Raw genomic sequence first — 56232 nt, forward strand, 5'->3', positions numbered from 1 at the left:
CAGCGCGACATCCTGCTCGATGGCGACAAGGCAACGGGCGTCTACACGCTGCCGATCAACATCGGCCCGCGCGCCCGTTTCGGCGGCTTTGCGAGTAGCGGCGAGGAGGCCTTTGGCGCCGACCATGTCGCGATCATGGCACGGTTCAAGCGCGGCGATCTCTACGACAGCCGCAAGGTCGACGATCTGCGGCAGGCGCTGGTCGCCACCGGCCTGTTCGCGACCGTGTCGGTCGAGCCGCAGGCGACGGGCGAGAGCGCGGGCGACGATACCGAATATGTGACGATGCTGGTCAACCAGCAGGCGGGACCGCCGCGCACGCTCGCCGCCAGTGCCGGCTATGGCACCGGCGAGGGAATCCGCGTCGAAGGAAGCTGGACCCACCGCAATCTTTTCCCGCCTGAAGGCGCGTTGATCGTGCGCGGCGTCGCGGGGACGCAGGAGCAGGGGCTGGGGGTCACCTTCCGCCGGTCGAATGCGGGGCGGCGGGATCGCACCTTTGAACTGGTCGGTGAGGCGACGCGGAGCAATTATAACGCGTTCGAGGCGCTGACGGGGCGCATTGCGGCGCGGGTCAGCTATGATTCGACGCCGATCTGGCAGAAAAAGCTGACCTATGCCTATGGCGTGCAGCTTATCGCGACGAGCGAGGATGATTACAGTTTCCTGCTCGCCGATCGCGAACGCGACCTATATTATATCGTCGGCCTGACCGGACAGATCGGGATCGATCGCACCAACAGCCTGCTCGATCCGACCAAGGGATTTCGCGTCACCACGCTGATCGAGCCCGAAGGGTCGATGAGCGGGCGCTTCTCGCCCTATGCGCGCGCGCGCGTCGATGTCAGCGGCTATTATCCGGTGGCCGAGAATATCGTGCTCGCGGGCCGCGTGCGCGTTGGCTCGATCCTGGGCGCCGCGCGCGAGCGGCTGGCGCCGTCGCGGCGCTTCTATGCCGGCGGCGGCGGGTCGGTGCGCGGTTTCGGCTATCAACAGCTTGGCCCCAAGGATCCCAACAACGATCCGATCGGTGGGCGCAGCGTCAACGAAGCGGCGTTCGAGGCGCGCTACCGGTTCGGTAATTTCGGGATCGTCGGCTTCGTCGATGCGGGACAGGTCTATACCGGATCGACCCCCGATTTTTCGAACCTGCGCTTCGGCGCCGGCATCGGCGGCCGCTTTTACACCAATTTCGGCCCGATGCGGCTCGACGTCGCGACGCCGATCGACCGCAAGCCGGGTGAATCGCGGATCAGCGTCTATGTCTCGATCGGGCAGGCTTTCTGATGGCCGAGGGCGCAGCCGAGCCGATGGAGGACACGCCGCCGCCGCGGAGCAATCCATGGCCGCGCCGCGTGCTGCGCTGGACGGGGATCGTCGTCGGCGGGCTGCTCGCGCTGATCGCATTGTTCGTCGTCGGTCTCAACAGCGACGCCGGGCGCCGCTTTGTCGTCACCCAGATCGAGAAATATGAATTTTCGAACGGGCTGAAGATCGGCATCGGCCGGCTCGACGGATCGCTCTATGGCGCGATGGTGGTGCGCGATTTCACGCTTTCGGACCCGAAGGGCGTGTTCCTGCGCTCGCCCGAGGTCAGGGTCGACTGGCGACCCTTTGCCTATCTCAATAACCATGTCGATGTCCGTTCGGCGACCGCCTCGACGATCGTGCTGCAACGGCTGCCCGCATTCCGTCCGACGCCCGACACTGGCGAACCCCTGCTTCCCGACCTCGATATCGACATCGGGCGGCTGCGCGTCGACCGTTTCGTTGTCGAGCCTGCGGTGACAGGAGCGCGGCAGGAACTCCGCATCGATGGCAAGGTCGCGATCGCCGACCGGCGCGCGCAGGTGACGGCGAAGGCCGAGACCATCGGCGGCAAGACGAAGGGCGACCGGCTCGCGCTGCTGCTCGACGCGGTGCCCGAAAAGAACCGACTGGCGCTGACGCTCGACGTCAACGCTCCCGCCGGTGGGGTGCTGGCGGCACTCGGCGGGTTCAAGGAGCCGCTGACGGCCAAGCTTGCCGGCCGCGGCGACTGGACGCGCTGGGACGGGCGCCTCGACGCGACGCTGGGCGCGGCGCCGCTTGCCGGGCTGGCGCTGAGCGCGCGCGACGGCACGTTCGCGGTCAAGGGTACCACGCAGGCGGCGCGGCTGTTCGCGGGCACGCCGGCGGCGCTGCTCGGCCGCGAGACGGCGGTCGATGTCACGGCGCGGCTCGCCCAGCGCAAGGCCGATCTCGACGGTCGGGTTTCGTCCGATGCGATGCGGCTCGGGATCAGCGGCGGCCTCGATCTCGGCGCCAATCGCTATGATGGCCTGCAACTGACGTTCGTGCTGCTGCGCCCCGCCGCGATCGCGCCGGCGCTTCGGGCGAGCGGCGGCCGGGCTTCGGCGCGGCTCGATGGCGCCTTCGCGACGCCGACGGTCGCGTATCGCGTCGATGCGGCGAGCCTTGCGGTCAATGATATCGTCGTCGAGGCGCTGAACCTGTCGGGCAAGGCGCGCGTCGATGTCGACCAGATCGTCATCCCGGTGACGGGGCGCGCGGCGCGCATCCGCGGGCTCGATACGGTAGCGGGCGGAACGCTCGTCGCGGTGCGGCTCGACGGTGATCTTGCTTACAAGAATGGGCGGCTGCTCAGCGATAACCTCCGCCTGCGGTCGCCGCGCATCGACGCCAAGGCGATCATCGTCGCCGACCTCAACCGCGGCTTCTACACCGGCGCCATCGACGGGCGGGTCAATAATTACCGCATCGAAAGCGTCGGCATCTTCGACATCGGCACCGAGGTCGATCTGAAGCGTGTCGGTACCGACGGGTTCGAGATTGCCGGCCGCATTCGCGCGCGATCGACCCAATTGTTCAATTCGGGCGTTCGCGACCTGCTCGGCGGCAATGCCGTGGCGACGAGCGACATTCGCTATGGCACCGACGGCATCGTGCGCTTCGCCAATCTGCGCCTCACCGCGCCGCGGCTGCGGGTGACGAGCGGGCAGGGCAGCTATGCGCCGGGCGGCCAGCTCCAGCTCGTCGCGCGCGCCACTTCGGTCGATTACGGGCCGCTTGGCGTCGAGGTGGCGGGCACGATCAGCGACCCGCGCGCGACGCTGCGCGCCGAGCGCCCCGGCCTCGGCATCGGCCTCGCCAATCTGGAAGCGCGACTGACGGGCGCCCCCAACGGATACCGGCTCGCGGCGAAGGGGGAGACGGATTACGGTCCGCTGACCGCCGATGTCGTCCTGCTGACCGCCGCCGGCCCGCTGACCATCGATGTCGAACGTGCCGACCTGTCGGGGATCGGCTTCAAGGGACGGCTGCAGCAAAGCGCGGCGGGGCCGTTCGTCGGCCGGCTCGACGCATCGGGGCAGGGGCTGGGCGGTATCGTGCGGCTGAGCGCCGACGGTCAATATCAGGCGGTCGCGGCGAACATCCGCGCGAATAATGTGGTGCTGCCCGGCGCCGCGCGGCTCGCGGTCGGCAGCGCGATCGTCGATGCCGACATGATCCTTTACGACAAGCCGCGGATCATCGCCGACATCCAGCTCGCCGACACGCGCATCCGCGATTATGACATTGCGGTCGGGCGGGTGAAGATCGACTATCGCGACGGGCGCGGCAAGGCGCAGGCGCTGGTCGAGGGGACGAGCGGCGTGCCGTTCCGCATCGCCGCCAATGCCGATCTGACACCCGAGCTGTGGCGCGCATCGGTGCAGGGCCGCGCCAGCGGCATCAACTTCCGCACCGCGTCGCCGGCGCGCATCGTGCCGCATACCGACGATTATGAACTGCTGCCGACAACCATCGACCTCGGCCGCGGCAGCAGCGCGCGCCTCGCGGGGCGCTTCGGCAAGGGCGTCGTCCTCCAGAGCCGCCTTGAGCGCGCCAATATGACGATCCTCAACGCCGTCTATCCGGGACTGGGGCTCGGCGGGCGCGCGACCGGCAGCCTCGACTTCGCGCAGGAAAATTCCGACGCTTTCCCGCGTGCCGACGCGCGGCTGACGATCAACGATTTCACGCGCACGACCGCGGCGGCGGTCAGCCAGCCGGTCGACGTCAATTTCGCGGGCAAGCTGCTCGCCGACGGGGGTGAATTGCGCGCCGTGGTGCGCAAGCGCGGCAGCGTGATCGGACGGCTGCAGGCGTCGCTGCGCCCGCTCGGGCCGGGCGCGGGCGACTGGATGACGCGCCTGCGCGCCGCACCGCTCGGCGGCGGGCTGCGTTATAATGGTCCCGCCGACACGCTCTATTCCTTCGTCGGTCCCGCCGATCAGGGGCTCGCGGGCCCGGTTGCGGTGGCGGCGGACTTCAGTTGCCAGCTTGCCGATCCCTGTCTGCAGGGCGTGCTCAAGGGCAATGGCATGACCTATGAGAACCAGACCTATGGCACCAAGCTGACCGACATGGTGGTCAGCGGCCGCTTCACCGGAAACCGGCTCGAAATCGATCAGCTTACCGCCAAGGCCGGCACCGGAAGCGTCGCGGCAAAAGGCTATGTCAGCCTGTCGTCGGCCGATGGTTATCCGATGAACATCGTCGCCACGCTCGACAATGCGCGGCTGGCGCGCAGCGAGAATATCGGCGCGCGCGCGACCGGCACGCTGACGCTCACAAAAGCAGCGGGAGAGGCAGCGCTGCTGTCGGGCGACCTGCGCCTGCCCGAAACGCGCTATCGCATCGTGCGCGAGGGCGCGGCGAGCGTTCCCGTGCTCACCGGCGTGCGCCGCAAGCCGCCGAGTGGGCGCCGCCGGATCAGCGGCGACGGGCTGGCGGCGGTCGGCGGCAGCCTGTTCGACCTGATCCGGCTCGACATCCGCCTGCGCGCCGGCGAACAGATTTATGTGACCGGCATGGGGCTCGAATCCGAATGGCAGGCCGACGTCACCTTGAAGGGAACCACCGTCGCGCCGCGCGTGACCGGCGAGATCGAACTGGTGCGCGGCACGCTCGATTTCGCGGGGCGCTCGTTCAACCTCGAACAGGGCAAGGTGACCTTCCCCACCGGCGATGCCTATGATCCCGCGATCAACCTCCTCGCGACCGACACTTTCGACAATGTGACCGTCAATGTCGCGGTGACCGGGCGCGCGAGCAACCCGCAGGTCGCCTTTTCGAGCGTGCCCGGACTGCCGCAGGACGAAATCGTCTCGCGCATCCTGTTCGGCGATTCGATCACCTCGCTGTCGCCGCTCCAGGCGGTGCAACTCGCGGCGTCGCTCAACACACTGCGCGGCGGTGGCGGGGGGCTCAGCCCGCTCGGCGCGCTCCAGTCGGCGGCGGGGATCGACCGCCTGCGCATTCTGGGGCCCGACGATACGACCGGACGCGGCACCGCGCTGGCGGCAGGGCAATATATCTCGAAGGACATCTATCTTGAGGTCATCACCGATGCGCGCGGTTATACCGCGACGCAGCTCGAGATCAGCCTGACGCGCGCGCTGTCGATCCTGAGCCAGGCGGGCGGTTCGGGGCAATCGAACTTCTCCGTCCGCTACCGCAAGGATTATTGATGCACCGCGCGCTGATGCTCTTGCCGCTGTTCGCGCTGGCGGCGTGCAAACAGCCGCCCGATTTCGACCAGCGGTACGACAAGGCTGCATCCGACATCGAAGCGCGCGCGCGGGCGATGGACAAGGATCTGTCGGAGGCGGACAAGGCCGCCGCCGCGGCCGCGCCGGGCAATGGTTCGCAGACGAAGGGCTTGCCAGCCGCCTCGACCGCGTCTAACGCACCCCCGTCATCTGGGGAGTAGCCAGCCGTCCTGCCGGACGGGCCGCAGCGTCAACATACTCGGTCGAGAGGCCGTGGCGCCGCGGAAGCGCGAAAGCGTTTGGGCGAGACCAATGGCGTCGCACCTTCGTCCGGGCCGGGCGGCGGGCGCGATCGCTGTTGGAGTTCGCTTGCCGCTCGGCCCCGGAGTAACTCATGGAAGCCTTGTTCACCTCGACCGCGGTCGTCGCGCTCGCCGAGATCGGCGACAAGACGCAGCTCCTCGCGATTCTGCTCGCGACGCGCTTCAAACGGCCGCTTCCGATCATCCTCGGCATTTTGGTCGCAACGCTCGCCAATCATGCGCTCGCCGCGCTGCTGGGGGCGCAGGCGGCCGCCTTCCTCGACAGCGATATCTTCCGCTATGTCATTGGCGCCTCGTTCGTCGCGATGGCGGCGTGGACGCTGATCCCCGACAAGTTCGAGGATGATGATGCGCCCAAATCGCATGCGGGCGCGTTCATGACGACGCTCGTCGCCTTCTTCCTCGTCGAGATGGGCGACAAGACGCAGGTCGCGACAATCGCGCTCGGCGCGCGCTTCCACGATGTCTTCACCGTGACGGCGGGTACGACGCTGGGGATGATGATCGCCAATGTGCCCGCAATCTTCCTTGGCCACGAACTGCTCAAGCGCGTCGATCTGAACAAGGTCCGCATGATCGCTGCGGCGCTGTTCCTGGTCATCGGCCTGTGGGTTCTGGCGCAGACCGCGGGACTGTTCGGCGCAGGTTGAACGCCGCGATCAGAACGGCTTGCAGGGCTTGCCGTTGTCGTCGAACCGGGCGGCGAGATCATATTCGCGGCCGTTCCAGCGCAGATAGGGGAAACAGAAGCCGGGAAGGCCGACCTGGATATCGGGATAATTGTCGACGCCGTGGCTTTTGAGGAAGTTTGCGAAGCCCTGGGTGGTCAGCATCACTTTCCAGCTTCCCGCCGGCGTTTTGGTCAGGACGATCGAATTGACGCCGGCCGATCCGTTGCAGAAGATGCCATTGTCGTGGATCATCGCTTCGGGTCGGCCGTCGCCATTGACGTCGCCAATGAAATCGACCTGTGCCTCCGAATGGCCGCTGTCGTCGTCGGTGCAGGCTGTCCAGCGGCCGCCCTTGACCGGCTTGATCTCGGCGGCGCGAAACAGCGCGAGGCGCTCGGTCGCCGGAAGCGCCTTGGCTTCGGGGGTTTGCGAGCCGTCCCAATCGAACAGATAGTCGCGCGAAATCGGCATCGGGCCGCTACGCGGCGGCGCGGCGCTTGCCGGGGCGGCTGCGGCCTTCCCGTCCTGGCTGCACGCCGTCGGCGCGCCGTAGCTGCCGCCCGCGAAATGGCGCGTGCCGGGGCAGGCCGAATAGCGCGCCTCGAGCGTCAGGTCGCGCCAGCCACCGGTACGCGTCTTGGCGAAGCCGACGATGCCATCCTCGGCGATCAGGCGGCGCCAGCGCCCGTCGGTGCCGAGCGTCAGCACCGCGAAATAGGCGCCGGGCTTGCCGTAGCATTTGGGATCGACATCGGCGACATGCGCCTCCGCCCGTCCGTCGCCGTTGAGATCGGCAAAGGCGACGCGCGGGTTCGACGCGCCGCCGCAGCGGTTGATCGCGCGCCCGTTTTCGACCCGGAAGCCCGCAGCTTCGAACAACTGGATGCTCTGTTCCCTGGTCAGGCTGGGCTGCGCCGTACCCTGCGCCGCGCTCTGCGCCGGACCGGCAAGCGGCAGCGCGGCCAGTGACAAACCCAACAGCATCCGGATGTCCGCCATGGTGGTCCCTCCCGTCGGGCCGAAGGCTATCACGAACCGGCCCCGCCTTGCCAACGCAAAACGCCGACGTCTTCTGCCCGGCCTCGCTTGCAATCGGGTGCGGTTTCGCGGAAGGCTGAAAGCGACAAGGCAAGCGACGACCCGCCCGGACGAGGCCGGCGCGCTTCGAGGAGAGGCTTATGGACTTCGATCTGGTCGTGCGCGGCGGGCTGGTTTTCGACGGGAGCGGCACCGCTCCCTTCGTCGGCGACATCGGCCTTCGCGATGGAAAAATCGCCGCAATCGGGCAGATAACGGGCCGCGGGGCCGAGGAGATCGATGCCAGCGACCGCATCGTAACCCCCGGCTTCATCGACATTCACACCCATTATGACGGGCAGGCGACGTGGGAGACACGCATGGCGCCCTCCTCGAATCATGGCGTGACGACGGTGCTGATGGGCAATTGCGGCGTCGGCTTCGCGCCGTGCCGGCCGCACCAGCGCGACATGCTCGTCAAGCTGATGGAGGGGGTCGAGGATATTCCCGAGGTCGTGATGGTCGACGGGCTGCCTTGGAATTGGGAGAGTTTCCCCGACTATCTCGACGCGCTCGATGCGCGCGAACTCGACATCGATATCGCGGCGCAGGTGCCGCATTCGGCGCTGCGCATCTTCGTGATGGGCGAACGCGGCGCGCAGCACGAGGCCCCGACCGCCGACGATCTGGCGCAGATGCGCGCGCTGGTCGCCGATGCCGTCGCCGCCGGAGCCTTCGGGGTCACGACGTCGCGCAACATGATGCACCGGACCAAGGCGGGCGAACTGGCGCCGAGCCTTTATTCCGAGGCCGACGAGCTGCGCGCGCTGATGGACGGCCTCGGCGATGCCGATGCAGGGGTGTTCCAGATCATCCCGGCACCGGCCAATGATGCCGAGAGCGAATTCGCCTTGCTGCGCGCGCTTGCCGAACATGGGCGGCGGCCCTTGTCCTTCACCCTGCTCGATGTGCCCAACCAGCCGGGGGCGGGGTGGCGATCGATGCTCGCGGGGCTCGAACAGGCGCGCCGCGACGGGTTGCAGATGCGCGGTCAGGTCGCGCCGCGTCCGGTCGGCATGTTCTTCGGCCTCGACCTCAGCCTCCATCCGTTCAGCTCGCACCCGAGCTACAAGGCGATCGCCGACCGCCCGCTGGCCGAGCGCGTGGCGGCTATGCGCGATCCGGTCTTCCGCGCGCGCCTGCTCGCCGAGACGGCCGAGGACAGCAATCCGGTGACGCTGGCGCTGATCGATGCGTTCCGCGCCGCGCATGAATGGAGCGACGGCCCCGACTATGAACCGCAGCGCGAGACGCGGATCGAGGCGCGCGCCGCGGCGGCGGGCCAGTCGGTTGCCGAATTCGCCTATGAGCTGCTGCTGAAGGACGAAGGGCGGCGGCTCTTCTATCTGCCTGCCGCCAATTATTCGGAAGGCAATCTGAACGCGGTGCGCGAAATGCTGGGTCATCCCGATACGGTGATGGCGCTCGCTGACGGCGGCGCGCATTATGGCTTGATCTGCGACGCGAGCTTTCCGACCTATTTTCTCCAGCGCTGGGTCCGCGATGCCGATCCCGGCGACCGGATCGCGCTCGCCGACGCCATCGCCGAGCTGACCGCGCGTCCCGCCGCGACCGTCGGCATGACCGACCGCGGTCGCATCGCCGAGGGGATGAAGGCGGACCTCAACATCATCGATTTCAACGCCTTGCGCCTGCATGTTCCGACGATCCGTTACGATCTGCCCGCGGGCGGGAAGCGCATGCATCAGGCCGCCGACGGCTATGTCGCGACCATCGTATCGGGCGCGGTCACCTATCGCGACGGGCAGCCGACGGGCGTGCTGCCCGGCCGGCTCGTGCGGCGGGGACGGGATGCGGCGCCAGCCGGCGCGGGCGATCCGGCGATCCCGCGTGCCGCCTAGGGTCAGCATGAAGGACGATACCGACTTCACCGGAAAGGCGGTGCTGGTGGTTGGCGGATCGAGCGGGATCGGCAACGGCATCGCCCATGGCTTTCGCGCGCGCGGCGCGGCGGTCCATGTCTGGGGGACGCGCGCGCAGGCGGCCGATTACGACCCGGACGATGGCTCCGATCTTGCGGGGCTCGGCTATAGCTGCGTCGATGTCGGCGACCCCGACGCGATCGAGGCGGCGGCAATGCCGTTCGACCGGCTCGATGTGCTGATCCTGTGCCAGGGCACGGTCGTCTATCGGCGCGGCGAGTTCGAGCGCGAGGGATGGGACCGGGTGATGGCGGTCAACCTCGACAGCCTGATGCATATATCGCGCAAGTTCCGCGCGCAGCTGTCGCAAAGCGCCGGATCGATCGTCATCGTCAGTTCGATTTCGGGGCTGAAGGCCAATATCGGCAATCCCGCCTATGCCGCGTCGAAGGCCGGGGCGATCAGCCTGACCAAGACGCTGGGGCAGGCCTTCGCCGCCGACGGCATCCGCGTCAACGGCCTCGCGCCGGGGCTGGTCGATACCAAGCTGACCAAGGTGACGACGCAGAATCCCGACCGGCTGGAGGGCGCACTCGCCCATATCCCGCAGCGACGGATGGGAACGCCCGAGGACATGGCGGGGGCGGCGATCTTTCTTGCCTCGCCGCTTGCCTCCTATGTCACCGGTCATACGCTGATCGTCGACGGGGGCCTCTCGCTCTGATCGGGCGCCCCATCAATTCCTGCAGGTGACGCGCCGCGATTTTCGCGGCAGGAGAGGGCGGCTACGCGATTTTGCAGAGTCGGTGCGGGAGAGACTATTGTGTTCGACACGCTGGAACCGAGCAGCCTGCCGCCCGAGGATGAGGCGCTGCGCAGCCGCGTCCGCGCGCTCGCCGCGGCGGCGACGGCGGCGCGGCCCGCCGACGTCCGCGCCCGGTCGTGGCAAGGGTTCGACGCCGATTTCAGCCGCAAGCTCGGCGCTGCAGGGCTGCTCGGCCTGACGCTTCCCAAAGCCTATGGCGGCGGCGAGCGCGGCCCGTTCGCGCGGTTCGTCGTCGTCGAGGAATTGCTGTCGGCCGGCGCGCCGGTGGCGGCGCACTGGATCGCCGACCGGCAAAGCGCGCCGCTGATCCTGAATTACGGGACCGAGGCGCAGCGCCAATTTTATCTCCCGCGCATTTGCCGCGGCGAATTGTTCTTCTGCATCGGGATGAGCGAGCCGGGATCGGGATCGGACCTTGCGAGCGTTCGCACCCGCGCCGAGCGCACCGCGGGCGGCTGGCGGGTCAACGGGCAGAAGATATGGACGACCGGCGCGATGCACTGCGACTATATGATCGCGCTGCTCCGCACCTCGGGAAGCGCCGAGGATCGTCATGCCGGGCTGTCGCAGCTTATCATCGACCTGAAGGCGCCGGGGATCACCATCCGTCCGATCGTCGATCTGACCGGCGATGCGCATTTCTGCGAAATATTCTTCGAAGATGTCGATCTGCCCGCCGACGCGCTGATCGGCGCCGAAGGCGAGGGGTGGAAGCAGGTCACCGCCGAACTCGCCTTCGAGCGCAGCGGCCCCGAGCGTATCTATTCGAGCGTCGTGCTTCTGGATGCCTGGGCGCGGCATTTGCAGCATATCGGGCGCGACGATCCCGCGGTGCGCGCGCTGGTGGGGGATTTCACCGCGCGGCTCGCAACGCTGCGCGCGATGTCGATCGCCTGCACCGCGCGGCTTGCGGCGGGCGAAAGCCCGGTGGTCGAGGCATCGCTGGTCAAGGATCTGGGGACGGCGTTCGAACAGCACCTTCCGGTCGCGATCGGCGACGATCTTGCCGCGCATCCCGATGAGCCCGTCTCGGACGAGCTTTACCGCACGCTGACCTATGTCACGCATGTCGCGCCCAGCTTTTCGCTGCGCGGCGGTACCCGCGAAATATTGCGCGGCATCATCGCCCGCGGCATGGGCCTTCGGTGAGGAGCCATAGATGACCGATTTCCTCGACCCTTTCGAACGGATGATCGCCGCGCTTTTTAGCCCCGCCGCGGTGCGCGCGGCGGAGCGCGGCGAGCCGGACGACAGGGCATGGTCGGAGCTCGCGGCCTCGGGTTTCCTGGACGCGCTGGTTCCCGAAGACGCGGGCGGCGCGGGGGTGTCCTTTGCCGATATCGTCCCGCTGTGGCTGGTGCTTGGCCGCCATGCGGTACCCTGTCCGGTCGGCGAAACGATGATTGCGCGCGCGTTGCTCGCGCAAGCGGGGAGGGCCGCGCCCGATGGACCGATCGCGATCGCCGCGCAGGCGCCGGGCGCCGCCGGGCGGGTGATCGGCGCCGCGCTGGGGCGGCATTTGCTCGTCGAATGGGAGGGCAATCTCTATCTTGCCGCCGTGCCGGGCGAAGCGGATGGCGGCGACAGGGAACTCGCGGCATCGGTGCGCTGGGATAGCGAAGCCGCGACACCGGTGGGGCCGATAGTCCCCGGCGGATTACGCCGCGCGGCGGCGGTGCTGCGCGCCGCGCTGATCGCGGGCGCCGCCGACCGGCTGACCACGATGACGGCGGGCTATGCGAACGTGCGTATCCAGTTCGGCAAGCCGATCGGCAAGCAGCAGGCGCTGCAACAGCAGCTTGCCGTGATGGCGGAGGATATGGTCGCGGCGCGCATTGCGGCGCATATCGGCGGCGCAGGTTCTTTCCCGCCTGCGCTCGCGGCGGCCGCGACCGCCAAATCGGTTGCGAGCGGCGCAGCCGCGCGGGTCGCGGCGATCGCGCATGCGGTGCATGGCGCGATCGGTATCAGCGAGGAATATGATCTTCAGCTCTATACGCGCCGGCTTCAGGCCTGGCGGCTCGCCGACGGATCAGAAAGCTATTGGAACCGCCTGCTCGGCGCCGAACGGCTGGCGGCGCCGTCGGGTTCGGTCGATTTCGTCCGCACGGCGCTGGCACCGGCCTGACCGCCTGGCGCCGCCGAAGCAAGGCCGATAGGAGCCCGATATGAAGCGCCTGCCGCGGCTCGACCTCAACCTGCTCCAGATATTCGACGCCATCTATACCAAGGGCGGCGTGTCGGCTGCCGCGTCGCACCTCAATCTGTCGCAGCCCGCGATCAGCCATGCGCTGGCCAAGCTGCGCGCGATGCTGGACGATCCCTTGTTCATCCGTCAGGGCAATCGCCTCGTCCCCACCGGGACTGCACGGGCGGTCGCCGAACCGATCCATACGGCGCTGCGCGAACTGGTCGCGGCGCTCGACGGGGCGGGGAGCTTCGATCCCGCACAATCGACGCGCGAGTTTCGCATCGGGATAAGGCTGGCGGGCGAGATGTCGCGCTTTCCAGCGCTCGCGTCGCGCGTGCTGGAAGAGGCGCCGCATGTCCGGCTGACGTCGACCGCCTTTCGGCGCCGCGATCTGGTCGCTGCGCTGGCCAACGGCGATCTCGACGTCGCGATCGACGTCGACCTGCCTGTCGAGGATCGGCTGTGCCGCGAACCGCTCGGCGTCGAGCCGTTGCTGGTGGCGGCGCGGATCGGCAATGGCCGCATCGCCGGGACGCTCGACCTCGATCGCTATCTCGCGCTTGATCATGTGTTCGCGACGCCGCGTCCGCACGGGCCGGGGATCGAGGATATGGCGCTGGCGCGGCTCGGCTTGCAGCGCCGCGTCGCGGTGCGCTGCCAGCATGCGATCACCGCTTGGCAGATCGTGGCGAAGACCGACATGCTCTGCACCCTTCCGCGCAGCCATGTCCGCATGTTGCAGCACATCTGGCCGATGCAGTTGTTCGACCTGCCGATCGCGGTCGCACAGAGCAGCAGCTATCTCTATTGGCATCGCGCGGTTCAGGCGGATGTCGGCCTCGCTTGGCTGCGCGCGATCATCCTCGAGGTGATGCGCGACGAATAGGCGCCTATTCCTCAGACGAATAGACTTTATTCGAAGTTATCATTTTTCCTGATGCCGCAGGGGCACTAGCCTTGGCCCCAACCAAGGAGAATAGCGATGACGCCGATCGAACTCGAAGCCGAACTCAACGACCTCAGAATGTCAAAGGAGGCGCAGCCGCTGTTCGATGCGGTGAAACGCCACATCGCCGAAAATGTCGATCCCATCACCGAGGAGTTTTTCCGCTTGGGCGAAGGGCGCGCCGACCGCTGGAGCTGGGCGCCGGGGCAGCTTGAGCTGCTTGAAGGCGCGAAGGCCAAGGCGAAGGCGGCAGGGCTGTGGAATTTCTTCCTGCCCCACGGCGATACGGGAACCCCGCTCACCAACCTCGACTATGCCTATATTGCGGCCGAACTCGGCAAATCGCCGCTGGCATCCGAATCGCTCAACTGTTCGGCGCCCGACACCGGCAATATGGAGGTGCTGGAAATGGTCGGCACGCCCGAACAGAAGGACCGCTGGCTGAAGCCGCTCCTTAATGGCGAAATCCGCTCCGCCTATGTGATGACCGAACCCGGCGTTGCCTCGTCGGACGCGAGCAATCTGGAAACCAGCGCGACGCTCGAGGGCGACGAATGGGTCATCAACGGCGAGAAATATTTCATCAGCGGCGCCGGCGATCCGCGCTGCAAGATCCTGATCTGTATGGTCAAGACCAACCCGGAGGCGCCGCGAAAGGCGCAGCATTCGCAAATCCTGGTGCCGATGGACACGCCGGGGGTGCAGGTGCTCGGGCCGATGCGGGTGTTCGGGGCCGACCATGCGCCGCAGGGGCATATGCATATGCGGTTCGAAAATGTCCGCGTGCCGCGCGACAACATCCTGCTCGGCGAGGGGCGCGGGTTCGAGATTTCGCAGATGCGCCTCGGGCCGGGCCGCATTCACCACTGCATGCGCACCATCGGCAAGGCCGAGGTTGCACTCGACCTGATGGTCAAGCGCGGCAATTCGCGGACCGCCTTCGGCCGGCCGCTGTCGCAGCTCGGGAAGAATCTGGAAGTCATCGCGCGGGCGCGCTGCGATATCGAGGCGATGCGCCTGATCGTGCTCAAGGCCGCGAAGGCGATGGACCTGCTCGGCAATCGTGAAGCGCGCGTGTGGGTGAGCATGGCGAAGGCGATGATCCCCGAGCGCGTGTGCCAGATTATCGATCAGGCGATCCAGATCCACGGCGCGACCGGCATCTCGCACTGGACGCCGCTCGCCGAGCTTTATGCCGACGTGCGCCATCTGCGCTTCGCCGACGGCCCCGACGAGGTTCACTATATGGTCGTGGGCCGCGACGAACTCGCGCGCCACTAAGTCGCCGAAGGGCGGGGTGGGCGGCGCCGGAGCGCCGCTCGCCCCGCACCCGCCGACGTTCGCTTTCCGCGCCGCGACCGATCAGCTTTCGAGATAGCGCGCCCAGATGCGCTTGCCCAAGCGGTCGTAGCGCGTCATCGCGGCAATCAGCGCCGCGAGCGCATCGCTTGGACAAAGCCTTTCGGGTAGCAGCGGATCGCGCATGATGGCGCGGATGGCCTGCCGCCCCAGGAGCAGCGTTTCGGCCGCCGCCGCGGGCAGCCGGCTTTCATCGATGCTCGCCGCGCTCTCGTCGAGGCGGGCGGCGAGCCGCTGGTGCGACGCGCGCAGGGCATCACTCTGCCACAAGGTCCGGAACCGGGCGTCGCGGGCGGCGTCCAGCCCGCTCGCTTCGACGACGAACAGCGATGGCGCGGCATCGAGTTCGATCAAATCCTGCCGCATCCCCGCGGCCCCACGCTCCAGATTGTCGGGGCGCACCCAGATATTGGCGTCGGCGTCGGCAAATCCCTCAAGATGAAGCGCGCGCAGAGTCCGGCGCCAAGTGGTGCGGTCGGCGCGCTCCTGCGGCCCCGCGACCGCGACGAGCCAGCGTCCCTCCCAGGGCTGCCGCCGCTCAAGCCGGGAGCGCCAGCCGAGGATCCGCTGCTTCAACACCTCTGCATTCGCGCCGATCGTATAGCGACCGCGCGCGATTGCCTGAACCCGGCCTTCCGACTTGAGGCGCGTCAACGCCGTCCGGATGCCCGGCGCCTCGATCCCGAAGGCCGCGCCGGCGCGCACCAGTTCGGCGACGGTGAACGCCGGCGGAGCGCCAGTGTCGAGCAGATCGAGAATGAGCATCCGCGCGCTCATCCCTCCGGCATCGGCCGAGTTTACTATATTGCGTTCTGTGTCCATATCCGACAATATATGCAACAAATAAGATGGGAGAGGAAGATGCTGCCCCTTGACGGCGTGACCGTAATCGATCTTACCAGCGTTGTCGCGGGGCCACTGGCGACGCAGATCATGGCGCAGCAGGGCGCCCGGGTATGGAAGGTTGAGCCGCCCGAAGGCGACCGCGCGCGTTTGCTCGGTGCGGTTGCGGCGCCGGGGTTCAGCTCGGCGCATGTCGCGCTCAACGCCGACAAGCAATCGGTCGCGATCGACCTTGCGCGTGCCGATGGGCAGGCGCTGCTGCGCCGCATGGTGCCACAGGCCGACCTCCTCATCCACAATTTCCGGCCCGGGGTGATGGAGCGGCTGGGGCTTGGCACCGACGTGCTACATGCGCTGCGCCCCGATCTCGTCATCGCGCGGATCAGCGGCTTCGGTCAGGACGGGCCGATGGCGGGCGGGCGCGCCTATGATCCGATCGTGCAGGCCGAATCGGGGATGGTCAGCTGGACCGCCGAAGGGCCGCTGCTCGCTCCGCAATGGATTTGCGACAAGACCGCGGGGCTTTACGCGGCGCAGGCGGCGACCGCCGCGCTCGTCGCACGGGCGCGCAGCGGAAAGGGGGCGGTCGTCGATATTTCGATGCTGGAGGCGGCTGTCGCTTATGGCTGGATCGACCTCCACGGGGCGCAGGCCTTTCCCGATGCCACCTCGCGCATGCCTGACATCGCCGCCGTCTATCGCCCTTGGGCGACCGGCGACGGCTGGATCGTCGTTGTCATGCTGTCGCAATCTGAATTCGAAGGCTGGGCGCGCGCGATCGGCGCGCCCGACCTGCTCGCCGATCCGCGCTTTGCCGACATGACGACGCGATTCCTCAACTGGGACGATCTGCGCGCGATTTCGGCGCCCCGCATTGCCGCGTTGACCACGCGCGAGGCTGTGGCCCGGCTGGCCGACGCGGGCGTGCCGTGCGGCGTCGCCAACCGGTCGGCGGCGCTGCCCGGCCACGCCCAGATCGTCCATGACGGCTTCGTCGCGCTGACCGACCACCCGCAGGCCGGTGCGGTGCGCCGGACCCGGCCCGTGGCGCGCTTCGACGGCGCGCGGCCGGGGTTCGAGACGCATGCGCCGCGCGTCGGTGAACATAGCCGGACGGTGCTCGCCGCGGCCGGCCTGACCGCCGAAGAGATCGAAGCCGCCATCGCAAACGGTGCCGCCTGCTGCCCTGAGGAGACCCTATGGCAACCTATCAGACCTTGACCTATGCCGCCGAAAATCGGGTGGCGACGATCACGCTCAACCGTCCCGAACATTTCAACGCGATCGCGCACGGCATGCCGCGTGAGATCCGCGCCGCGGTAGAACGGGCGGAGGCCGATGCGGACGTCCATGTCATCGTCGTACGCGGCGCGGGGCCGGGTTTTTGCGGCGGATACGATCTTAAACATTATGCCGAGCGCAAGGGCGAGATCAGCGGGTCGCAGGACATGCCGTGGGACCCGACGCTCGATTTCCAGATGATGTGGCGCAACACCCAGGATTTCATGGCGCTCTGGCGCGCAACCAAGCCGACCATTGCGCGCGTCCACGGCGCGGCGGTCGCCGGCGGGTCCGACATCGCGCTGTGCTGCGACTTTCTGATCATGGCCGACGATGCCCGCATCGGTTATCCCCCCGCGCGCGTCTGGGGCGTGCCGACCCCGGCGATGTGGGTCTATCGTCTGGGGCCGCAGATGGCGAAGCGCATGATGATGACGGGCGACCTGATCGACGGGCGCGAAGCCGAACGGATCGGGCTGGCGCTCGAGGCGGTGCCCGAGGCCGAACTCGACGATGCTGTCGAGCGGCTGGTCGGGCGGCTGCGCGGGGTGCCGCGCAACCAATTGATGATGACCAAGACGGTGGTCAATCAGGCCTATGACAATATGGGCCTCAACAATACCCAGATGTTCGCGACGCTGTTCGACGGGGTATCGCGCCATTCGCCTGAAGGCATATGGTTCCGCGACCGGGCGCAGGAGGTCGGCTTCAAGCAGGCGGTGGCCGAACGCGACAGCGGCGATCCGATCGCGAGCCAGGTGTCGAAGCGCCTGCCCGCCGACGATTGAGGAGACGAAGCATGACCGCACTCCAGCCGATCGACCGGCTCGACACGCATGATGTGTTCAACCAGGCGCCGCCGTTCGAGAATATGAACCTGTTTACCGGCGACCGGGCGCTGGTCGATGCGGTGAACAGCGCAGGCGCGGGCGCGCATGGCGCCCGGCTCGCCGCGCTCGGGCAGCGCTGTGGTTCGGCCGAGGTGATCGAATGGGGCGTCGAGGCGAACCGCCAGACTCCCGTGCTCGAAACCTATGACCGCTATGGTCACCGCGTCGACGAGGTGCGCTTTCACCCCGCCTATCACGACCTGATGCGGCTCGGGCTCGATAGCGGCTTTGCGGCATCGGCTTGGGACGGCAGCGCACGCGGCCATACGCTCCACGCGGCGATCCTCTTCCTGACCGGGCAGGCCGATTCGGGCACAAGCTGTCCGATGACCATGACCTATGCCGCCGTGCCGGCGCTGCGAGCCGAGCAGGCGGTCGCCGACGTCTGGGTGCCGCGCATCGCGGCGGGCCGTTACGATCCCTCCGTCCGCCCGGCTGCGGACAAGGCCGGGGTGACGATCGGCATGGCGATGACCGAAAAGCAGGGCGGCAGCGACGTACGCGCCAACACGACGCGCGCCGAACCGACCGGCGAAGCGGGCTGGTACAGCCTGACGGGGCATAAATGGTTCTGTTCGGCGCCGATGTGCGACGCCTTCCAGACGCTGGCCTATGCGCCAAGCGGACTGACCTGTTTCCTTGTCCCGCGCTGGCTGCCCGACGGCACCCGCAATGCGGGGTTCCGCGTTATGCGCCTGAAGGACAAGATGGGCGACCGGTCGAACGCCTCGTCCGAAATCGAATATCATGGTGCGCTGGCCCAGAGGCTGGGCGCCGAAGGGCGCGGCGTCGCTACGATCATCCAGATGGTCCAGCATACGCGCCTAGACTGCGTGATCGGTTCGGCGCAGCAGATGCGCGGCGCGCTTGCCCAGGCGCTGTGGCACACGGCCCATCGGTCGGCTTTTCAGAAACGGCTGATCGACCAGCCCGCAATGGCGGCGGTGCTCGCCGACCTTGCCGTCGAAAGCGAGGCGGCGACGGCGCTCGGCTTCCGGCTGGCGCAGGCGTTCGACGAAGAGGATGCGCTGACGCGGCTGCTGACGCCGATTGCCAAATATTGGGTATGCAAACGCGCGCCGGGGCTGGTTTACGAAGCGATGGAAGCGCATGGCGGCGCCGGCTATGTCGAGGCGGGGCCGATGCCGCGGCTGTTCCGCCAATCGCCGCTCAACGCGATTTGGGAAGGATCGGGCAATGTCATTGCGCTCGACGTGCTGCGCGCCATCGCGCGCGAACCAGAAGGGGTGGCGGCGCTTCAGGATTTTCTGGCGGCGCAGCGCGGACGCGACGCCCTTTATGATCGCTGGGTCGAGGACATCGACCTAACGCGCGCCGACGAAAGCAGCGCGCGGTTGCTCGTCGAGCGGCTGGCGCTTGCGGCGCAGGCCGCGATCCTGATCGGACAGGATAGTCCGATTGCCGAGGCCTTCTGCCGCCTTCGCCTGAGCCCACGTGGCAGCGCCCATGGCGCGTTCGATGCAGCCGTCGATGCGCGCGCGATCGTCGACCGTGCGATGCCCGCGGCATGAGCGTGCGGATCACCAACGACGGCGCGGTGCGCACCGTCACCATCGACCGCCCGGACTGCCGCAACGCGGTCGACCCGGCCACCGCCGACCTGTTGCGGCAGGCGTTCGCCGACTTCGACGCCGACGACAGCGCCGCGGTCGCGGTGCTGACCGGCGCGTCGGGCCATTTTTGCGCAGGCTTCGATTTGAAGGCGGTGGGCGCGGGCAACGAGCGATACCAACCCGAAGGCGTCGGGCCGATGGGGCCGTCGCGCATGTTGCTTTCCAAGCCGGTGATCGCGGCGGTCGAAGGCTATGCGGTTGCGGGCGGCCTTGAACTCGCGCTGTGGTGCGATCTGCGCGTGGCGTCCGCCAGCGCGATGTTCGGTGTCTTCTGCCGCCGGTGGGGCGTGCCGCTGATCGATGGCGGGACGGTTCGCCTGCCGCGCATCGTGGGACAGGGGCGCGCGCTCGACATGATCCTGACCGGGCGCCCGGTCGATGCGGCCGAAGCGCTCGCAATCGGGCTTGCCAACCGGGTCGTGGCGGACGGGCAGGCGCTGGCAGCCGCGCAGGCGCTCGCCGCCGAGATCGCGCATTTTCCGGCGCTGTGCATGCGTACCGACCGCATGTCGGCCTATCGCCAATGGGATTTCGACCTTGCCGACGCGCTCCGGTTCGAAGGGCGCGAAGGCGCCGCGCCGTTGCGCGCCGAAGCCCGGAAGGGGGCGGCGCGCTTTGTCGACGGGGCAGGGCGGAGCGGACGCTTCGACTGATCGCGTGACGGTCCGCCGCGCCTGCTATTTCCGGCATCCACAAAGCGACCGCACCGGTATAGATTGCCGCCGACGGCTATTCCGGCGCGGGAGGGTGAGCGATGCGGTTTCGGGTCTTTGCAGGTGCGGCGTTGAGCGCTGCCGTGATTCTGGCGGTGCCGGCGGCAGGCAAGGCGCCGCGCAAGGGCAAGGCGGTGGCCGACTGCCCCGCCGACCCCGCGCTGCCGCCCGATCTGGCCGATTGGGGGCGGATGAGTTCGGCCAAGACCATCTATGCCTATGGCGAGGCGCGCGCCGCCGACTGGCCGTCGCTCGGCGCGGCGCGAACGGGCCTGTTGCTCCATAAGGCCGAAAGCCTGCGCTACTGGATCGCGCCCGAGCGGCGGCAGGATGTGTTCAAATTCGGCGGCATGATCCCGGTCGAGGTGAAACGGGCCGGCCGGCTCGTGATCGCGCTCGACGCGGGCGCCTGGATCGATCTGGTACGCGACGGCAAGGCGCAGCCGGCGGCGGCGCACGGCCATGGCCCCGCCTGCTCGGGCATCCGCAAGATGGTCGAATATGACGTGACGCCGGGCCGCTACCTCGTCCAGATCGTCAATGCACCCGAACAGTCGATCCGCGCGATGGCGGTGCTGCGCGACTGATCGGGCATAGCGGAACCGGCGCGCGCGGTTTCGATCGCGTTTCGCAGATCAGCGTTGCGGCGCAAGACTTTCGAGCAGCGTGCCGCGCGCATCGCTTGGCAGCGGCTTGACGCCGATCAGGCGCATCAGAAGCGGATAGACTTCGATATTGTCGACCAGCCCCACGTCGCCGCGCAGGCCGCTGCCATAGGCGATGAACAGGGCGCGCATGTCGGGGTCGTCATTGTCATAACCATGCGCTCCGCCCATCACCGGGTAGGCCGGCTTGCCCGCGACGATCGTCCAGCCGTTCTCCGCGATGCAGATGATCGCCGCGACGCGCGGATTGTGCCCATAGTGAAGGCGTTCCGGCAGAGCCTCGCGGCGGCGGCAGGTCATATGGTCGTGCGGCTTCAGCAGCGCGTCATAGACCCGGTCGTCGGTGCCGGCGGCGGGTTCGATCGCGGCATAGGGGCCGGTCTCCACCGCGATGATGCTCGGCAAATCGATCAGGTCGGCAAGGTCGACGATCCGCGCGTCGCTGATCGCGTGCATGCCATGATCGGCCACGACCAGAAGCCGAACGGGCTGGTCGAGGTCTTTCAGCCTCGACAGCAGGTCGCCGATGCGGGCATCCACCTCGGTCACCGCGGCATTGAGTTCCGCCGAGTCCGGGCCGAAATGATGCCCGGCAGTATCGACGGCGTCGAAATAGAGCGTCACGAAGGCCGGGCGGATCGCGCGCGGGCGGCGCAGCCAGTCGAGGACCGCGTTGACGCGCTGCACATTGCTGATATTTTCATCGTAGCGCAGCCAATCGGCCGGACGCACCTCGTGGATCGCGACCTCGCTGCCTGGCCAGAACATCGTTGCCGTTCGCACCCCGGCCTTTTGCGCCGTCACCCACGCGGGTTCGGCCTCGTCCCACCAGAAGGGGTCGAGCGCCTGCTTCGCATTGCCCAGGCTGAAGCGTTCGGCGGGACGCCGCGGGTCGATCATGTTGTTGCCGACGATGCCGTTGGTGTCGGGGCGTTTGCCGGTGACGATCGCATAATGGTTGGGGAAGGTCTTGGTAGGGAAGGAGGGGCGGAGCGCGCCCCGCGCGCCCTCGGCGGCGAGCTTCGACAAATTGGGTGTGATTCCGCGGTCAAGATAGTCGGCGCGGAAGCCGTCGATCGAAATCAGGATGGTGACGGGCGCGCGCTGTTCGGTGTTCGCTTCGGCGGCATGGGCATAGGGTGACGCCAGCGAGCAAAGTGCGGCGATCAGGATCATCAGGCGAGTCATGGTCATCGCGCTAGGATGGCCGCGTGACAACCGCGCGACAAGCTCATTGCGCTTTGCCGCGCCGGTTCGGCCACATCCATGCTTGCAATCGCGCTCTTGCCATGGTGCACCCGGTTTCATCCGAAACCACGGACGAAATGAAGTGGACGCGTTCATGAACAGGGGTTTGATGGCGGCGCTGCTGGTCGGCGCAGCATGTCTGGCCGTGCCGGCGACCGGGCAGGGCGGCGACGACACCAATCGTATCATCGACGAAGGCTATAATCGCAGCCAGGTGATGCAGACGGCACAGGAAATGACCGACGGTATCGGTCCACGCCTGACCAATTCGCCCGCCATGCGCCGGGCCGAAGCCTGGGCGATCGGAAAGTTCGAAGGCTGGGGCCTGTCCAATGTCCGCCGCGATGGCTTTGAATTCGGCCGCGGATGGGAAATCCTGTCGGTCAGCGCACGTATGGTCGCGCCGCGCCCGCTCGCGCTGACCGCCATTCCGATTGCCTGGACGCCGTCGACCAACGGACCGGTGACCGCCCCGATCATCGTCGCGCCGATGTCGAAGGAAGAACATTTCGCCGAATGGAAGGGCAAGCTCGCCGGCAAGATCGTGCTCGTGTCGCTGCCGGGCGATGGTGACGAGCCCGACAAGCCGGCCTTTCGCCGCCTGAGCAGCGACGACATCGGCAAGCTCGACGAGTTTCGCCAGCCCAAATATGATCCCGATGCGCTCAATCGCCGGCTGGAGCGCGTGACGTTTGCCGAAAAGCTCGATGCCTTTCTGAAGGCCGAAGGCGCGCTGGCGATGGTCCGGCAATCCTATCGCGACGGCAAGCTCGTCCATGGCGAGGGCTATAATTACCGCGTCGGCCATTCGCCGACGCTGCCCGGCATCGAACTCGCCGCAGAGGATTATCGCCGCCTGGCACGGCTCGCGAAAAGCGGGGCGCCGCCGCAGCTCGAGATCGATTCCAACGTCCGTTACGACGACAGCGACACGCGCGCCTATAATATCATCGCCGAAATTCCGGGGACCGACCCCAAGGCCGGCTATGTCATGGCCGGCGCGCATTTCGACAGCTGGGTGGCGGGCGACGGCGCGACCGACAATGGCGCCGGCAGCGCCGTCGTGATGGAGGCCGCGCGCATCATTCGCAAGCTCGGCATCCGGCCCAAGCGCACGATCCGCTTCGTCCTGTGGAGCGCGGAGGAGCAGGGGCTGCTCGGGTCGCTCGCCTATGTCGACAAATATATAGCGGCGCGCCCCGGCCCGACCGAGGGCGAGGACGGCAACGCGCTCTATTATGGCTGGCCGAGCCGGTACCCGATCACGCCAAAGCCCGGTTACGGGGACCTCAAGGCCTATTTCAACATGGACAATGGCTCGGGCAAGCTGCGCGGCATCTATGCCGAGGGCAATGTCGGCGCGGTTCCGATCCTGCAATCCTGGCTCGCACCCTTTGCGAGCATGGGCGCGGGCAAGGTCGTTGCGGGGCCGACGAGCGGCACTGATCATGTCTATATGCAGTCGGTCGGGGTGCCTGGGTTTCAGTTCATCCAGGATCCGCTCGATTATGGATCGCGCACGCACCACAGCAACGCCGATACCTTCGACCATCTGAAAGCCGACGATTTGCGCCAGGCTTCGGTCGTGATGGCGGGGATGCTCGTCACGGCGGCGAACAGCGACAAGACGCTGCCGCGCTTCCCGGTGCCGACGCAGCCGACGCCCTATGATCCGTTCAAATACAAGGACCCCAACGACTGAGCGACGGGTATCCGCCGGGGTCAGGCCATCTTGATCCCGGCGATGCCGTTGTCGACGACGCCCGTCGCGCGTTTCGACAGCGTGCCCAGCGGCACCGTCACCTTGTCGACGACCATGAAGTGCGTCTGCCACGCATCGCGGTTCACATCGCACACGACATAGCCGCGCTGGTCATTGGCGAATTTGAGTTCGGGATTGAGCTTCAGAAACTGGTCGGTGCCGGCGCGCAGATCGCTGCCGTCGCCGCCGCTGCTGATCGAGGTGGCGACGAATTCGGCGCCGACGACCTTGTCCTTGAGCACCAGATCGCCGCAGAAATTCTGATGCTCGTCGCCCGTCAGTACGACGCAGTTCTTGAGACCGGCGAAGCGCGACAGGATGCGTTCGCGCGGCGCCTCATAGCCCGCCCAGCTGTCGAGATTGACGATCTTTTCGGGCTCGTCGGCCTTGCGCCGCCGGTCGAGCGACATCATCGTCACCTGCTGCGCGATCGCGTTCCACGTCGCGCCGCCCTGCGCGAGATTTTTGGCGAGCCACTCTTCCTGGGCCTTGCCCAGAATCTGCGCATTCTTTGCAAAGACGTCGGGGCAGGCGGGCTTGAACCCGTCGCCGCACGGCTGGTTGTCGCGATACTGGCGGGTGTCGAGCACCTGCATCGCCATCAGGTCGCCATAGCGGAATTCGCGGTTCGCGGCGATGAAGCCGCCGCGCGGCAACAGCGCCTTGCGCACCGGCATATGTTCGTACCACGCCTGGAACGCGGCCTGCCGGCGCAGCATGAAGACTTCGGGCGGCGGGGCGTCGGGATCGTTGCCGTCGAGCCCCATCTTCCAGTCGTCATAGACCGATACCCAGTCGTTGCGGATTTCATGGTCGTCGAAGGTCGAGATGAAGCCATGCGCCGAGCGTGCCGCCTGCATGTCGATGTCGAGCAGCGTCTGGGTATAGGCGGTGCGGAAATCGCTCAGATCCTGAAGCCCGCGGAGCGCATATTTGCGTACCGGCCGGATCGGCAGGCCGCTGTCGTAAAGATAGTCCTGCTGATATTCGTAGATGAAGTCGCCATAATGGTAGACGAAATCCAGCTCTTCGCGGGCAAGATGGCGATAGGCGCCATAGAAGCCCGATTCATAATGCTGGCAGCCGCAAACCCCGAACTTGACCTGATCGGTGCGCGCGCCGGCGGCGGGCAGCGTGCGGGCGCGGCCGCGCAGGCTGCGTTCGCCGCCAGCGGTGAAGCGGTAATAATAGGGGCGGCTGGGCTGTAGCCCGGCAACCTCGACATGGACGCTATGGCCAAGCTCGGGGCGCGCCAGTTCGGTGCCGTGCGCGACGACCTTGCGAAAGCCGCCGTCCTCTGCGACTTCCCATTCCACCGGGATATTGACCAGCGGCATGCCGCCATGCGGCGCCATCGGGTCGGGTGCGAGGCGGGTCCAGATGACGAAGCCGTCGCTCGCGGGATCGCCGGCGGCGACGCCGAGGCTGAACGGGAAATCGCGAAAGAAACCGGCCTCGGCGCGCAATATCGCCGGGGCGGACAAGCCGGCAAGCGTGGCGGTGGCAAGGAAATTGCGGCGCGAGAACATGGCGGGACTCCGGGGGGAAACGAATCGTGCTCCCCAGATAAACTAGTCATGCGTCACATCAATGATCTTGGCAGCGGGATCAGAACCAGAAGCGGATCCCGGCAACGACGCTGGACCGCGACGGGTCGTTGCCGACGGCGCGCGCGAACTGCGCAGAGCGGCCGATCTTGCCTTCCCAGACATAGCCCAGATAGGGCGCGAATTCGCGGGCAATCTCATAGCGCAGGCGCAGGCCCAGTTCGGCACTCGACAGCCCGGCGCCAATGCCCTGTTCGCGCACGTCCTGAAGCGCGAAGTTCATCTCCGCCGTCGGCTGCAGGATCAGGCGCTGGGTGATGCGCTGGTCGTAGCTGCCTTCGATGCGGGTGGTGACATCGCCCTTGTCCGACAGGAACAGCGCCGCTTCGACGTCGAACCAATAGGGGGCGAGTCCTTCGACGCCGACAACCGCGTAAGTGGGCGAGGGGCCGGGGCCGACATCCTGACGCAGCCCGGTCTGGAGATCGAAATAGGGGCCGATGGCGCGGCTCCACAATAGCTGCCCCTCGCCGCGGTCGAACGCGCCGCCGAAGGCGCCTTCGCCCTCGCTTTTGATGACGAGCTTGTCGATGTCCCCCCCGAAGCGGGCTTCGCCGTCCCAGCTATAGGTGGTTTCGCCGGAGCCGACGCGGACTTCGGCTTGATCGAGCATGACCTTGGAAATGCTGCCGCCGCCATGCTCGGCGTAGAGCCGGGCGCGGACCGGTGCCATCGCGTCGGCGCCGAAGATCGCATCGGCGGCATCGACGCGCGGCGCGGGCGGCGGCGGCGCGTTGTCGACGGGCGGCGAGGGGGGTGGGGCTGTCGTGGGCTCGTCTGGCATGCAGTGCCCCATCGCGGCGTGTTCGGGCGGGCAGGCGGGGGACGGGGGCGGCGCAGGGATTGTGCAATGGCCCATCGCCGCATGCTCGGGCGAGCAAGGCGGCGATGGGGGCGGCGGCGGAGGTTCCGCCTTCGGCATCGTGCAATGGCCCATGGCGGCATGTTCGGCGGTACAGCCGGGCGCGGGGGCGGGATGCGCCATCGCGTCGGGTTGCGCGGCCAGCAGGAGAAGGGCGATCGGAATCATGCCACATCCTCCGCCGCGCGCACCGTCACGACCTGCATCATCCCGGCGTGCATGTGATAGAGGAGGTGACAGTGAAAGGCCCAGTCGCCCGGCGCATCGGCGGTCAGGTCGAAGGTTACCTTGCCGCCTGGCTGGACATTCACCGTATGCTTGCGCGGGGCATGGTCGCCCTTGCCCGTGACCAGTTCGAAGAAATGACCGTGCAGATGGATGGGGTGCGTCATCATCGTGTCATTGACCAGCGTCACGCGCACGCGCTCGCCCAGCGTGAAGGGAATGGGGGCGGTGACCTCGTTCATCTTCACCCCGTCGAACGCCCACATATAGCGTTCCATATTGCCGGTCAGATGGATCTGCATCTGACGCGACGGCACGCGGGTATCGGGGTTACGATCAAGCGCGACGAGATCGCGATAGGTCAGCGCGTCCGCGACATCCTCCAGCCCCTGTCCGGGCTCGCCGGTGCGATCGACCGGCATCGGCGAGATCGACTGGACGGTGGGCGTGTCCTTGACGGTCGGCGCGCTTTTCATGTCGCGCATGCTGTGCCGCATCGGTTCGCCCGGCGCGGTCATCCCATGCCCCATCGCGCCATGATCCATACCCATATCGCCCATACCCATATCGCGCATCGTCGCGAGCGGGCGGGCGCGCAGCGGCGGAACCGGCGCGGTCATGCCGGGGCGCGGCGCGAGCGTTGCGCGCGCCATACCCGATCGGTCGCTGTTCTCGGCGATGATGCTGTAGGCGCGGTCTCCCGGCTCGACGATCACGTCATAGGTTTCGGCGACCCCGATCTGAAATTCGCCCACTTTCACGGGACGGACGTTCAGGCCGTCGGCTTGCACCACGGTCATCGCAAGATCGGGCACGCGGATGTTGAAGGTCGTCATCGCCGATGCGTTGATGACCCGCAGCCGGACGCGTTCGCCCGCAGCGAACAACCCGGTCCAATTGTCGGCGGGGCCGTGGCCGTTGACGAGATAGGTATAGGCCGCCGCGGTCACGTCGCTGATGTCGGTCGGGTCCATCCGCATCGCGCCCCAGGCGACACGGTCGTTCAGCGGCTGGTCGCGGCCCGCGATCAACCCCGCAAGCGTCTGCTTGTTGTGGTTGAAATAGCCGCCCATCTGCTTGAGCTTTTTGAAGATCGCGTGCGGGTGCAGCGCGCTGTGGTCGGACAGGACGATCACATGCTCGCGGTCATAGGCGACGGGATCGGGCTCGGCGGGGTCGATGACGATCGGGCCGTAATGGCCCATCTGTTCCTGCAGCCCCGAATGGCTGTGATACCAATAGGTCCCCGACTGCCGCACCGGAAATTCATAAGTAAACGTCGCGCCCGGCGCGATCCCGGGAAAGCTGATGCCCGGCACGCCGTCCATATGAAAGGGCAGGATCAGCCCATGCCAGTGGATCGAACTATCCTCGTCGGGCAGGGCGTTGGTGACGTGCAGCCGCGCCGTGGTGCCTTCCTTCAGCCGCACCAGCGGGCCCGGGATCGTCCCGTTTATGCCGATCGCATGGCTGGTCTTGCCGTCGGCGGTCAGCATCCGGTGTGCGATGGTCAGGCGGATATCGGCGCCGCCGACCGTCGGCAGCCCCGACGCGATCGGTTGCGCCCAGGCTGGCAGCCACGGGACAAGCGCCGCCGCTCCGCCTGCCGCCAGCAGCGAGCGCCGGTCGATCGCGCCGCTCATGCGATGGCTCCGCGCAGCATCCAGAGCGCCATCGCGATCATCATCAGATTTTCGGTCAGCGACACGAAGCCCAGCGGAACCTTGCTGCTGCCGCCGACGCAGGCGCATTTGATGTCGCGGCGGTCGATATAGACCGCCTTGAAGACCGACACTGCGCCGATGATGGCGATGAACAGCGCGACCGGGATCGACAGCCAGGGGAGGGCGTGCGCGGTCATCAGAACCCCGGCCAGCCCCTCGGCAAAGGGGTAGACATACGAATAGGGAACCCAGCGCCGCGCGAGCAGGTCATAATTGAGGAACATCGTCGAGAAGCTCTCGACGTCCTGCAGCTTGAGCAGCGCCAGAACGATCATGCTGAACGAAATGAACCATTCGGCGGCGCGCAGGGTGAAGGGGCTGCCGTAGGCGGCGAAGCTCGCGGCGAGCGCCATCAGCGCGGTCATCGCGAACAGTGCGATCACGGGCGTATAGCTCGTCGCTCCCGGATCGCGGACGGCAAGGCCGAAATGGCGGCGCAGATCGTCATAGCCGCCGATCCGGCGGCCATCGATAAAGGTCTGCGGCGTCGTCTTGACGCCATGTTCGGCCTTGAACGCGTCGGTTTGCGCGCGCGTCTCCAGCCAATGATCGTCGACGGTGAAGCCCTTTCGTTCGAGGAGATGCTTCGCTTTCAGGCCATAGGGACAGATATGCTGTGGCATGACCATGCGGTAGAGGGTTGCTGTCTGTGTCATGCCGCCTGTATAACCTCCGTACCATGGTACGGAGTCAAGCGATGCAGCTTTCGATCGGAAAACTGGCGGAAGCGGGCGGCGTCGGGGTCGAAACGGTCCGTTATTATCAGCGCCGCGGGTTGATGACGACGCCCGCGCGCAGTGGCGGCGAGGGGTGGGGCGCCGGCATCCGTCGCTATGATGCCGACGATGTCCGCCGGCTGAAATTCATCCGGTCGGCACAAGGGTCGGGCTTCACGCTCGAGGAAATCGCCGAGCTGCTGGAGCTTGAACAGAGCGACGATCGTGCGCGGGTCCGCAGCCTCGCCCGCCAGCGCATCGCCGCGCTCGACGCCAAGATTGCCCAGATGAGTGAAACCCGCGCCGCGCTCGCGCGGTTGGCGGACCAGTGCGCCGCGACCGACAAGGGTCCTTGCCCGATACTGGCGGCTTTCGAGCCCTGACGTCATCGCGCGGAGCGCAGCGACGACGCAATCGCCCGCTGTCGTCCGTACGCAGGGTCGATGGCTGGAGATTGCCTCGCTTAGCCCGCAATGACGAAGTTTCAGGGCGCAGCGCGGCCTAGCTGTGCAGGAAGTGCATGACGTCACCGTCGTGCACGACATAGGCCTTGCCTTCGGCGCGCAGCTTGCCGGCTTCGCGCGCCTTGGCTTCACCGCCCAGCGCGACATAATCGTCATAGGCGATGGTTTCGGCGCGAATGAAGCCCTTCTGGAAATCGCTGTGGATTTCGCCCGCCGCCTCCGGCGCGGTCGCGCCGGTATGGACGGTCCAGGCGCGCGCTTCCTTCGGGCCGACGGTGAAGAAGGTCAGCAGGTGGAGCAGCTCATATCCCGCGCGGATCACGCGCGCGAGGCCCGTTTCGTGCAGCCCCATTTCCTCGAGGAACATCATGCGTTCTTCGCCGTCCATGCCGACGAGTTCGCTTTCGATCGCTGCCGAGACGATCACCGCCTGAGCGCCCTCGGCCTTGGCGCGCGCGAAAACGGCTTCGCTGTGCGCGTTGCCGGTCGCGGCATTCGCTTCTTCGACATTGCAGACATAGAGGACGGGCTTGCTGGTCAGCAGCTGCGCCTGCCGGAGGATGCGCTCTTCATCGGCATCCTTCGGATCGGTCAGACGCGCGGGCTTGCCGTCGCGCAGCAGATCGAGCGCCTGGCCGAGCACCGATGCTGCGGCCTTGGCTTCCTTGTCGCCCTGCGCGGCCTTTTTCGCGAAAGCGGGAACACGCTTTTCCAGGCTTTCGAGGTCGGAAAGCAGCAGTTCGGTCTCGACCGTCTCGGCGTCGGCGACCGGGTCGACCTTGTTCTCGACATGCTGGATGTCGTCATCCTCGAAACAGCGCAGGACGTGGATGATCGCGTCGACTTCGCGGATGTTGCCGAGGAACTGGTTGCCGAGTCCTTCGCCCTTCGACGCGCCGCGCACGAGGCCGGCGATATCGACGAAGGCGAGCTGCGTCGGGATGATCTTCTGACTGCCCGCGATCGCCGCGAGCTTGTCGAGCCGCGCGTCGGGCACCGCGACATTGCCGATATTCGGTCCGATCGTGCAGAAGGGATAATTCGCCGCCTGCGCCGCCTGCGTCTCGGTCAGCGCGTTGAACAGCGTCGACTTGCCGACGTTCGGCAGCCCGACGATCCCGCATTTGAAACCCATTTTCCTACCCTTTTAATCAAGCCGGCGGGCAAAGACCCGCACCGGCTGCAAATCCCAGTCGAGGCGCTCATAGAGCCCCGCGGCGGGATTTCCATCCCGAACCATCAATTCCACCTTCGGACAGCCCCGCGCCCGCAGCCAGTCGCAGCCGGCATCGAGCAGACCGCGCGCGATCCCGCTGCCGCGCCGGTCGGGCTGGACGCCCAGATAATAGACCCAGCCGCGGTGGCCGTCGAAGCCGACCATGATCGTGCCGACGATCGCGCGTCCGGCTTCGGCGAGCAGGATCGTCGCGGCGTCGTGGCCGAGCGCGCGATCGAAGTCGGCGTCCGGGTCGTTCCAGGGCCGGGTGAGGTCGCAGCTTTGCCACAGGGCGACCGCGGCGTCGCGATCGGCGGGCGTCGCGGCGCGGATCAGCGTCATGGTTGCAGCCGCAGCGCCAGATCGTTCTGGAACCGCACGTCGTCGCCCTCGGCAAGCCAGCTCGCTTCGGCGGCGATCGCGCCAAGCAGGTCGGTCAGCGGTTCGATCTCGGTCTTGTGGTAATTGCCGAGGACATGGCCCGTCACGCGGTCCTTGTGCCCCGGATGACCGATGCCGATGCGGACGCGGCGGAAATCGTCGCCGATATGCTGGATCATGCTGCGGATGCCGTTATGTCCGGCCGCGCCGCCGCCCTGTTTGACCTTCACCTTCATCGGCGCAAGGTCGAGTTCGTCGTAGAAGGCGGTCACGTCCTGCGGCGCGAGCTTGTAGAAATCCATCGCGGCGCGCACGCTGCGACCGCTTTCGTTCATGAAGGTGCCGGGCTTGAGCAGCAGAATGCGGGTTCGGCCGATGCGGCCGTCCTGCAGCCAGCCCTGAAATTTCTTGGCGGGCGGCGCGAATTGATGAATGTCGGCGATTACGTCGATCGCCATGAAGCCGACATTATGCCGGTTCATCGCATATTGAGGCCCGGGATTGCCGAGGCCGACCCAGAGCTGCATTGCGGTGCCTTTCCCGGGTCCGATGGAAACGCCCCTCCCGCCGGGGAGGGGCGCATCCGGTAAGCGTTAGGCTTCGCCTTCGGCGGCTTCGCCTTCGTCCTTCGTCGTGTCGCCGTCGCTCGACTTGAGCGCCGACGGAGCGACGATGGTCGCAATCGTGAAGTCGCGATCGCTGATCGCGCTCTCGACACCCTTGGGCAGAGCGACGTTGCTGATGTGGATCGAATCGCCGACGTCGAAGCCGGTGACGTCGATGCTGATTTCGTCGGGGATCTTGTCCGCTTCGCAGACGAGTTCCAGCTCGTGACGAACGATGTTCAGCACGCCGCCGCGCTTCAGGCCGGGCGAGGCTTCTTCGTTGGCGAACACCACCGGCACTTCGACATGGACCTTGGCGTCCTTCGAGATGCGCAGGAAGTCCGCATGGATCGGGCGATCCTTGACGGGATGAAAGGCGACGTCCTTGGGCAAGGTGCGGACGGTCTTGCCGCCCACTTCGATCATCACGACCGAGTTCATGAAGTGACCCGTCATCAGCTGCTTCATCAGCAGCTTTTCTTCGACGTGGATCATCAGGGGTTCTTCGTTGCCGCCATAGACGACGGCGGGGACGCGGCCATTGCGACGCAGGTCACGCGAGGCTCCCTTGCCTGCACGTTCGCGCGTCTCGGCCGTCAGCGTCAGCTGATCGCTCATATCATTTCTCCGAGAAACAGTTGCACATATCCGTCACGCCTCCAGGGATGACCATGGCGGAAGCGGGGGCGCATAGCCGGGAACCGGCGGAAAGGCAAGCGCGATGCGGGAAAAGGGGATCGGGTCGGCGAAAAGGCGAATGTCGGTATCGCATCCCGTCTTGCCGCCCGGCTATTGCATCCTCACCACCCGGTATCCGGCCGCTTCCAGATCGGCGGGAACGCCGTCAGCGCCCACCAGATGTCCCGCACCGACCGCGATCAGCACCGTGCCGGGTTTCGCCATGCGCTGCTCCACCCACTTGGTCCAGCGCCGGTTGCGATCGGTGATGATCGCGGCGCGCGCGGCCGGGACCGCGTCGACGTCCTCGTTCACCACCTTTTCGAGTGCGGCGACGTCGCCGCGCGCCCAGGCGGCGTTCATCGCCTTCACGTCGGCGACGCCGCTTGCCGAATTGGCGAGCGCGCGCGTCAGCAGGCGGCGCTGCGTTGCGGCGTCGAGCGTTTCGAACAGCGTCAACTGCCCCCGCGCCGTCTCCAGCCCGCCGATCGGCTTTCCGGCGTCGGAAAAGCGCTGCGTCAGCCGGGCTTCGACGCCATTTTCGGGCGACAAATCGGCCTGCTGCGCGACACGCTGGCCCATCAGCACCAGGATTGCCCAGTCGTCGAGCGCATCGCCGCCGAAACCGCTGCCCGCGCCTTCTATCTTGCGATAGGCGGCAAGCGCCGCCGGATCGAGCCGGCGCTCCATCGCCAGCGGCGTGCTGCGCGGTGCGAGTTCGCGGAACACCGCGCCTGCAGCCGCGAGTTGATCGGGCGCCAGTTCGAGGACCAATTCGTCGGCCGCCGCAATCGCCGCGCCGACCTTCCCGCCGTCCCAGCGCGTGCCGGCGGGAAGCGCGTGCATCGAGCCGAGCAGGAAGATGCGCGTGTCGGCGTCTTCGACCAGCCACATCGCCGGATGCGCTTCGGTAACTGGCGTCGCAGCTTTGCAGGCGAGCAGCAGCAACGGCAAAAGGGCCGCCGCGGCGCGGCGACCCCAGGACCGAAAGGCAAGGGCGCCCCGCTGCCTCACTGGATGCGCGTCACCTTCAACCCGCGCTCCTTGAGATAATCCTGCACGCTCTTTGCTCCCGCCAGATGGCCCGCGCCGACTGCGACGAAAACCGTGCCCGGCTGCGCCATGCGCGCCTCGATCTGTTCGGCCCAGCGCGCGTTGCGAGCCCACAGCAACGTCTTGGCGACGTCGGGCGTTTCGGCAAGCCCCTCGTTCATCGTTTCGGCGAGCGCAGCCGGATCGCCGGCCCCCCATTGCCCGACCATCGTGTCGAGCTGCGGCCCCAGCTTGTCGAGATCGTTGACCATGACGTTGAGGAAGGCGATCTGGCTGGACATGGGCAGGGCATCGAAAAAGCCGAGCTGTTCGCTGAGCGTTTCGAACCCGGAGATCGGCTTGGCGGCCGCCTTTGCCGCATTGCTCAACTGCTTTTCAGCGCCCTCTTCGGGGTTGTAGCCCATTTTGGTCAGCGGCAGCACCGACAGGGTGATCCCCGCAAACCACGGCTTGAAGCCGTCGAAGCTGGCGGGCGGCAGGCCCAGGCTGGTCATCGCCGCCTGATAGGCCGCAAGCGCTTCCGGATCGAGCCGCGACGAAAGCGCCGTTCCGCTCTGGTCCAATGCCAGCGCCATGGTTTCCTTCGCCACCTCATTCTGATCTTCGGGCAGCACGAGTTCGAGTTTGAGTTCGTCCGATTTGTCGAACGCGTCTTTCACGGCGCCGTCGAACCAGCTCAATCCGGGCTTCAGCACATGCACGGTGCCGAACAGATAGACGGTGGTGTCGTCGTCCTTCACTGCCCACAGCGCGGGTTTGATCGCGGTCGTCGTTGCCGCGGCGGGCGCGGTGGCATCCTGCGCCGCGGCGCTATTGTGTCCCGGCACGACCGCGCATTGGGCGAGGGGAATGATCGCGCAGCTGAGCGCCAGTTTGCGGAAGAAGGAGGTCATCGGGCCTGCTTTCGTTTCAAAAAGGGGAGGGGCAAGAGGTTCGCTGATAATCAGCGATATTTGAACCAGAGATAGACGATCAGGTTGACGGCGAGCGTCAGGACAAAGAGCGCCATGGCATCGACCGGCGGCGCGAGGCTCGCTCGGGCGGCGACCCACCACACGGGGCAGGCGATCACAAAGGCATGGAAGCCGGCGACGCTTCCCAGATAATAGGCGTGGCGTTCATGATCGTCGACTGCGCGGAAATAGAATAGGCTGGCGACGCTCATCCCGACAACCCAGATCGCCGAGACGATGATCGCGGTTGCAGGGGTCAAGGGCGCATTGCTCGCCAGATCGCCCGACCCCTGCGCAACCTGGAGCGTCAGCGCAACCCCCGCGCCAAGGCTCATCGACGCGACCATCGTCACCCAATAGAGGCGCTTGCGCGGCGACCAGCCGGCCCAGGCTTCGCGGTTCAGGCGGATATAGAGCGCCATGCCGGCCAGTGCGAGGACGAGCGCCGCCACCGGGCCCGCCCATGTGGGCAACGGCTGGCCGCCGGTTTCGGCCAGGCCGTCGCTATAACCGGCGAAAGCGCCAGCAACGGCTCCGGCTATCATGATGATGGCAACCGGCCACAGATAACCGGGACCGGCGCGGCGTTCCTTCGGCATGTTCGTCATCATTCCTGTCCTGCAAAGCCGTCGTCGAAAATGTCTTCGATCGGCATTTCGAATAGTCGGGCCAGCTTGAAAGCGAGCGGTAAAGACGGGTCGTATTTCCCTGTCTCGATTGCATTTACTGCCTGCCGCGACACGTCGAGCCGGTCGGCCAGTTCGGCTTGGCTCCAATTGCGCATTGCGCGGAGGACTTTCAGTTTGTTGTTCATCGGCGCCTCGCCAATAGGATCCCTTCGGGCCTGCATATAGTCACAATCGCTATCCTTTTGTCAGCCGATCGAAACGCGATGCTTGGCCGCCGGGATTTTCGGGATCAAGAGGCTGGAGCGCCGCCGCGTCGGCCGCGCTCCAGCTCAAGTCGCCTGCCGACACCGGGGAGCATCGACGCGGACGAAGCCCGAAGGAGGGGATCAGCGGCCGGGCTTGATCATCAGCAGCGCCAGCTGGGTACCGCCGTCGGCGCGGGCAATGGCGCGTTCAATCTGCGGCTTTGCGGCGGCGAGGGCAGTCGCCATGCAGGCATTTTCCGAATTGCGCGCGGCAAGACCGCGAGCCGAGGTAGCGCAAATCTGGCGGGCAGCGCTGTGAACGCGCGATTCCAGCCGCTCGCGCCCCTTGGCGCTCGTCAGCTTGAGGTCGTGGATGCGGACGGTGGCGGTGGGCGCTTCATCGGCGGTCGCGGCGAGCGCGGGCGTGCCGACCAGAGCGAGCGAGAGGGCGAGGATGATGGTGCGAGCGATCATAATGGGTCTCCTTGGATCATGTCCTGGTCACGTCAACCTGTCTTCATGTCAGGTATGCATGACTATATGTCGCGATTCGCTGACCATGTCAACAAAACATGACAAAAAGTTTTGTGACCGTGACAGGGCGCGCGATTTGATCGTCGACCAAATGGTACCGAGCCTTGACCCTGCGCGCCCGCTGCGCCAAGGGCGGCGGCGATTGTTGCACCTGCGAAAGATGTGGACTCGTGGCCGATACGGCAGAAAAGAAACCACTCAGCTTTCAGGACATGATCCTGACGCTTCACGATTATTGGAGCGCGCGGGGCTGTGCGATCCTGCAGCCTTATGACATGCGGGTGGGCGCGGGGACGTTTCACCCGGCGACGACGCTGCGCAGTCTGGGGCCGGAGCCGTGGAATGTCGCCTATGTCCAGCCGAGCCGCCGGCCTACCGATGGCCGCTATGGCGAGAACCCGAACCGCCTTCAGCATTATTATCAATATCAGGTGATCCTGAAACCGTCGCCCGCCGACCTGCAGGAGCAATATCTCGGCAGCCTTGCGGCGATCGGCATCGATCCGCTGCTCCACGACATCCGTTTCGTCGAGGATGACTGGGAATCGCCGACGCTTGGCGCATGGGGGCTGGGCTGGGAAGTCTGGTGCGACGGGATGGAAGTCACCCAGTTCACCTATTTTCAGCAGATGGGCGGCTTCGACTGTAAACCGGTTGCGGGCGAGCTGACCTACGGGCTCGAACGCCTCGCCATGTATATCCAGAATGTCGACAATGTGTACGACCTGCGCTTCTCCGACCCCGTCGGCGACGTGCCGGGTTTGAGCTATGGCGACGTCTTCCTCGAAAACGAGCGCCAATTCTCGAAATGGAATTTCGAGGTTGCCGATACCGATACGCTGTTCGCGGGCTTCAAGGCGGCCGAAGACGAATGCAAGCGTGCGATCGCGGCGAATGTTCCGCTCGCCGCCTATGACCAGGCGATCGAGGCGAGCCATTTGTTCAACCTCTTGCAAGCGCGCGGCGTGATCAGCGTGCAGGAACGCGCCAACTATATGGCGCGCGTCCGCGATCTTGCGAAGGGAAGCTGCAAGGCGTGGATCGATAGTCAGTCGGAACGCTGGACCGAAAAATATCCGGGGTGGACGCTGTGACCGATTTTCTTCTCGAACTGCGCAGCGAGGAAATCCCGGCGCGGATGCAGGCGGGTGCGCGCGCCGAGCTGGAAAAGCTGTTCCGCGCGCAGATGGCGGCAGCGGGCATCGATGTCGGCGATCTGACCATCTGGTCGACCCCGCGCCGCCTTGCGCTGATCGCCAGGGGGCTTCCGCAAGCGACCGCTGCGGTCAGCGAGGAGCTCAAGGGCCCGCGCAGCAGCGCGCCGCCGCAGGCGCTCGAAGGCTTTTTGCGCAAGACCGGGCTGACGCAGGATCAGCTCGAAGACCGCGACGGCGTGTGGTTCGCCGTCATCGACAAGCCCGGCCGTGCGACGACCGAAGTGCTCGCCGAGGCGATCCCCGCGATCGTTCGCGGCTTTGCCTGGCCCAAGTCGATGCGCTGGGGGAAGGAAAGCGCGAGCAGCGAAAGCCTGCGCTGGGTCCGCCCGCTGTCTGGGATCGTCGCGATCTTCGGCGACGAGCTTGTGCCGTGCGAGATAGGCGGGATCGCCAGCGGTTTCGTGACGCGCGGCCACCGCTTTCATTGCCCCGGCGAAATCACCATCGGCTCGGCGGCGGATTATGCCGAAAAGCTGCGCGCGTGCCACGTCATCGTCGACCATGAGGAGCGGCAGGCGATCGTTCGCGAAGGTGCTGCGAAAGCCGCGGCCGACGCCGGGCTGAGCCTTGTCGAGGACGAGGCGCTGGTGATCGAGAATGCCGGCCTCACCGAATGGCCGGTGCCGCTGCTCGGCCGCTTCGACGAAGCGTTCCTGGAGGTGCCGCCCGAGGTCATTCAGCTGACCGCGCGCGTGAACCAGAAATATTTCGTCGTGAACGGCGCCGACGGCAAGCTTGCCAACGGCTTCGTCTGCACCGCGAATATCGACGCCAAGGACGGCGGCGCGGAGATCGTTGCGGGCAATCGTAAGGTACTGGCGGCGCGGCTTTCGGACGCGCGCTTCTTCTGGGAACAGGACCAGAAAAAGACGCTCGCGCAGCACGCCGAGAAGCTGGCGAACATCACCTTCCACGAAAAGCTCGGCACGGTTGCCGACAAGGTAGAACGCGTCGCGAAGCTGGCGCGCTGGCTGGTCGAGGAAGGAATCGTCGCCCCCGCGAAGGCGGGAGCCGCTGTAGGTAATGCGCCAAACGCAACGGCCCCCGCCTCCGCGGGGGCGACGGGGGAGTTGGCCGACCAGGCTGAACTTGCCGCGCGGCTGGCGAAGGCCGACCTCGTCACCGAAATGGTCGGCGAATTCCCCGAATTGCAGGGCCTGATGGGCGGCTATTACGCCCGCGCCCAAGGCCTGCCCGACGCGGTCGCCGACGCAATTCGCGATCATTACAAGCCGGTCGGGCAGGGTGACGACGTGCCGACCGCGCCGGTGACGGTGGCTGTGGCGCTGGCAGACAAGCTGGATACGATTTCTGCCTTCTTTGCGATCAGCGAAAAACCCACCGGATCAAAGGATCCTTTTGCCCTTCGCCGCTCGGCACTCGGTACTATCTCGCTAATCTTAGCGAACGGAATCCGGGTGCGACTGAGCCACCTAGTTGGGCAGGGCGCAGTGGGCTTGTCGGCAATCGCTGCCGTAAAGCAGCTGCTTGATGCTGCGGGCGAGTATAATGGCAAGCCAATCGATGCCCGGGAGGCCGGTGTTGGCGTTATTGATTTCTTCGCCGACCGCCTCAAGGTCCAGCAACGCGAAGCCGGCGTCCGCCACGACCTGATCGACGCGGTGTTCGCGCTTGGCGGCGAGGACGATCTCGTCCGCCTGCTCGCTCGCGTGAAAGCGCTCCAAGCCTTCATGGCGACCGAAGACGGCAGCAACCTGCTCGCGGGTTACAAGCGTGCGGCGAATATCCTGAAGCAGGCGGGCGAGGTGAGGGGTACCGCCGCCACGACGCCGCCGACCGAAGCCGACGCGGCATTGCTCGCCGCGCTCGACGTGGCCGAGCCCGCGGCGTCCGCTGCGGTCGCTGACGAACGCTTTACCGACGCTATGGCGGCGCTCGCCAGCCTGCGCGCGCCGATCGACGCCTTTTTCGACGGCGTGATGATCAACGATCCCGATGAAGCGGTGCGCGCCTATCGGCTCGGCCTGCTCGCGCGATTTACCGGCGCGGTGCATGGCGTTGCCGATTTCTCGAAGATCGAGGGCTGACGCGCCAGCTATCCGCCAGAGCTTATAACGAACGAAGTAAAACTGAATCGACCAACCGCGATTGCATACCTATCCAGCCGCGACCTCCTCCCCGGGGCAGCAGGAGTAAGACATGACGAAGATGGTGCATTTGTTCGGCGGCGCGGCCACGACGGCCGAGCGTTCGAAGGAATTGCTGGGCGGCAAGGGATCGAATCTTGCCGAAATGGCGTCGATCGGCCTGCCGGTCCCGCCGGGCTTTACGATCACCACCGACGTCTGCACCGCCTATTACGCCAATGGCGAAGCGTTTCCCGACGGGCTGACCGCCGACGTCGAAAGCGGCATCGCGCATATCGAGGGGATCACCGGCAAGCGTTTCGGCGACGCGGCGAACCCGCTGCTCGTTTCGGTCCGGTCGGGCGCGCGCGTGTCGATGCCGGGGATGATGGACACCGTCCTCAACCTCGGGCTCAACGATGCGACCGTCGCGGGGCTTTCCGAAGCCTCGGGCGACCCGCGTTTCGCGTGGGACAGCTATCGCCGCTTCATCCAGATGTACGCCGACGTCGTCATGGGCCTGGACCATGCCGAGTTCGAGGAAGCGCTGGAAATCGCCAAGGAAGACAAGGGCTTTTTCCTCGACACGGAGATGTCGGCTGAAGACTGGCAGGCGCTGGTCAAGGAATATCAGGCGATCGTCGAGCGCGAGACCGGCGCACCCTTTCCGCAGGAACCGAAGGACCAGCTGTGGGGCGCGATCGGCGCCGTCTTTGCGAGCTGGGAAAGCGACCGGGCGAAAGTCTATCGCCGCCTGAACAGCATTCCCGGCGAATGGGGCACCGCGGTCAATGTGCAGGCAATGGTGTTCGGCAATATGGGCGACACCTCGGCGACCGGTGTGGCGTTCACGCGCGACCCCGCGACGGGCGAGCGCGCCTGGTACGGCGAATGGCTGATCAACGCGCAGGGAGAGGACGTCGTCGCCGGCATCCGCACCCCGCAGTATCTGACGAAAATCGCGCGCGAAAAGGCGGGGGCCAAGCCGCTGTCGATGGAAGAGGCGATGCCCGAAACCTTCGGGGAACTGGGCCGCGTCTTCGACACGCTCGAAACCCATTACCGCGACATGCAGGATATCGAATTCACCGTCGAACGCGGAACGCTGTGGATGCTGCAGACGCGCAGCGGCAAGCGCACGGCCAAGGCGGCGCTGCGCATCGCGGTCGAAATGGCGGCCGAAGGGCTGATTTCCGAAGAGGAAGCGGTCGGCCGTGTCGATCCTGGCGCGCTCGACCAACTGCTCCACCCGACGCTCGATCCCAAGGCGCCGCGCGACGTTCTGACCAAGGGGCTGCCCGCCAGCCCCGGCGCCGCGTCGGGCAAGATCATGTTCGACGCCGACAGCGCCGAAAAGGCCGCTGGCATGGGCGAGGCGGTGATCCTCGTCCGCGTCGAGACGTCGCCTGAGGATATCCACGGCATGCACGCCGCCAAGGGCATCCTGACCGCGCGCGGCGGGATGACGAGCCACGCGGCGGTGGTTGCGCGCGGCATGGGGCGCCCCTGCGTCTCGGGCGCCGGCGGGCTGGCGATCGACGGCAATGCGCGCGTGCTGCGCGTCGCGGGGCGCGAGCTTCGCGAAGGCGATGTCATCACGCTCGACGGGTCGACCGGCGAAGTGATGGCGGGCGAGGTTCCGACGCTCCAGCCCGAGCTGGTCGGCGATTTCGGCACGCTGATGGGCTGGGCCGACAAGGTGCGCCGCATGAAGGTGCGCACCAACGCCGAAACCCCCGCCGACGCGCAGGTCGCGCGCGATTTCGGCGCCGAGGGTATCGGACTTTGCCGCACCGAGCATATGTTCTTCGACGCCGCGCGGATCACCGCGGTGCGCGAGATGATCCTGGCCGACAGCGAGGACGGCCGCCGCGCCGCGCTCGCCAAGCTGCTGCCCGAACAGCGCGGCGACTTTGCCGCAATCTTCGGCGTGATGGCGGGGCTGCCGGTCACGATCCGGCTGCTCGACCCGCCGCTGCACGAATTCCTGCCGACGCGCGAGGAGGATTTTGCCGATGTCGCCGCCGCGGCAGGGGTGGGGGTCGAGGCGCTGAAGGCGCGGGCGAACGAACTCCATGAATTCAATCCGATGCTCGGCCACCGCGGTTGCCGCCTTGGCGTCACTTACCCCGAAATCTACGAGATGCAGGCGCGCGCGATCTTCGAGGCGGCGTGCGACGTCGCCGCCGAAACCGGCGCGGCGCCGATCCCCGAGGTGATGATCCCGCTGGTCGCGACGCGCCGCGAATTCGATCTGATGAAGGCGGTCGTTGACGCGCAGGCAAAGGCGGTGTTCGCCGAAAAGGGGCGCGAGATCGCCTATCTTGTCGGCACGATGATCGAGCTGCCGCGCGCCGCGCTGATGGCGGGCGAAATCGCGGAAACGGCCGAATTCTTCAGCTTCGGCACCAATGACCTGACCCAGACGACGATCGGTATCAGCCGCGACGACGCCAGCCGCTTCCTGACGCAATATGTCGACAAGGGCATCTTCCTGACCGATCCGTTCGTCAGCCTTGACGTCGAAGGCGTCGGACAGCTGATCGAGATCGCCGCCAAGCGCGGCCGTGGTGCCCGCGCGGGGATCAAGATGGGCATTTGCGGCGAGCATGGCGGTGATGCACCGAGCATCCACTTCTGCGAACAGACCAGGCTCGACTATGTCAGCGCCTCGCCCTACCGTGTGCCCATCGCACGTCTGGCAGCGGCACAGGCGGCGCTGAAGAGGGGATAACGCCATGAAGAGCTGGCACCGCTATGCGATCACCCTGGTGGGCGGGATAGCGGTGGGGCTTGGCGGCGCCTGGGGTCTGACCCGTGGCGGGCTCGGCGATGGCGCGATCCGCAACGGCCCGTGGACGACCTCGCTCGGCTATGGGACGAAGGCGACCGATCCGCTGACGCGCGCGATGGTCGCGCGGTCGGGGCTGCTCGCGCTGCCGGCAAAGGAGACGCTCTACTGGATGGCGCGCACCGACGCCTCGGGCGCGCGGCTTGACGGCAATTGCCGCTACCGTCTGTCGGGAAAGCCGCTCGATGCGCGCTGGTGGAGCGTGACCGTTTATGATGCCAAAGGCTATCTGGTCGCCAATCCCGCGAATATCTGGTCGGTCAATGGCGCCAGTGTCCCGCTCGACGACAAGGGCGAATGGCACGTCACCATAGCGCCCGACCGGTCCGCCGATGGCGCTTGGCTTTCCGGGATCAAGGGGCAGCCGTTCGACCTGACGCTGCGCATGTACAACCCGGGCGCGGACTTCCGCGCCGCGCCATCGGCGGCCGCGCTGCCCGCGATCGTCAAGGAGGGGTGCTGACATGCGCCGCTGGATCGGACCGCTCGCTTTTGGCCTGATCGCCGCGCTCGCGGTCGGCTATGCGGCCATCGCCGCCATCCCCTATGGCATGATGAAGATCGCGATGGACCGGCTTGGCCGCGGCGGCATCAACCAGATGTCGCAGGGACCGCTCGCGACGCCCGCGCGCCAGCCTGTCGTGCGGCCGAGCCCCGATCTTGCCTATTCCAGCTGTCCGTTCGACCTTGCGGCGGGGCCGCTCGAGATTATGGTCGTGCCGGTCCCTGGGCGCTATTCTTCGCTCAGCATCTTCGATGCCGCGACCGACGTCGCCTACGTGCGCAATGACGTCGAAGCGGGCGGAAAACCCTATCGAATCATCGTCGCGCGCGACGGGCAGGCGGTGCCGCCGGGCGCCGAGGTGGTGCGCGTCGGCCACGATCGCGGGATTGCGCTGATTCGCCTGCTGCTGAAGGATCCTGCGGAAATCGGTTCGCTCGACGCAATTCGCCGTCAATCGACCTGCCGAACCGTCACAAAGTCGAAATAGGGGGTTGCACGCCCCGCCGACTGCTCCTAAAGGCACCGCTCCACGCACCCGTAGCTCAGCTGGATAGAGCATCAGACTACGAATCTGAGGGTCGGACGTTCGAATCGTTCCGGGTGCGCCATAGTTTTCAAGGCCTTCCGCGTTTCGATGCGGGAGGCCTTTTGCTTCTGGCAATCATATAGCAATCACGCGGGACGATTTCGCGCAGCCAGACTTGCGCCGTCCGGCCGTCTCGCGGTGGCTTCGCTCTATTTCGCACTATTTTAGTGCTGGCGCAGGAAGCATCCGGCAGGAGAAGGCCTCGTTCATTGCGAGCGCGATGACGTTTGGAGCCATGAGACTCCGCTTGGCTGGCTTGTCGCGTAGGTAGGCGATCACAATGTCAGTGATTTGACCAACGTTGGCCGTTGCCGGAATGCACTCGCCCCGGCCTTCGATAGCGGAGGATAGTTCAAGGCTGTCCACCGCTCCTATTATGTAACCGGAGCACTGATAATATTTTTGGTAGAAGTCAGGGTTCGATTGCGGCGTGTTGCATGTAGCCCACAAATCATTGCCCGTTCTAAAAATCCCTGCGTCTGCGTGACCCGGAAAGCTCGCCAACGCAACGGATGCGAGAACAATACCCTTTAATGCTGTCATGACATTCTCCCGCCCTTACGATGATGGAGCGGAAGCTATCACTTCTGAATTATCGATCCAAAACAAACCCGGTCGGCAACGGTTCGATTTGAAATCCGGGAGGTAGGGCAGGGCGCGCGCGGCGCGACGAGGGCTTGCGCTGTCCACGCTCCGGCCTGTTCGCGGGGTTCGGCACACCGCCCAGCACATTGGCCTTGGCAGCTTCGCGCGCTTTTTCCATCACGAACTTAATCGCCTTCGCCTGTCCGTCCATATCGAGCGAACGATATTCAGGCTTCGCGATCAGCTCCGACACCCACTTGTGGGCGAGCGGGCCGGTGACTGCCTGGAGGCGGTCATAGACCTTGGTATCTAGTTTCTTGCCGTTCACGCGGTCGCTCGGCGCCGAAATGGTCGCGTCAACGCGTAGGGCTTCCCACGTCGCCGGGTCGGCCTTCGCGGTGCTGGTCCAGATGGGCGAAATGATATCAGGGCCGATACCGCCCTCAGTTTCAATGGGGCGCCCCCATACGTCGCGCTTGGGCAGCAGCTTGCCAGATAGCCCCGGCACCCGCGACTGAATATAGCTTGTGGTGTCGGGCGTCTCCCGCAGCGTAGGATCGACGGTGCGCGCAATCTGTGCAACCCCGGTCGGGACAGCGAGCGAACCCGCAAACCGCTTGATAAACGAATCCCCGAAGCGTTCGGGATCATCCGCCGCCGCAAGCACGTCAGCCAGGCCGGACAGCCACGTCTTATTGGACAGGTTGCCCATGATGCTGGCGACGACGAGGGCAGCGCCCTTGCTGCGCTGGTTGTCGGTCATGCCGTTACTCAGCGTGGCGATATCAGCCGCGGCGCCAATCGTCAGGGCAAACGGATCGAGCCGCTTGTAGCTGTAATAGCGGTCGCCAATCTTCACGCTGTAGGGCTGCCAGCCGTCCGCATAGAGCAACCGCCGCTTGTTTTCGTCAGCGGGCGGGGAGCCGGTCAGAATCCCCTTGGCCGCAAGCTCGGCCATCAAGGCGCCCATGCCGGTGCCAACCATGGCGCGAGCCACGGCAATGTCACGACGCGCCCCGCCAGCCGCAAAGTCTTTGCGCCATTCTTTCAGCACCGGAGCGGCAGGCGAACGCTCAACCGCAAACTTGAACAGGTTGGTTGGAGTGCGGACGAAAGGGAGAACAGCTTTCAGGATCGGCGCGGCCTGCGTGATTGCCGAAACTTTGGAGGCAACTTCACCTAGCGGACGCTGGAACGTGACATAGCGCCCATAATCCATTGCAGATTCCCACATGTCATCGGTGGGATTGGCAAGAAGCTCGGCAGCGCGCTTGCGCCCCGCTTCCCCGTTCAGCCCTTCGGAGCGAGCCTTACGAACCGCGAGGCCCGATAGCTCCATGCGGCGGGCCATCGCCTTGAATAGCTCATCTTCCGCAGTCAGGGCGCGCGTCGGCAGGCGCAAGACTTCGCCTTTCGTGCCGCTGATTGCCTTCTGTCCTTGCGCCTCAACCTTAGTCACAAAGTCCCGTGACTCGCCCGTGCGAAACGCAAAGGCGGCCTCGCGCATCCCTTCGCGGGTGCCTTGCAGCAGGCCGACGACGCGTTGCCCGATCTCGGTAAAGGTCACGCGGTCCTCAACATTCTTGCGGGCAATGGGGGAGAGCCTGCGGGCCTGTCCAATCAGGGACGCTGCGCCATATTCGGGAATCTGCGCAAGGCTCGTCATCGTGTTGGAGAGGACGTTAACGGCATGGGTCTGCGGCCCCGACAACAGGAAATTATACCACAGCTCAACAACCTTGTCGGAGAACTTGGGTTTAGCCGCCTTCTCAACAAAATGGTTCAGGCTGGCGGGGTCTTTCTCAAGGGTCAGGATCGCATCCGCCGCATCTTTCAGGCGGGTGGGGCCGCCGCCAGCGTTCACCAGTCCCTCAAGCACACGGCCCGGCACTTCGCGGCTGTTCGCTGCCATGCGGAATTGCGACAGCGCGCGCCCCGCCTCAGCGGTGGCACCAGCAACTTGTTCCTGAATGGCCGTATGACGCACCATTGCCTTACGGAAAGCCGCGAGCAGTTCGCTTCCCGGTTCATCACCGGCCCGCTGCACACGGCGAGCAAGGTTGACCAGTTCGTTACCGGACGCAGCGAGGATGCGGCGAGCCGCTAAGGCTTCCTCTGCGTTGAACGCCTGCCCTTTGCGTCGGGCGAGCAGATCGTCGGCAGTCATTCCAAGATCGGACGCCAGCGCCTCCGTTTCAGCCTGGGTGATGCGACCGCGCCGCGAGGCCTCAAAGCCGCCCGTAATATCGTTGGCGACTTTCAACGCCTGCGAAATTTCCTGCGGCGTGTCGAGCTTATCGACCCGGACATTGCCAACCTTGGTCAGCGTGGCGGCGTCCCAATCGTCAGGATTGACGGGCGGCGCAGCGTTGGCAACGGCATCCTCATATGTGGCGGGCTGGCCCACGTCCTGCGCAAGCGGTGCGCCTTCCTGCCGTGCGCGCTCGACCGCAAGCCGCTGATCGCGGGCGCCCTCGAAAGCCTGAATCTGCCCTTCATCCTCAGGACGAAACCGGCGACCGACACCCCGATAGGTATCATCGAGCGCGGCAAGAAATTCCTGATTGGTCGGCGGCCGGTCCAGTTCGGGGAAATACCCTTCATTGTAAGCCTTCTGCGCCATATCCTCGACGGACAGGCCCCGTTCCTGATCGACAAGGCGACCGAGACGGTTTTCGCCCCCGGTGAAGTCCTCGCCCTTGCGGGGCGCATTGGTGATACCCGATGCGGCTAGCTCGCCGCCCTCGTCACGCAGCCCGCCTTGCGCGCGAGCGAACGTCACAAGGTCAGCAGGACCGCGACGATTGACCATCACGTCAGGATTGCGGGCCGAGGGATATTGCTGCGCCTCAAGGTAATCGCGCTCGCGGGGCGCTGGCACATCACGGTAAGGACCGGCGCCAAGCTGCGCGGCTTCCTCTGGCGTAAGCTCATTGGAAGGGCGCGGCAGCACGTCTTGCGGCTCGACGCGGGCGGTTGCGGCCTGCATGAGATCAGGCGACGGCCCGTCGATCATCGGACGGGGGCGAGCGCTGTTTACGTCGATTGTATCGCGGACGCGGGGGCCTGACAGGGCGGGCATGGGTTCAGCCGCCATATCTGCGCGCTCCATTTGGAAGCCTTCGGGCAGGGGAGGTAAATCTTCCGCGACAGCTTCGCCAGATCGACCAGCAAGACGGCCAGCGACCTTGCCAACGAGAGGGGCCGCCAGATCAATGCCTTTGCCGATCGCTGCGCCGCCGACTGCACCGCCAAGGGCGTTAAGCGGCACGTTGGCGAGACGCGTTCCTAGCCCACCGTCGCCAGACCCGAACCCGTAAATCCCGCCCTCGATGGCGCCAGCCTTCGCGAAGCCAGCCGCACCGCGGACACCAGCAGAGCCGGGGATAAAGACCCCGCCCACAAGCTGACCGCCGAGACGGGCAAAGGGGTGGCGGGTTTCGTCGTAATTCAGGATCGCCTCATTCTGGCGCCAGTTGTTGCGCCAGATATCGGAAAGCGAGCGGTCGCTGTTCCATATCGTCTCGCGATGCTTGAATCCTTCCGAGCCGCCCGTAATGTCCTGCGCTGCGCTCTGCATCCATTCAGGTGCCACCGCGTCAATCGCGCCGCCGACTTCACCGGCAAAGCCGAGCGTATCAATAAACCCGCGACCAGCCGCACCGCCCGCGCCATCGCCGGGGTTGATGATCGGGATAGGAATGTTCGGGTTGCCGCCCTTGGCTTTCTGATCGACAAAATCGCGAAGGTCGCGGGGGTCAAACGACATGCCGTAGGCTTGCCCCCACTTCTCGATTGCGTCGGGCGTCACGTCCTTTGACTGCAACAGGGTGTTATATTCCTGCTGCACTTCGGGGCGCATACCGGCAAAGGCGTTGGCCATGTTGAAATCGCGCAGCGTCTGCGCGTCCCATGCCGAGTAATCGACAGGCCCGACCTTCTCACCCTTGCGGATGCTCTCAATGAATTTGCTATCGGCCGGCGCCGAGCCGACGAAGCCGCGTTCCTTCCAATAGCCGTCTAGATCGGCCTGGCTGAAATTCGGATTGCCGCTGTTGCGCGCGAGGAAGGCGTAAAAGTCCTGTTCCTGATCGTTCGTCAGCCGCTTAAACTCTGGGCGGAAATCTGGCAGATCGCTGGTGAATTGCACTTCCTCGTCAGGGCGCAACTTGAGATTCCAGCGGTCGGCGCGGCGGTAGGCTTCCGGCGTCATCGTCTGCGTTGCGTGACCGCCCTGCGCGTTGAGACGGCCTAGGCGCTCGGCTTCCATATAGTTAGCGCGGCGGGCGGGATCGTTCGCCAGATATTCAGGCGCAGCAAGACCGTTGCCGCCCATGAGCAGCGATGTAACGGGGTCGGTCCCGTCATTGTTCAGCGAGACGACCGGGCGCCCATAGGTTTCGCGTCCGATGCCAAAGACCGCCGTGGCTGGCGTTACCAGATCATCGAGCGCGCCGGTCGATTGCTGCCCGATGGCTACGGGGCCACGTCCCGGACGATAGCCGAATTGCCCCGACTCCCAAGCATCATAGCCAAGGACGCGACCGTTGGGCGTGGGCTTGCCGTTGGTAGGCTCCAGCCGCACGGTATCGCCATCAACGACGCCACCGGTAGGGCGGTATTCGCCCCCAAGGTCGCGCACGTCACCGCTGGGCGTGTAGTTATCCAGTCGAGTCTTGCGCCCCTTGGGCTTCTTTTTCGGATTGTCCTCAAGCTCAAAGCCGGGGGGAAGCGGCGGCGCGTCAGCCAATGTTCTCGCCTCCCCATTTGCGGCGGTGATGCTGCGCGCTTTCCATCGCGTCGGGCGTCACGTTTTCGGCAGCCGCGAGATAGGCGCCGAGGATTTCCCCCATTGAGCCATCGGGGACGCGATCAACGGTTACGTCGGCAGCCGCAAGGCTTTCCCCCCGGTGGCTGTCTCCGCTGTCAAACAGGCCCGCATCATCGAGCAATTCCGCGAGCTGGTTTTGCAAGGCGATGAACAGGCCTAGCCCGGTCATGTCGCCGCGAGCAGCCGCAAGCCGCGCGAACGTCAGGCCCTCGACGGTGGCAACCACGCGGTCGGCATGGCCTAGGGTTTCACCGGCAAGCGCGAGCTTCGCCAAGCGCACTTGGCTTTCAGCGCAGCCCCAGCCCGCCTCGCGGATCAGGTCAAGGTTGTCGATCATTTGACCGGCACCCATTTGCCGCCCTTCAATACGACGCGTTCGCCCGTCTGAGGGTTTACCGCCGTGGGCGCGCTCGACGATCCACGACCGCCACGCTTTCCCCCACCGGCTGCAATGCGACTTTCGCGGCGGTCTGCTGTGGCGGCGCGGCTCTGCGCAATGCCGGTGCGGGCGTCACGGTTGGCAATCATATTGTCGGTGTTGCGATCCTGTCGCGCATTATCGGCCTGCATGTCCGCAACCCGCGCTTCGGCAGAGAAACGGCGATCCATAGCGGCAAGCTGCTGTTGCGAGTCGAGCGCGAGCATAAGCAATTGCCGGATTCCATCGGGGCCGGGATAGTTGGGCGGCACCGAGTCGCGGATATTCTGGCCGAACGGCGCGAGCAGCGCGTCCACTTCATTGAGGACAGCTTGATAGCTCGCCTCGTCATTGACGCGGGGAAGGCGCGCAATCGCCAGACGGTAAGCCTTGTCCGCATCCTCAAGCTGGTTGAGCGCTTGGTCCCGCATCTCGCTGTCGATCTTCATAGCGGCGAGAGGGTCAATCTTCGCCATCTCCATAAAGGCCCGGTTTCGCGCTTCCATATTCGGGCTTTGCGCTGCCCGCGCGATCTCGGCAGGCATAGGCGTTTCGCCCGGCGCATGTTGGCCGGTTACGCCGCTTTCTGCACCAATGCCGCGCGCCGCGTAGGGATCGACGACCGAATTAGGATCGACGCTAGCAATATTGGTGGCAGGGCTGGCGGTGGGGCTGGCGGGAGCGGTGGTGGCGGGGACGCCGAGCGCGGCGAGGGCGCCAGAGCCAACAGTATCTTGCCAGTTCGACGGAGGGGGCGGGGCCATGCTGATAGGCGGGCCACCATCGGCACCGACCTTAGATCCCGTAATCCTGCCCATGCCGTCAACACCGACCATCGGCCCACGTCGGGGCTGGAGAGCGCCGACAGCACCATTGCCGGGGCTGAACGTGGACACGTAGCGCCCCTGCGCCTCGCGGAATTGCGCTTCTCGAGCTTGCTTCTGTTGTTGCTGCTGGAAATCGGCAAGGGCAAGGGCGTTTTTCGGCGCGATACGAGCAAGCACCCCAAGCTCCTCGCCGCCCGCGTTCGGATCGCGCATAAGCGCGCTGAGAGCCTTCCCGGTCAAATCGTCAACGCGACGTGCGCGGCCCTGTTCTACTCCCTGCAAGAAGGCGCCGCCAACATCGACGGGTTGCAGGATGCCCCAATTAATCTGCGTCATGTTAAACCCCGTCAAAAGATACCCGGATTAGCCGCAATCATGCGCTGCGATGCCGCGTTGAGCGAACCGCCGCCCGGCGAGAATGAAGAACCGAACACGTTGCCGAGGGCGTTTGCAGTCGTTCCCCAAAACTGAGCGTTGGCATTGCCCCGTTGCAGAGCGGCGGCAGCCAGCGCTGAGGATGCAGCATTGTTGTTAGCTGACACCTGATTTGCCATGTTCGTGGAGACGCCCGCTTGCGCGCCCGCGGCGTTAAGGCCGGTTCCCATGAGGTTGCCGAGATAGCCCAGGTAATTGCCAAACTCGTCCGAAGCGATGCCCTGCCCGAAACGGGCAAGAGACTTCAAGGCAGCGCCAGAATTGAGGACACCACGCGATGAGGCCGAGGCGTCTAGAGCCTTCAATCCCTGATCGAAGCGGAACTGGTAGCCGGTGCTGTTCTTGTAATTGTCGAACGCCTGCTGGTAATTCTGCGCCGTGGTGGGCTGCGTTGATGCGACAGGCATATTGGTTCCTGCCATCATCACCGTGTCGTTGTTCGGCACATACTGCCCGTTAAGCGCGTTGTAGCCGTAGTTTAGAACCCCGGTAGGTTCGCCGCGCCAAAGATCATTTGCGGCGAACAGACGAGAAATGCCGCTTTGCGGCGCGGCCTGCGAGGGCTGTCCGACATTTGCTGTCCCGGCATTGTTCATTGGTTGCAGACCCAAGAGCGCGCCATACATCGAACCGGCCTGATTGCCGCGGCTGATGTAGGGAGACAGGACCGCCGCGTTCTGATTGTAAATCTGCATCTGCAAGGCGTTATTCGCCGCCGTCGTGTCCTGAGCGGTTTGTGCGGCCTTGTTGGCTGCTTTTTTCTGTGCCGAGGAACCGATAGCGGCGGCGCCAATAGCGCCCACTCCAGCGATTGCCCCGCCGATAACTGCTGCTGGCATTAGTCAAATCTTCCAGTTGTAAATGTCATAAGGGACCGGCCCGGCGCCTAGATCGACGACACGGGAACCGGCTGGGCGAAATCCAGCCTTCAAGGTGAAAGCTCGGACGTTGGCGGCGTCGGGGTGGACCATTGTCCAGAGATGGCGCGCGCCCTGATCGACAAGATATTGCCGCCCCCACATGGCGAAGGAGGCAGCCCATTGCCCACGACCAACAGGCAACACAAAGGTATGAATTTCGTAGGTATCGGGGGCAGTCCAGATGCAGGCGAACCCCCCATGATCCCCGGCAAGGAAATGGTTGTAGCGGTTCGCAATAGCTGCGGAGAAATCGAGGGGAATCGCAGGGTCGCCGCCAACATGCGGGCGAACTGCCGGATGATTGACCATGTGGTTCATCCGGTGCGCGTCAAAGGTCCGCTCACCCATCGGTGCGGACTGATCGGCGGCGGGCTCAACCAAGGCAGCGGCGAGCGTCAATGGACCGAAGCCTTAAACGGCTCTGCCACTTCCGAGCCTAGTTGACCGGCCATCATGGAAGCAAGCGCGGTCAGGCCTACGGGATCGCGGGCAAGGTCAAGAAAGGATTGGGGGACGGAGGCGAGCGCTTCAACAACCGCCATCTGCTCAAGGCGATAGTGTTGAGCGAAGTCGTGCGCGAAACGCAGGAGCGCCAAGTTGCTTAAGTGCTCGTCAGCGGTGACGCGTGAAGCTGAGTTGTCCCTGATCGTAACAAGCAAGGCGCGTCTCCCAACCCCAAGGCGTGACGCCGAACAGCGCGAGCGGGGCAACAGGGCAGGGGTGGTGGCGTCGGTCTCCCTGCACTGAGTAACGATTTTTGCTGTTCGACGTCACAGGGGCAGCGGTATCATAATACCCGTCAAAAGTCAAGGGATTCGGCAGTTTTCTGCGGGTTTCCGCTAATATAACGCGCGCGTTTCTATATAAGAGAAAGACCCCTTTTAGGGCCTGACATTATTCCGCCGCCATGCGTCAGGCGAGGCCCGCACGACGCCCTTACGCGCGCGGAATCGTGCGGCAAAAGGCAACTATGCGAAATTTGCCCGCAAACGGGCCTTACAGCGCATCGAGCGCCGAGAGCTACCCATGTGGCCTAGGCGCCCCTAATCGCTCCCAGCGAGTCTAGTTTGGAAAATTGGCGCCTAGAGGAACAGCGACAGGATGTAGCCGCCCCCGCCGAGGCCGAGTGCAAGCGCCGTTGCGGCAACTGCCTCAGTCATCCAACGCCACGACGGGGGACATCCGTTGTGCGATTGCCAGCTACGCGCACCGAGAAAACGAAACCACAGGTAACAGGCGGTGAGCGCGAGCAGCGCAGCAAAAGCGAATAGGGGCGTTAGTTCGCGGGCCATGCCTATTCGGTCGGCGCGCAGGAGCGATCAACGTAGCGGATCGCCCGGCCGGTATACTCGCGCCGGTTGAAGGCGAACGCCGTCATATGGGCATCGCCCCTAACAACCAACACCACAGCGTCAGCGGCGAGCTTCTTGGCTTTGGCGCGCAGCTTCCCAAAAATCTTGTCGCGCGTGTCCGCTCCATAATCCTCGGTCACGCTCACAGTTACCGCCTGGACAAGCCGGTAAGGGCAATTCGTTACATCCCCGCTGGTGACGAGGATACCGTCAGCAAATGAGGAATCATCCGATCCTACCTGTTGAGCAGAAGCAGCACCGCCCGCGACAAGCGCAGCGGCGATCAGCAATGGCAATCGCATGACGAACCCTCCACGAAGGCAGTTTCCCCCATGGAGCGGAAAGCGTCAAGGGCTCTGGCGCGCGACCGGCAGCCGACGGGATTAGCCTATTCTGGCACCGTAACCCCGACGCGACCGGCGCGATTGATGAAATCCGCATCAGCGGCCTTGAAGGCGCCGCGTATGGCCTCAACCGTTTCAGGTGCCACATTGTCGCCCAGCTCGAACCGAGCGCATGACATTCGACTAATCGACGCAGCCGCTGCCAGATCATGCAGCGACCATTGCAGCGCAGCGCGCGCCATCCGGGATTGTTTGGGGGTCATGCTGAAACCAATAGTTTCATTTTAGGGCTTGTCCACCCCTATTAATGATGTTACTAATCGTTTCACCTTGGGAGCGTCCCGAGGCGGGCCAGCGCAGAAGCTACCAACGACTGCACCGGCCCTAATCGAAGCCCTGAACGAGAGGGAACGACTATGGAAACCGTTACCACCACAATTGCGCCCGCGAAAGACGCGGCAATCCTCACGGCATGGAGCCAGTATGTCGAGGCGAACGCAGCCCTTGGCGCGCTGCTGGAACAGGCTGGCAAGGGATGCGCGCAGACCCCCGCCCAAATGGCGCAGACCGACGCAATGGATCGTGCGGAAATCTCTATCCAGCGCGCGATTGCGCAGACGCCCGAAGGCGCAGAGCGCCAGCTTTGGCTTGCGCTGGCGCACACCGTCACCGAAGCAACGGACGACGCGGCAGCAAACCGCTGCGATCTTGCCCACTTCCTCGACCACGAAACCGCGTTCGATTGGAACGTGCGCCTTATCATTTCGGCAATCCGCTCGCTCCGCGCGCAAGGCGGTGCAGTATGAGCGCCGCCGTCGTCAAGCTGCCCACCGCTGCGCGCCGTCAGGTCAAGCAGCCGTGCAACAAATGGTCGCGGGAGGCGAAGCGGGCCATGCGCGAGGCGCAGCCCGTGCGCTTCGACTATTGCCCGCCGTGGCGCCGTGAAGCCGAGGCTATCGCCCGCGCAATCTATCCCATGACGCCCGAACGCTGGCTAATGGTCGCCATGCTCCACTCCATGCCCGCCGAGGCGTTCGAGAAGCTGACCGCTTTTGCTGTCCACGGACAACCGGCAATCAGGGGAATGATGCAGCTTGCCAAGGGCGGCACGGGCCTGAGCCTCGATGTGATGAACGCCCTTGAAAGGATCGGGCAATGAGCGCGCCCCGCACCGAGAAGGCCCCTTCGGGCGCCGTCATCGCTGTTGCGGCCGTTATCGCGTGGTATGCGACGATGATTGCCGACCTTGCAATTCAGGTGCTGAAATGAGCGCCGGGGTTCGTCTGTGGCGGGGGGCTTCGCGGCTCCCCGCCGATATCGCCCTTTCGGTCATTCCCAGCCTGCCGCGGAATATCTTGGAGCGGCTGGTGGCGCAGATCGTCGAAGATGCTGCAAACGCCATCTATGACGGCGAGGACGCGGGAACCATCATCTTGCCCGGCGCCAACGGTGCCGAGCCTACAGCATGGAGGGCAAGCTAATGCGGGCGCGAGGTCCGGCCCCCGCCGTCCAAGTGACGCCCCGCCTGTTCGCCGAAATGGTCGCGGCGCTTCGGACGGGACAAAGCCAGCAGCAGATTGCCCGCAATGTCGGCCTGTCATTCGGAACCGTGAACCGTTGGCTTGCCCCCGTCGTGGGAATCCTGCGCGAGCAAGGGGAGCTATCCAGCCCCATGCCCCGCAACATCACCAAGCCTGTCAGGCTCACCGCCGAACAGGTCGCGGAGATTGGCGAGCGCGCCAAGACAGCGAACAGCTTGCGCCAGATCGCGGAGGCAATGAATCTCGGCAAGGAAGCGGTGCGGCTAAACGCAACGCCCTTCATCGAGGCCATGCGGGCGGCCGGGACGCTGGGGCAATGCACTTGTGGGCGCGAGCGGTTTCATCCCCATTTCTGCTCCCGCACCGCAACGAATCCCGCTGGACGGTGGGACACACCGGAGCAACGGGAAAAGCGCGCGGCTATCGTCGCAGCCATCATTGCGGGCGACACGTTCGCAGCGATCGGTCAGCGGTGGGACATAACCAGCGAAGGCGCCAAAGGCTATTTGCGCTGGCTCACTCCCGACGAGCGGGCGAAGCGGCGCCAGTTGCAGGCCGAGCGCGGACAGGCCTGCACGTTCCGGCCCCACACCGACCAGCTATATACCCGCATCGCCGCAGCGGTGCCGCGCTGGCTGTCGGAGGCAACGCGAGACGACGCGATCAGCGATATCTATCTCGCAGTTCTGGAGGGGCATCTATCGGCCAACGACGTAGGCAAGGAAGCCAGCCGATACGCTTCGCGGGCAGTCGATCAATGGGAAAGCAAATTCGCCCCGCGCTCGCTCAATGAACCAGCCTATCACGGGGCAAAGCATATGCTTGGCGACAGGATTGCAGACCCGGCCAGCCTTGTGCCGCTGGAGCATCGCCTAGCGGTGTAATGCGAGATAGATCCAATATGGGGGCGTCGGGTTTCGATCCGGCGCCCTTTTTGTTATCCTGCCCGCGCTGGTTGGCGGTGGCGATTAGGAACGTTGCCCCTTAGGGCGGGTGTCGGAATAAGGCCCGCCCGCCAGTATATCTGCCGACATGCGGAGCCTGCATTGACCTGTTTTTTCAGGCGCCGACATGACACGCGTTCTTGAATCCGCTTGATTGTTTTCAACACCGAGCGCCGCCCCCTTTTTACGGCTACGGAAAATTCCGGCCCGATCACCCGGCTAGCCTGTCACCGTTCGCCCCGTGCCTGGACGGCGCATCCCTTTTTATGGTGTCCGAAAATTCGCTCCCGCCCGCCCTATATGGCGTCCAAAAACTCCGGGTCAGCGATCAGCAGGCCCTAAGCGGCAGCCAGCAGGCGCGAGGCGCCACCTTGCGAACCGGCGAGCCGCCGCCAATCTGGACGTGAAAGGCTATCGTCGCGGCGACCATCCAGCGAAGGGACGACGACTAGCCTATTGCCGTCCCTCCACAATAAAGGGACCGCCGCCGATCCACCGGCAGGCGCACCGCTCACCAACGCGAATGCCTCACGACGACCAAGCTCCAGGTGCAGCGGCCCACGATAGGCCTCCGGCAGCCCGCGACCATTGCGGAACTTGCTCATCGTGCCGACCGGCATTGCAATGGCTATCGCAATCTCCGTCGCACTGGCGCCACCGGATGCAATCAGCGCGTTGAGGGCCGTCCGCAATTCGGTGACTGATTGGAAGGTGTTTCCACTGTCGGAAACCACGGCAGGGAGAGCCTGATACTGGCTAACTATATGGGCTGCGGTAGCCTCAACGCGGAAACGCCCCCCAAACCCGCAAGTTTCCGTTTCTCGCGTTGCGGTAGCCTCAACGCCAATATTCCTCTGCGTTGCGGTAGCCTCAACGGGTTTCCACTTTCGCGTTGCGGTAGCCTCAGGACCGATTTTTTCCAAAGGCCGCCAAAGTTTCCACTCATTCGTTGCCTTGTCGCGACCGTTTGGACCCGATGCAATGAACGTCAGGCGATATTCCCGTGCCTTGCTCTTGATGTGGTTTGCGCCCGCCATGCACTCAAGGA

General features: G+C 65.5%; 53 protein-coding genes and 1 tRNA gene (2 of these 54 running past the window's edge). 27 read left to right on the forward strand and 27 right to left on the reverse strand.

Annotated features, from left to right (window positions below):
- The 4 genes from MU856_RS04030 to MU856_RS04045 form a co-directional block, all read left to right on the forward strand.
- On the forward strand, positions 1-1287 hold the 3' portion of the coding sequence (locus MU856_RS04030; protein ID WP_263588409.1) for an autotransporter assembly complex protein TamA. The gene continues 1050 nt to the left of window position 1, outside the view; the window shows 1287 of its 2337 coding nt (coding positions 1051-2337); its start codon lies off the left edge, out of view; its stop codon occupies positions 1285-1287.
- Entirely contained in the window at positions 1287-5516 is a 4230-nt protein-coding gene (locus MU856_RS04035) for a translocation/assembly module TamB domain-containing protein (protein WP_062902188.1), read from the forward strand. Before MU856_RS04030 ends, MU856_RS04035 begins: the two co-directional genes overlap by 1 nt.
- Positions 5516-5758, forward strand: coding sequence for a hypothetical protein (locus tag MU856_RS04040; protein ID WP_062902189.1), 243 nt, complete (start codon positions 5516-5518; stop codon positions 5756-5758). Before MU856_RS04035 ends, MU856_RS04040 begins: the two co-directional genes overlap by 1 nt.
- A gap of 173 nt (positions 5759-5931) precedes the next feature.
- Positions 5932-6510 (forward strand): TMEM165/GDT1 family protein, encoded by a 579-nt coding sequence (locus tag MU856_RS04045; protein ID WP_003044711.1) that lies wholly within the window; start codon positions 5932-5934, stop codon positions 6508-6510.
- A 9-nt stretch (positions 6511-6519) separates the two neighbouring features.
- Here the strand turns inward: MU856_RS04045 and MU856_RS04050 are convergent, their stop codons facing one another.
- On the reverse strand, positions 6520-7530 hold the full coding sequence (locus MU856_RS04050; RefSeq protein ID WP_263588410.1) for a hypothetical protein: 1011 nt from the start codon (positions 7528-7530) through the stop codon (positions 6520-6522).
- 179 nt (positions 7531-7709) lie between these two features.
- Here MU856_RS04050 and MU856_RS04055 point away from each other — a divergent pair, with 179 nt between their 5' ends.
- The 6 genes from MU856_RS04055 (at position 7710) to MU856_RS04080 (ending at position 14735) form a co-directional block, all read left to right on the forward strand.
- Positions 7710-9470: an N-acyl-D-amino-acid deacylase family protein gene (locus MU856_RS04055; protein ID WP_062902191.1), complete on the forward strand. Its 1761-nt coding sequence runs from the start codon at positions 7710-7712 to the stop codon at positions 9468-9470.
- A gap of 7 nt (positions 9471-9477) precedes the next feature.
- A complete protein-coding gene (locus MU856_RS04060; RefSeq protein WP_086457678.1) occupies positions 9478-10215 on the forward strand; it encodes an SDR family NAD(P)-dependent oxidoreductase in 738 nt (245 codons plus the stop codon).
- 99 nt (positions 10216-10314) lie between these two features.
- Entirely contained in the window at positions 10315-11466 is a 1152-nt protein-coding gene (locus MU856_RS04065; RefSeq protein WP_062902193.1) for an acyl-CoA dehydrogenase family protein, read from the forward strand.
- A 10-nt stretch (positions 11467-11476) separates the two neighbouring features.
- Positions 11477-12445 (forward strand): acyl-CoA dehydrogenase family protein, encoded by a 969-nt coding sequence (locus MU856_RS04070; RefSeq protein ID WP_062902194.1) that lies wholly within the window; start codon positions 11477-11479, stop codon positions 12443-12445.
- 40 nt (positions 12446-12485) lie between these two features.
- Positions 12486-13394, forward strand: a complete 909-nt coding sequence (locus MU856_RS04075; RefSeq protein ID WP_062902195.1) for a LysR family transcriptional regulator — start codon at positions 12486-12488, stop codon at positions 13392-13394.
- Between the two features lie 96 nt (positions 13395-13490).
- Positions 13491-14735 carry an acyl-CoA dehydrogenase family protein gene (locus tag MU856_RS04080; RefSeq protein ID WP_003044690.1) on the forward strand — a complete coding sequence of 415 codons (1245 nt, stop codon included), beginning with the start codon at positions 13491-13493 and terminating at the stop codon, positions 14733-14735.
- 81 nt (positions 14736-14816) lie between these two features.
- On the opposite strand, the gene MU856_RS04085 is transcribed toward MU856_RS04080, so the two are convergent.
- The gene (locus tag MU856_RS04085; protein WP_238929663.1) at positions 14817-15635 is read right to left on the reverse strand and encodes a PaaX family transcriptional regulator C-terminal domain-containing protein; all 819 of its coding nucleotides are present in this window, start codon (positions 15633-15635) and stop codon (positions 14817-14819) included.
- Positions 15636-15674: 39 nt separating this feature from the next.
- On the opposite strand from MU856_RS04085, the gene MU856_RS04090 reads away from it, so the two are divergent.
- The 5 genes from MU856_RS04090 to MU856_RS04110 all read left to right on the forward strand — a co-directional run bounded on the left by MU856_RS04090 (position 15675) and on the right by MU856_RS04110 (position 20761).
- Positions 15675-16877: a CaiB/BaiF CoA transferase family protein gene (locus tag MU856_RS04090; protein ID WP_062902196.1), complete on the forward strand. Its 1203-nt coding sequence runs from the start codon at positions 15675-15677 to the stop codon at positions 16875-16877.
- A complete protein-coding gene (locus tag MU856_RS04095; RefSeq protein ID WP_062902197.1) occupies positions 16856-17725 on the forward strand; it encodes a crotonase/enoyl-CoA hydratase family protein in 870 nt (289 codons plus the stop codon). The genes MU856_RS04090 and MU856_RS04095 overlap by 22 nt, the downstream gene beginning before the upstream one ends.
- 11 nt (positions 17726-17736) lie before the next feature.
- On the forward strand, positions 17737-19359 hold the full coding sequence (locus MU856_RS04100) for an acyl-CoA dehydrogenase family protein (RefSeq protein WP_062902198.1): 1623 nt from the start codon (positions 17737-17739) through the stop codon (positions 19357-19359).
- On the forward strand, positions 19356-20114 hold the full coding sequence (locus MU856_RS04105; protein WP_062902199.1) for a crotonase/enoyl-CoA hydratase family protein: 759 nt from the start codon (positions 19356-19358) through the stop codon (positions 20112-20114). Before MU856_RS04100 ends, MU856_RS04105 begins: the two co-directional genes overlap by 4 nt.
- Before the next feature lie 101 nt (positions 20115-20215).
- On the forward strand, positions 20216-20761 hold the full coding sequence (locus MU856_RS04110) for a hypothetical protein (RefSeq protein WP_062902200.1): 546 nt from the start codon (positions 20216-20218) through the stop codon (positions 20759-20761).
- Positions 20762-20809: 48 nt separating this feature from the next.
- Here the strand turns inward: MU856_RS04110 and MU856_RS04115 are convergent, their stop codons facing one another.
- Complete coding sequence (locus tag MU856_RS04115) at positions 20810-22027, reverse strand: ectonucleotide pyrophosphatase/phosphodiesterase (protein WP_202988488.1); 1218 nt, start codon at positions 22025-22027, stop codon at positions 20810-20812.
- 154 nt (positions 22028-22181) lie between these two features.
- Here MU856_RS04115 and MU856_RS04120 point away from each other — a divergent pair, with 154 nt between their 5' ends.
- Positions 22182-23789 carry a M20/M25/M40 family metallo-hydrolase gene (locus MU856_RS04120; RefSeq protein ID WP_062902202.1) on the forward strand — a complete coding sequence of 536 codons (1608 nt, stop codon included), beginning with the start codon at positions 22182-22184 and terminating at the stop codon, positions 23787-23789.
- A gap of 20 nt (positions 23790-23809) precedes the next feature.
- Here the strand turns inward: MU856_RS04120 and MU856_RS04125 are convergent, their stop codons facing one another.
- The 4 genes from MU856_RS04125 to MU856_RS04140 all read right to left on the reverse strand — a co-directional run bounded on the left by MU856_RS04125 (position 23810) and on the right by MU856_RS04140 (position 28923).
- Complete coding sequence (locus MU856_RS04125) at positions 23810-25378, reverse strand: alkaline phosphatase D family protein (protein ID WP_086457689.1); 1569 nt, start codon at positions 25376-25378, stop codon at positions 23810-23812.
- A 79-nt stretch (positions 25379-25457) separates the two neighbouring features.
- The gene (locus tag MU856_RS04130; RefSeq protein ID WP_263588411.1) at positions 25458-26486 is read right to left on the reverse strand and encodes a copper resistance protein B; all 1029 of its coding nucleotides are present in this window, start codon (positions 26484-26486) and stop codon (positions 25458-25460) included.
- On the reverse strand, positions 26483-28186 hold the full coding sequence (locus MU856_RS04135; RefSeq protein ID WP_263588412.1) for a copper resistance system multicopper oxidase: 1704 nt from the start codon (positions 28184-28186) through the stop codon (positions 26483-26485). Before MU856_RS04135 ends, MU856_RS04130 begins: the two co-directional genes overlap by 4 nt.
- On the reverse strand, positions 28183-28923 hold the full coding sequence (locus MU856_RS04140) for a glutaredoxin family protein (protein WP_263588413.1): 741 nt from the start codon (positions 28921-28923) through the stop codon (positions 28183-28185). The genes MU856_RS04135 and MU856_RS04140 overlap by 4 nt, the downstream gene beginning before the upstream one ends.
- A gap of 41 nt (positions 28924-28964) precedes the next feature.
- On the opposite strand from MU856_RS04140, the gene MU856_RS04145 reads away from it, so the two are divergent.
- Positions 28965-29366, forward strand: coding sequence for a MerR family DNA-binding protein (locus MU856_RS04145; RefSeq protein WP_003044661.1), 402 nt, complete (start codon positions 28965-28967; stop codon positions 29364-29366).
- Between the two features lie 118 nt (positions 29367-29484).
- Here the strand turns inward: MU856_RS04145 and ychF are convergent, their stop codons facing one another.
- From ychF to MU856_RS04190, 9 genes are all read right to left on the reverse strand, one after another.
- Complete coding sequence (ychF, locus tag MU856_RS04150) at positions 29485-30582, reverse strand: redox-regulated ATPase YchF (RefSeq protein ID WP_263588414.1); 1098 nt, start codon at positions 30580-30582, stop codon at positions 29485-29487.
- A 12-nt stretch (positions 30583-30594) separates the two neighbouring features.
- Positions 30595-31005: a GNAT family acetyltransferase gene (locus tag MU856_RS04155; protein WP_234180128.1), complete on the reverse strand. Its 411-nt coding sequence runs from the start codon at positions 31003-31005 to the stop codon at positions 30595-30597.
- Positions 31002-31571, reverse strand: coding sequence for an aminoacyl-tRNA hydrolase (gene pth / locus MU856_RS04160; RefSeq protein WP_234180129.1), 570 nt, complete (start codon positions 31569-31571; stop codon positions 31002-31004). Before pth ends, MU856_RS04155 begins: the two co-directional genes overlap by 4 nt.
- Before the next feature lie 66 nt (positions 31572-31637).
- Positions 31638-32267: a 50S ribosomal protein L25/general stress protein Ctc gene (locus tag MU856_RS04165; protein ID WP_003044652.1), complete on the reverse strand. Its 630-nt coding sequence runs from the start codon at positions 32265-32267 to the stop codon at positions 31638-31640.
- A gap of 171 nt (positions 32268-32438) precedes the next feature.
- Positions 32439-33341, reverse strand: coding sequence for a TraB/GumN family protein (locus tag MU856_RS04170; protein ID WP_263588415.1), 903 nt, complete (start codon positions 33339-33341; stop codon positions 32439-32441).
- Positions 33338-34273: a TraB/GumN family protein gene (locus tag MU856_RS04175; protein WP_234180133.1), complete on the reverse strand. Its 936-nt coding sequence runs from the start codon at positions 34271-34273 to the stop codon at positions 33338-33340. Before MU856_RS04175 ends, MU856_RS04170 begins: the two co-directional genes overlap by 4 nt.
- 50 nt (positions 34274-34323) lie before the next feature.
- Positions 34324-34944 carry a hypothetical protein gene (locus MU856_RS04180; protein WP_263588416.1) on the reverse strand — a complete coding sequence of 207 codons (621 nt, stop codon included), beginning with the start codon at positions 34942-34944 and terminating at the stop codon, positions 34324-34326.
- A complete protein-coding gene (locus tag MU856_RS04185; RefSeq protein ID WP_062766601.1) occupies positions 34941-35147 on the reverse strand; it encodes a helix-turn-helix transcriptional regulator in 207 nt (68 codons plus the stop codon). The genes MU856_RS04180 and MU856_RS04185 overlap by 4 nt, the downstream gene beginning before the upstream one ends.
- 201 nt (positions 35148-35348) lie before the next feature.
- On the reverse strand, positions 35349-35681 hold the full coding sequence (locus MU856_RS04190; protein WP_234180137.1) for a UrcA family protein: 333 nt from the start codon (positions 35679-35681) through the stop codon (positions 35349-35351).
- A gap of 272 nt (positions 35682-35953) precedes the next feature.
- On the opposite strand from MU856_RS04190, the gene MU856_RS04195 reads away from it, so the two are divergent.
- The 6 genes from MU856_RS04195 to MU856_RS04220 all read left to right on the forward strand — a co-directional run bounded on the left by MU856_RS04195 (position 35954) and on the right by MU856_RS04220 (position 43009).
- Entirely contained in the window at positions 35954-36835 is an 882-nt protein-coding gene (locus MU856_RS04195) for a glycine--tRNA ligase subunit alpha (RefSeq protein WP_234180357.1), read from the forward strand.
- Positions 36832-39006, forward strand: a complete 2175-nt coding sequence (gene glyS / locus MU856_RS04200; protein ID WP_263588417.1) for a glycine--tRNA ligase subunit beta — start codon at positions 36832-36834, stop codon at positions 39004-39006. The genes MU856_RS04195 and glyS overlap by 4 nt, the downstream gene beginning before the upstream one ends.
- Positions 39007-39118: 112 nt before the next feature.
- A complete protein-coding gene (gene ppdK / locus MU856_RS04205; protein WP_263588418.1) occupies positions 39119-41779 on the forward strand; it encodes a pyruvate, phosphate dikinase in 2661 nt (886 codons plus the stop codon).
- A gap of 4 nt (positions 41780-41783) precedes the next feature.
- On the forward strand, positions 41784-42359 hold the full coding sequence (locus tag MU856_RS04210) for a DUF1214 domain-containing protein (RefSeq protein WP_263588419.1): 576 nt from the start codon (positions 41784-41786) through the stop codon (positions 42357-42359).
- Between the two features lies 1 nt (position 42360).
- Positions 42361-42888, forward strand: a complete 528-nt coding sequence (locus MU856_RS04215; RefSeq protein WP_234180145.1) for a DUF1254 domain-containing protein — start codon at positions 42361-42363, stop codon at positions 42886-42888.
- A gap of 44 nt (positions 42889-42932) precedes the next feature.
- Positions 42933-43009, forward strand: a tRNA-Arg gene (locus MU856_RS04220).
- 137 nt (positions 43010-43146) lie between these two features.
- Here MU856_RS04220 and MU856_RS04225 read toward each other — a convergent pair.
- The 10 genes from MU856_RS04225 to MU856_RS04270 form a co-directional block, all read right to left on the reverse strand.
- Positions 43147-43530: a Rap1a/Tai family immunity protein gene (locus MU856_RS04225; RefSeq protein WP_263588420.1), complete on the reverse strand. Its 384-nt coding sequence runs from the start codon at positions 43528-43530 to the stop codon at positions 43147-43149.
- Between the two features lie 49 nt (positions 43531-43579).
- Positions 43580-48322: a thermonuclease family protein gene (locus tag MU856_RS04230; protein ID WP_263588421.1), complete on the reverse strand. Its 4743-nt coding sequence runs from the start codon at positions 48320-48322 to the stop codon at positions 43580-43582.
- Complete coding sequence (locus MU856_RS04235; protein WP_263588422.1) at positions 48315-48677, reverse strand: hypothetical protein; 363 nt, start codon at positions 48675-48677, stop codon at positions 48315-48317. Before MU856_RS04235 ends, MU856_RS04230 begins: the two co-directional genes overlap by 8 nt.
- Before the next feature lie 59 nt (positions 48678-48736).
- Positions 48737-49984, reverse strand: coding sequence for a hypothetical protein (locus MU856_RS04240; RefSeq protein ID WP_263588423.1), 1248 nt, complete (start codon positions 49982-49984; stop codon positions 48737-48739).
- 11 nt (positions 49985-49995) lie between these two features.
- Complete coding sequence (locus MU856_RS04245) at positions 49996-50922, reverse strand: hypothetical protein (RefSeq protein WP_263588424.1); 927 nt, start codon at positions 50920-50922, stop codon at positions 49996-49998.
- 3 nt (positions 50923-50925) lie between these two features.
- On the reverse strand, positions 50926-51402 hold the full coding sequence (locus MU856_RS04250) for a hypothetical protein (protein WP_263588425.1): 477 nt from the start codon (positions 51400-51402) through the stop codon (positions 50926-50928).
- Positions 51399-51662, reverse strand: a complete 264-nt coding sequence (locus MU856_RS04255; RefSeq protein ID WP_263588426.1) for a hypothetical protein — start codon at positions 51660-51662, stop codon at positions 51399-51401. Before MU856_RS04255 ends, MU856_RS04250 begins: the two co-directional genes overlap by 4 nt.
- Positions 51663-52085: 423 nt before the next feature.
- Positions 52086-52295 (reverse strand): hypothetical protein, encoded by a 210-nt coding sequence (locus tag MU856_RS04260; protein WP_263588427.1) that lies wholly within the window; start codon positions 52293-52295, stop codon positions 52086-52088.
- Positions 52296-52297: 2 nt separating this feature from the next.
- Positions 52298-52657, reverse strand: coding sequence for a hypothetical protein (locus MU856_RS04265; RefSeq protein WP_263588428.1), 360 nt, complete (start codon positions 52655-52657; stop codon positions 52298-52300).
- Positions 52658-52743: 86 nt separating this feature from the next.
- Complete coding sequence (locus MU856_RS04270) at positions 52744-52962, reverse strand: helix-turn-helix domain-containing protein (protein ID WP_263588429.1); 219 nt, start codon at positions 52960-52962, stop codon at positions 52744-52746.
- Positions 52963-53115: 153 nt separating this feature from the next.
- Here MU856_RS04270 and MU856_RS04275 point away from each other — a divergent pair, with 153 nt between their 5' ends.
- The 4 genes from MU856_RS04275 (at position 53116) to MU856_RS04290 (ending at position 55124) form a co-directional block, all read left to right on the forward strand.
- Entirely contained in the window at positions 53116-53505 is a 390-nt protein-coding gene (locus MU856_RS04275; RefSeq protein ID WP_263588430.1) for a hypothetical protein, read from the forward strand.
- Positions 53502-53858, forward strand: a complete 357-nt coding sequence (locus MU856_RS04280; RefSeq protein WP_263588431.1) for a hypothetical protein — start codon at positions 53502-53504, stop codon at positions 53856-53858. Before MU856_RS04275 ends, MU856_RS04280 begins: the two co-directional genes overlap by 4 nt.
- A 106-nt stretch (positions 53859-53964) precedes the next feature.
- The gene (locus tag MU856_RS04285; RefSeq protein ID WP_263588432.1) at positions 53965-54180 is read left to right on the forward strand and encodes a hypothetical protein; all 216 of its coding nucleotides are present in this window, start codon (positions 53965-53967) and stop codon (positions 54178-54180) included.
- Between the two features lie 32 nt (positions 54181-54212).
- Complete coding sequence (locus tag MU856_RS04290) at positions 54213-55124, forward strand: hypothetical protein (protein WP_263588433.1); 912 nt, start codon at positions 54213-54215, stop codon at positions 55122-55124.
- 398 nt (positions 55125-55522) lie between these two features.
- Here MU856_RS04290 and MU856_RS04295 read toward each other — a convergent pair whose 3' ends face one another.
- Positions 55523-56232: the 3' portion of a hypothetical protein gene (locus MU856_RS04295; protein WP_263588434.1), read on the reverse strand. The gene runs 295 nt beyond the window's last position; only the last 710 of its 1005 coding nucleotides appear in the window; the start codon falls outside the window, past its right edge; the stop codon is at positions 55523-55525.

The sequence above is a fragment of the Sphingopyxis sp. GC21 genome, assembly GCF_025727575.1.
Taxonomy (GTDB): Bacteria; Pseudomonadota; Alphaproteobacteria; order Sphingomonadales; family Sphingomonadaceae; genus Sphingopyxis; species Sphingopyxis terrae_A.

Excerpts from the sequence above, each read along its gene's own strand:
- MU856_RS04035 (WP_062902188.1), top strand. The coding sequence starts at position 1,287 with ATGGCCGAGGGCGCAGCCGAGCCGATGGAGGACACGCCGCCGCCGCGG.
- MU856_RS04040 (WP_062902189.1), top strand. The coding sequence starts at position 5,516 with ATGCACCGCGCGCTGATGCTCTTGCCGCTGTTCGCGCTGGCGGCGTGC.
- MU856_RS04045 (WP_003044711.1), top strand. The coding sequence starts at position 5,932 with ATGGAAGCCTTGTTCACCTCGACCGCGGTCGTCGCGCTCGCCGAGATC.
- MU856_RS04050 (WP_263588410.1), bottom strand. The coding sequence starts at position 7,530 with ATGGCGGACATCCGGATGCTGTTGGGTTTGTCACTGGCCGCGCTGCCG.
- MU856_RS04055 (WP_062902191.1), top strand. The coding sequence starts at position 7,710 with ATGGACTTCGATCTGGTCGTGCGCGGCGGGCTGGTTTTCGACGGGAGC.
- MU856_RS04060 (WP_086457678.1), top strand. The coding sequence starts at position 9,478 with ATGAAGGACGATACCGACTTCACCGGAAAGGCGGTGCTGGTGGTTGGC.
- MU856_RS04070 (WP_062902194.1), top strand. The coding sequence starts at position 11,477 with ATGACCGATTTCCTCGACCCTTTCGAACGGATGATCGCCGCGCTTTTT.
- MU856_RS04075 (WP_062902195.1), top strand. The coding sequence starts at position 12,486 with ATGAAGCGCCTGCCGCGGCTCGACCTCAACCTGCTCCAGATATTCGAC.
- MU856_RS04080 (WP_003044690.1), top strand. The coding sequence starts at position 13,491 with ATGACGCCGATCGAACTCGAAGCCGAACTCAACGACCTCAGAATGTCA.
- MU856_RS04085 (WP_238929663.1), bottom strand. The coding sequence starts at position 15,635 with ATGGACACAGAACGCAATATAGTAAACTCGGCCGATGCCGGAGGGATG.
- MU856_RS04090 (WP_062902196.1), top strand. The coding sequence starts at position 15,675 with ATGCTGCCCCTTGACGGCGTGACCGTAATCGATCTTACCAGCGTTGTC.
- MU856_RS04095 (WP_062902197.1), top strand. The coding sequence starts at position 16,856 with ATGGCAACCTATCAGACCTTGACCTATGCCGCCGAAAATCGGGTGGCG.
- MU856_RS04100 (WP_062902198.1), top strand. The coding sequence starts at position 17,737 with ATGACCGCACTCCAGCCGATCGACCGGCTCGACACGCATGATGTGTTC.
- MU856_RS04105 (WP_062902199.1), top strand. The coding sequence starts at position 19,356 with ATGAGCGTGCGGATCACCAACGACGGCGCGGTGCGCACCGTCACCATC.
- MU856_RS04110 (WP_062902200.1), top strand. The coding sequence starts at position 20,216 with ATGCGGTTTCGGGTCTTTGCAGGTGCGGCGTTGAGCGCTGCCGTGATT.
- MU856_RS04115 (WP_202988488.1), bottom strand. The coding sequence starts at position 22,027 with ATGACTCGCCTGATGATCCTGATCGCCGCACTTTGCTCGCTGGCGTCA.
- MU856_RS04120 (WP_062902202.1), top strand. The coding sequence starts at position 22,182 with ATGAACAGGGGTTTGATGGCGGCGCTGCTGGTCGGCGCAGCATGTCTG.
- MU856_RS04125 (WP_086457689.1), bottom strand. The coding sequence starts at position 25,378 with ATGTTCTCGCGCCGCAATTTCCTTGCCACCGCCACGCTTGCCGGCTTG.
- MU856_RS04130 (WP_263588411.1), bottom strand. The coding sequence starts at position 26,486 with ATGATTCCGATCGCCCTTCTCCTGCTGGCCGCGCAACCCGACGCGATG.
- MU856_RS04135 (WP_263588412.1), bottom strand. The coding sequence starts at position 28,186 with ATGAGCGGCGCGATCGACCGGCGCTCGCTGCTGGCGGCAGGCGGAGCG.
- MU856_RS04140 (WP_263588413.1), bottom strand. The coding sequence starts at position 28,923 with ATGACACAGACAGCAACCCTCTACCGCATGGTCATGCCACAGCATATC.
- MU856_RS04145 (WP_003044661.1), top strand. The coding sequence starts at position 28,965 with ATGCAGCTTTCGATCGGAAAACTGGCGGAAGCGGGCGGCGTCGGGGTC.
- ychF (WP_263588414.1), bottom strand. The coding sequence starts at position 30,582 with ATGGGTTTCAAATGCGGGATCGTCGGGCTGCCGAACGTCGGCAAGTCG.
- MU856_RS04155 (WP_234180128.1), bottom strand. The coding sequence starts at position 31,005 with ATGACGCTGATCCGCGCCGCGACGCCCGCCGATCGCGACGCCGCGGTC.
- pth (WP_234180129.1), bottom strand. The coding sequence starts at position 31,571 with ATGCAGCTCTGGGTCGGCCTCGGCAATCCCGGGCCTCAATATGCGATG.
- MU856_RS04165 (WP_003044652.1), bottom strand. The coding sequence starts at position 32,267 with ATGAGCGATCAGCTGACGCTGACGGCCGAGACGCGCGAACGTGCAGGC.
- MU856_RS04175 (WP_234180133.1), bottom strand. The coding sequence starts at position 34,273 with ATGACCTCCTTCTTCCGCAAACTGGCGCTCAGCTGCGCGATCATTCCC.
- MU856_RS04180 (WP_263588416.1), bottom strand. The coding sequence starts at position 34,944 with ATGATGACGAACATGCCGAAGGAACGCCGCGCCGGTCCCGGTTATCTG.
- MU856_RS04185 (WP_062766601.1), bottom strand. The coding sequence starts at position 35,147 with ATGAACAACAAACTGAAAGTCCTCCGCGCAATGCGCAATTGGAGCCAA.
- MU856_RS04190 (WP_234180137.1), bottom strand. The coding sequence starts at position 35,681 with ATGATCGCTCGCACCATCATCCTCGCCCTCTCGCTCGCTCTGGTCGGC.
- MU856_RS04195 (WP_234180357.1), top strand. The coding sequence starts at position 35,954 with ATGATCCTGACGCTTCACGATTATTGGAGCGCGCGGGGCTGTGCGATC.
- ppdK (WP_263588418.1), top strand. The coding sequence starts at position 39,119 with ATGACGAAGATGGTGCATTTGTTCGGCGGCGCGGCCACGACGGCCGAG.
- MU856_RS04210 (WP_263588419.1), top strand. The coding sequence starts at position 41,784 with ATGAAGAGCTGGCACCGCTATGCGATCACCCTGGTGGGCGGGATAGCG.
- MU856_RS04215 (WP_234180145.1), top strand. The coding sequence starts at position 42,361 with ATGCGCCGCTGGATCGGACCGCTCGCTTTTGGCCTGATCGCCGCGCTC.
- MU856_RS04225 (WP_263588420.1), bottom strand. The coding sequence starts at position 43,530 with ATGACAGCATTAAAGGGTATTGTTCTCGCATCCGTTGCGTTGGCGAGC.
- MU856_RS04240 (WP_263588423.1), bottom strand. The coding sequence starts at position 49,984 with ATGACGCAGATTAATTGGGGCATCCTGCAACCCGTCGATGTTGGCGGC.
- MU856_RS04245 (WP_263588424.1), bottom strand. The coding sequence starts at position 50,922 with ATGCCAGCAGCAGTTATCGGCGGGGCAATCGCTGGAGTGGGCGCTATT.
- MU856_RS04260 (WP_263588427.1), bottom strand. The coding sequence starts at position 52,295 with ATGGCCCGCGAACTAACGCCCCTATTCGCTTTTGCTGCGCTGCTCGCG.
- MU856_RS04265 (WP_263588428.1), bottom strand. The coding sequence starts at position 52,657 with ATGCGATTGCCATTGCTGATCGCCGCTGCGCTTGTCGCGGGCGGTGCT.
- MU856_RS04270 (WP_263588429.1), bottom strand. The coding sequence starts at position 52,962 with ATGACCCCCAAACAATCCCGGATGGCGCGCGCTGCGCTGCAATGGTCG.
- MU856_RS04275 (WP_263588430.1), top strand. The coding sequence starts at position 53,116 with ATGGAAACCGTTACCACCACAATTGCGCCCGCGAAAGACGCGGCAATC.
- MU856_RS04280 (WP_263588431.1), top strand. The coding sequence starts at position 53,502 with ATGAGCGCCGCCGTCGTCAAGCTGCCCACCGCTGCGCGCCGTCAGGTC.
- MU856_RS04285 (WP_263588432.1), top strand. The coding sequence starts at position 53,965 with ATGAGCGCCGGGGTTCGTCTGTGGCGGGGGGCTTCGCGGCTCCCCGCC.